Origin of the sequence: uncultured Aggregatibacter sp. (assembly GCF_901873365.1) — a bacterium.
Taxonomy (GTDB): Bacteria; Pseudomonadota; Gammaproteobacteria; order Enterobacterales; family Pasteurellaceae; genus Aggregatibacter.
On record NZ_CABFLM010000137.1, the window covers coordinates 1 to 57,671 of the forward strand.

Here is a 57,671-nt window from a genome sequence, read left to right on the forward strand (position 1 = left end):
CATTATGCCTGATAAATAAAATACATTCTGTGATCTGGATTGAAATTTTACAAAAAATTAACGAAAAAATAAAAGCAATAAAAATACACACGGGCTTATTTATTCGCAATCGCCTGCGCACAGGCATAGGCAGAACTCCACGCCCACTGGAAATTGTAACCGCCAAGCCAGCCGGCAACATCTAATACTTCGCCGATAAAATACAAGCCTTGCACGTGATTGCTTTCCATGGTTTTGGAGGAAATTTCATGAGTATCCACGCCCCCCATGGTCACTTCTGCAGTGCGATAGCCTTCCGTGCCATTCGGCACAAACTGCCAGTGGTGGATTAAATTTACCAAATTTTCTAACCGCACTTTACTTAATTGGGCAATGACTTCATCTTGTATAAAGCCTTTTTCAAGCCATAACTCCACTAATTTTTTAGGTAATAAACGGCTTAATACGGTTTTTAACTGTAATTTCGGTGAAGATTGGCGCAGTTCGATTAAATGATGACGGATATCTTGTCCCGGCAATAAATCAAGATGAATGCTTTCACCCGGTTGCCAATAGTTAGAAATTTGCAAAATCGCCGGTCCGGATAAACCGCGATGAGTAAAGAGCATTTGATGGGTAAAGGTTTTTTGTTGATTGCTCGCGGCGACATCTAAGGAAATGCCAGATAACGCGGCATAAAACTTATCGCACTCACGCCAAGTAAAAGGTACTAAACTTGCCCGTGGTGCAATCACATGAATGCCAAATTGCTCGGCGATTTGATAACCCAAAGGCGTTGCGCCCAAGCCCGGCATAGACAAACCGCCGGTAGCAACGACTAAATGAGAACAATGCAACGTTTCACCATTTGTTACGACAGAAAAACCGCCTTCCGTTTTTTCCACAGCAGAAATGCTTTGTCGTAAAGCAATCTCCACGCCGTATTTTTTACATTCTGCCAATAACATATTGACGATATCTTCTGCGCCGTTATCGCAAAACAACTGACCGAGCTCTTTTTCGTGATAAGGAATGCCATACTCCGCCACTAAACCGATAAAATCCCATTGGGTAAAGCGTTTTAAAGCGGATTTTACAAAATGGGGATTTTGGCTGAGATAACGATCTGAAGAAAGCTCCATATTGGTGAAATTACAAAAACCCCCGCCGGACATTAAAATTTTTCGCCCAACTTTTTTGCCGTTATCTAAAATTCTGACTTTGCCACCGCACTTTGCTAATTGCGCTGCACAAAATAAGCCTGCCGCACCTGCGCCGATAATCAGTGTTTCAATGGCATGGTGGCTCACTGCAACTCTCCCTTCTGCATGAAATCGACCATTTTCATTTTCTGAATCGTAGCGCGACGATCCACCGCGGAGTTGCCTGAATCCAAAATTTGCTGCCAATAATCAAGTGCGGTGGAATAATCGCGTGTTTTGAAGGCTTCTGCCGCCAACAAAGATAACGCGGAGATTTCCTTCGGATCTTGAGCCAACGCTTCATTCAAGAATTGCTGTACTTGTGGCGTAATCTGTTGATTTGCTTGAAGATACAATGCCATCGCCATCAAGCCTTGCGTGGTCGGCTTAGGACCATCAATTTTTTCGACATTACCATAACAAACAAGAGCGTCATCAAAATCGTTATTCTGCATATAGGCGTCACCCAGCTTAATCCAGTTTTCCGCGCTATTCGGATCTTGGCGCAATTTATCCTGAATTTTGCCGATAATCGCCTCGGTTTTATTTTCTTCCGACGTTTCGAGTTGCTGATTATGTTGTGCAATTTGTTCCTGCTCACCTTGCTGTACGCGAGAAAAGCGTTCCAGAGAAAAATAATACGCGAAAGGAATGGCAAGCAATAAAGCGAAAACCAGGAGTGTCGATTTAAGCTCAAATTTGACCGCACTTTTCTCTTTTAAGGATTGAAAGTGCGGTAGATCTTCCGCCTGTTTTTCAGTTTCAAGCGGTGATGAACTGCGACTGGAATACCAAATCAACCCAAATGCCGCCAGCAACAAGCCTATCGGTAATAACCAAAGCAATGCGGTATTCCATTGGAATGGCGGCTTATAATTGACGAAGTTCCCAAAACGCGATGTCATGGAATCAATAATTTGCTGATTGGTTTTGCCTTCATTCACCATGTTATACACTTCAATACGCAAATCGTAAGCAATCGGTGAATTAGACTCGACTAAGTTTTGGTTTTGGCATTGCGGACAACGCAAAGATTTCGCCAATTCCACGGCGCGGGTACGATCCGCCTGGTTATGAAATTCAAAGGTATCCACCATTTCAGCAATGGCATTCACACTGACAAATAAAAAAATTAACGCGAGAAATCGTTTCATGGTTGTAATAGCTGGTTAAGTTGAGGCACGAAAGTTTTTTGCCAAGTTTCCCGATCTAATAAGCCGGAATGACGATAACGAATAATGCCATTGGCGTCCACTAAATAGGTTTCCGGTGCGCCGTCCACGCCAAGTTTTAACGCCAGTTCGCCACGGCTGTCATCAATCACTAAAGTGTAAGGATTGCCCATATGTTGCAACATCGCAATACCATTTTGTGGTTTGTCGCGATAGTCCACACCCACGATAGGAATCTCTTTTGCTAACTCAAGCAATAATGGGTGCTCTTGCTGACAATAACCGCACCAGCTTCCCCAAATATTGATCAAAAATGGGCGTTTCGGAAAATCTTTTGGACTGAGCGTTTGACGATTATCCAATAAATTTGCCTGATAAAACTCAGGCACAGGCTTATCAATTAACGCAGAAGCGATTTTTTTAGGATCTTGATTCAATCCCGCCAACAATAAAACGCATACGCCAAGTAACAATACTAATGGCAGGAAGAAAATCACTTTTCTATTCATCACGCTTTCCTCTTCGTTTCGTTGTCAGCACAGAACACAATGCACCCAATGCCATCAATATACCACCGAACCACAACCAACGAATCAACGGTTTATAATGAAGTCGGAACGTAAACTCCCCCTTGCCAAGCGGATCGCCCATAACAATATACAAATCGCCCCAAAAACCACCAGAAAGCCCCACTTCACTCATGGTCATGGTACGCACATCATAATAACGGCGTTCAGGCTGTAATTCGGCATACGGCTTGCCCTTTTCTGTCACGCTAAACGTTGCCACTTCAGCCGTAAAATTCGGACCGATTTCATTGGAAAATCGTTCATAGTGAAAATTAAATGCACCAAGCTGTTGGCTTTGTTGTGGCGATAAACGTACACCAATTTCGCTACCGAAATAACTGCTCATGACGGCGCCCATGGTTGCAATGGCAACACCGCTATGCGCAAAAATCATCGCATAGTGAGAAAGACCTAACTTACGCCAGTTTTGCCATAATGTTGCCAATAACAACCAAATCGCTAAGGTGAGTAGGAAATAGGCTGTCCATTTAAACTGTAACGCGCTGTCATTTTGCATAAAGTGGTGAATGGCCAAATAGGAAAGCAACAAAGACGGCAACAATAACAGGGCACGGTTTAATAAAATACGTTTATCCGCTTTTGCCCAATGCAAGCCGAGTGAAATCACCATGGCAATTAACACCAAGGCAATCAGCGGAAGGAAAATACTGTTGAAGTAAGGCGCACCAACAGAAATAGAGCCCCAATTCATGGCTTGGAATAACATGGGATAGAAAGTGCCGAGAAACGTGCTGACGGTCGCGATGCTCAATAAAACATTCAAAAAAAGCACCGCACTTTCTTTGGAAAGCAACGTTAATTTCACAGATTGTTGCTGCATATTCGCTTTGAAAGCAAACAAACCGAGCGCCCCGACAGTCAACAGGAAGAAAATCACCAACAATGCCGTACCACGCTGGCTATCGACTGCGAAAGCATGTACAGAAGTCAATGCGCCTGAGCGCACGATAAAGGTGCCGAGTACACTGAAAGCGAACGCTAACAGCGAGAAAAGCGTTGTCCAATAATTAAAGATGCCCCGTTTTTCACTGACAATTAAACTATGTAACAGCGCTAAACCTAATAACCAAGGCATTAATGACGCGTTTTCTACCGGGTCCCAGAACCACCAGCCACCCCAGCCAAGTTCGTAATATGCCCACCATGCCCCCAGCACGATGCCTAACGTTAAAAACAACCAAGAGACCAATACCCAAACCCGCATCACGCGGGCAATTTGGCTTTCTAAATGTTGATGCAACAAGGCGGTAACACTTAGGGCAAAATTCACCGCAAAGCCAACATAACCGAGATACAACAACGGCGGATGGAAAATAAGCCCCACATCCTGCAACATCGGGTTCAAATCGCGACCTTCCAATGGTGCAGGGAATAGGCGTCCATACGGATTAGAAAAAAAGACGATAAAAACCGCAAAACTAAAACAAATTAAGCCTAAAACCACCAAGCTCTGCGCGACAAAAGTGCGGTCATTTTTTCGATTAAATAATGCAAACAGCACAACCCAAACTGAAAGTGAAAATAGCCAGAACAACATCGAACCTTCATGCCCACCCCAGGTCGCCGCAATTTTGAAGAACGTTGGCAATTGAGAATTCGAATGGGCTGCGACATATTCCAAGGTAAAATCATCCACCGCAAAGGAATATGCCAAAATGGCAATAGCGACTAACGTAAATAAGCCGAAGCAATAGCTTAATCCCCAAGCTAATTGGGTCAGTGCCGGCTTACGCAACCAAAGCCCAAGTTGTGGAACAACGGCAAGCAGCAACGCACTCATCGTAGCAAGAAGAAGAGAAAGAAAGCCTAGTTCAGGGATCATAAAATAATCTCGTGTTTTAGATTGTCATGTGGGTTTTGTATCACTTCAGGTTTCGCCTGCATTTTATACCGTCTCTTTAAGAAAGAAGAGGTTAAGAGGAGATATTGACGATATTGAACAACCTATAAGATTGAAATCACTTCTGCCAAATCTCCCCTTCCCCTCTTTGCTAAAGAGGGGAAAGTGAGATAAAAACGTTTAAAATTTTAACCGCACTTTACTCGTAGAAAAAACAAATCAGATTTCCTTCTTTGAGCCGTCTTTCTTTTTTATTTTTATTTTTCTTTGCCAAAGAAAATAACGCCAAACAAAAAGGCGTATTTTACTACGCCTTTTGATACAAACAAAAACCTTATCATGCAGTTGTAAGCTGTCCTGCGTACAGAATAAAGTAACGCAAGCATAACACCCCAATCAAGTCGAAAATCGACACAAGGATGATAAAATTCTTGTTGAATTTTAAACGATCGCTAACAAACATATTGGCAATCAATGGAATTAAGATACCGATAAAGAATACCCCAATCCAGAAGACTGCGCCCCAGAAGCCGGATAACGCATTATGTAACGCCACCACTTTTTGCCCGCCACCGAAGTAGAGTCCAACGAAGAAACAGATTAATAGACCGAGCTCTGTTACCATAATCGGCACTTCAAATTTATGAATGAAGTGTGATTCGTGGGAATCGCCTTTTAATTTACCTGCAATCAGGATAAATAAGAAGGTGGCTGCGATACCTGATGATGTACCGGAGGCAAGGAATAGCGCCGGTAATACCGGATTATTCAACATCGGATAGCTAATCAACGCGGAAAGTAAGAAGCCGGTATAAGCCCCTAGCACCGCAGCTAAGATGAAGAGAATGACTTCAACAGGGGAGGTTATGCGTTCTAATACATTGATAATGTTACCGATAAAACGGAGTTTTGGCATAAAACGTTGGATCAATGCCATAATATCTTCTTTGAAGATAACGACACACCAACAAACCAAAAACAGCATATACACTTGGAATAACATGACCCCCATAGACATCACTGAATTAAATTGATAGTTAAACATCAATTTCCAGAATGTCCAAGGACGCGCCAAGTGGAAAATCAACAAGGTTAAACCGATTAATGTCGGCACACTCCCCAATACGGCAGCAGCACGAATAATCCAGTTTTTGTTTGGATTTTCAAGTTTGTTACTACGTTTATACGCAATCGCTAATTGTACCGCACCGGAAGAAATACCAAGTAAGAACAAGTAGATAGCGATTGTTGAATCCCACACCAAATTAGGTGTGTGAAACGGAACAGGATAATCTAATGTCATCTTCTTGGTTCTCCGTGTTGGAATGGAATATGGTAAAGATTCGGTTGTGTACCTAATTCCACTTTCGTGCGGTAAACAGGACTTTGTTTCACCTTGCGTGCCACTGAGCTTGTCGGATCATTCATATCCCCAAAGGTTAATGCTTTGGTTGGACAGGCTTCAACACAAGCCGGTTGTTTACCCTGTGCCAAATTGGTATCACGACAGAAGTTACATTTATCTGCAGTACGGTGTACCGGATGAATGAAACGTACGCGATATGGACAGACGGCAATGCAATATTGGCAACCGACGCAAAGATCTTTATTCACATCCACGATACCGGTTTCAGGATCGATGAATGATGCCCCGGTTGGACAAACTGCCACACAAGGTGCATTCGTACAATGTTGGCAAGATTGACGGAAAAACTCGTACTCTTGATTCGGGAATTCGCCATAAGGTTCACTACGGAGAATTTCCAAACGTGAAACGCCTTCAGGCACGTGGTTAGTTTCACGACAAGCATCCATACACGCAGTACAGCCAATGCACGCGGTTTCATCGTGCACCATCGCGTAGCGTTTCGGTTTATCCGCCTTTTCCTCTTTCGCTAAAGAGGTCACTGATGTTCCCGTCATAAGGATCAACGCCCCCATGCCGGAAACAAAGTTTCGGCGTGAGCAAGTTGTCATTGTTTATCCTTTTGTTCGGTTGATTGCGTTTGTGATTGTGCTTCTTTTGCCGCTTTGCGTTTTTGTTGTTCGCCGTGGCAATCCACACAAAGTTTCACACGATTTTTTGGTTGAATACCTTTCATCGCATCATCTTTCGGGTGTAATGTGTGGCAACTTGCACAAGGCAATTTCATTGCATGAACATCATGCGCCCAAAGTTTTTCACGAAGTTTGTCCGGTTGGTGACAAGAGAAACAGACTTGGTTTTGTTCTTGTGCGCTATACATCGGTTTTTTCTCACCGAAAATATCGCCGCCAAAACGCATCACGTCTTTTGCACCACGACGGTGATCTTCAGAAATATTGCCATGACAGTTCACACAATTAATCGGTTTACCGTTATTCGGATTTTTCTGATTTAAGTGCGCACCATGAAACTTACCGAAGTGTAATTCACCACCGGATTGATCCAAGGTTTGATTTTTATCGACTTTGTCGAATTTATGGCATTTAGCACAATATTGGTTTGGATCGCGTTGATTATCCAATTGCGGTTCGTAAGTAAACTTGTCCGCTGCAGACGGCTGACCTTCTGCTTGTGCAAGCATTGGTGCGGCGACCAATACTGCAAGCAATGCAAGGGCTTTTGCCGGTTTGCGGAATAGAGACGTTAAATTCATTCTGATTACCTCAAATATAGGGTTAAAAATGACCGCACTTCGGCACTTTAGTTACAAAGTGCGGTTCTTTTTTTATTGTTTTGTTGCGGTATCTTCAGCTAATTTGCCATTGGATTTCGCTTCTTTTACCCATTGAGGTACAACAGTTTCTAAGAATTCTTTTTTCGCTTTACGTTCTTTCTCGATATCAATACCCATTACTTTCCATGCTTTGTCAGCTGTAGAAATATCTGGTACTTCAACCGGAGTTTTCACGCCATGTTTAGCTAAGATTGCTGCAAGTTTAGCACGAGCATCAGCTGCTTTGTCTAAACCAGAACCTAATACGCGAAGCATTACATCAGGTGCGTGCATGTGGCCACCATGGCTTGCTGCAGAGTAGTCCCAACGCCATTGAGCGTGACGGATATCCATTAAAGCCGGTTCCATTTCTTCTTTTGTTGCGCCGGCATCCCATGCGGCTTTCGCTTCAAAGTGAGCACGAACAACTTGATCTTCTAAACGACCCATGATGTCTTTCACTTCTTTTTTACGTGAAGCAACGATGTCTTTAAGTTTTTCTTTGCTTTGATCGTGGCAGTTTGCACAAGTGGTATCAAAGGCATCAAATGGGTTTTGGATTTGGTGATCGGTGTAAACTTTACCGTCTTTACCTTGTACTTTAGGCATGTGACAGTCGATACAAGTTACGCCGTTTTTACCGTGCATACCTAAAGACCAAATTTCAAAGTCAGGGTGTTGTGCTTTTAACATCGGTGCTTTAGAAAGAGAGTGAGTCCAGTCACTGAAACCGATGTCATCGTAGTATTTTTCGATATCATCCACAGTTTGACCGTTATCCCATGGGAAGGTCACTTGTTTTAGATCGCCTGCGAAATAGTATTCAACGTGACAGTTAGCACAAATTTCAGCGCGTTTTTCAGTACGTGCTGCTGTATTGAAACTTAAATCGGCTTGCTCTTTGCCTGCGGCTTTCGCTTTGGCTTGAAGCGCATTATTTAGGTGATCCAACGCACGAAGTACGTGTGGACGCGCAATACGTAATGCCGGTTTACCTTCTGCAAAATCTTTGGACGTTGTGTCGTGACAGTCGGCACAACCGATAGAGTTCACAACTTCAGCACCACCTTTTGCCCATTTACCACTAAAGTAACCATCTTCACCCCATTCTGCGATTAAACGTGGCACATCTGGACCTTTACAAGTCCAACACGCCATAGGTTGTGGACCGTCATTTGCGGTTTTTGGCGCACCGGTACGTAAAATATCACGCACATCTTTCACAGCATAAACGTGACCACGAGGTGCGTTATATTCTTTCGCGAAAGCATAACCGCCCCATAACACGATTAAACGTGGATCTTGTTCATCTGCATAGATGATTTTGTCACCTTTTTCAGTAGCTTTCCAAGATTCAAATTGTTTAGGGTACTTCTCAGCAAATTTTTCATTCACCGCTTCAATTTTTAGATTTGGGTTAGGCGCTTCAACCGGCTGCTCAACCGGTTTATACACCAATTCCGCCATCGCCGAATTACATACGCCGAAAGCTGCGAAAGAAGCTGCTACGAGTAAGCTTTTTCTCAATGCGTTCACGATAATCACTCCAATAAGGTTATAAATATGGCTTCTATTAGCGTTAATAGAAGATGATAAAATATCTATTATCATTTGTTAGTAATGAGAATTTTTATCATTAATAACAATATGATAGAAGACATAAAGACTTTAAATCGTCGCTAACATAACCAAATGCACATATTTTTTCTATGGATATTTAGCATTTTCTTGTTTTTGATCAATTTTTTAAATTCAACTGATTATTTTGTGGCTTTTACCACTTAAGAGTGATGGATTGAAATACGGTGAGTGCCTCTTTACCGAGGGCAATTAGAGAGAGATTGGCGCATAAAAAAAGCGAAGCTCCTCCAAGAAACTTCGCTCTTCTTTAAAGCAAGTGCGGTGAAAAATAACCGCGTTTTATGTTGAAACTACCAACCGTGATAATACCCCACTGACGGCATCACCATAATCGATGGGTGGCGCTCGCGATAAATCACCTGTTTTGGCGCATTATCACTGGCATTTAAAACATTCTCTGCCGGTTTTTCCGCCTTTACTTTATATTGTGCCGGAACGGTATTACCGCTGTAAACCTTTGCTTGGTAATCGGCAACCGCTTGTGTATCCAAAGGCGCATTCCCTTGAGAAGAGGAAGAAGAACAAGCAGCTAAAAGCACACTTGCACCTACGATTAAAATCACGTTTTTCATCATATTACCTCAATTTTTTGGTGTTTCTGTCGGCGTTTGTGCCGGCATCATTTGTTGATGTTTTTCCTGCTCTTGCGCATCTAGCGCATCACGCGCAGAACGAATGCTGCGTTCAATAATGGAAACACGCTGATCGTCTTTTGGCAACAATTTTAACATCATCGCCCAAGTCACAATCGCCATTTTATAATCTTCCGTTTCAAAATAACTGAACGCCAATAAACTTAACGCATCGATGTTCGTATGATCTTCACGAATCACTTCACGCAGTAAATTGTTTCCTTTTAATTTATCTGTCGGATCTTCAGAGAACATTAAAATACGTGCATAAGCCAGCTTATATAAATTATTTTTCGGATCTAATTTATTGGCACGTGCAAAACTATCTAAAGACATTTGCGGCTTATCCAAATTCAAACCAATTTGTCCGAGTAGCCACCAGTTTTTTGCATTCGTCGGATCTTTTTGTAAATCCAAACGTAATGCTGTGGCAAACTGTTGCATTTCACTTTCACTTAATGGGTTCGTTTCTTCCGTTTTCATTCGTTCAAAAAAGTGCGGTAACTTTTCAACAGATTTCTCTAACATAATTTCTGTCTGCCAAGCTCCCACTGAGAAATAGGCGGAAACCGCAATAATACCCAAGGCTAAGACACCGGAAATAAACCACAATTTACCGTAACTTTTGCCCTCCTCTAGTTTATTAGAGGCGTGTTGCGGAATATCTTCTAATAAAGCTTGTTGCAATTCCACTTTAAGCTGTTCGGTATTTTCCAATAGCCCTTGTTTTTCATCACGTTCAATTTCTTTTAAACGTTCAAAATAAAAGGCTTTATTTAACGTATCGCGTTGTACTGATGGTTTTTGTATGCTTTTTTTCAAGAGTGGAAAGAAACAAACCAAGGCAGCGATCAGCGTTAGTGCAAGAATGCTTAACCATAACGTCATTTGTTATTCTCCTTGTTTAATAGCTCATTTAAGCGCTGTTGCTCCTCTTCATTTAAAGCGGTTGTCGTGGCAGTCTCGCATTTTGTTGCCACGGAAAGCGTTTGTGACTGTTTACGACGAAAAACAAACAATACGCCAAACAAAATTAAGACAATCGGCGCCCCCCAAAGAACCACGGTTGCCGGCGTAAGTGGCGGATCATAAGTCACAAAATTACCGTAGCGATCCACCATGTACTTCACCACCTCTTCTCTGGATTTGCCTTCTTGTAACAACTCAAAAACTTTACCACGCATATCAACTGCAATAGTCGCATTAGAATCGGCAATATTATTATTTTGACATTGTGGACAACGCAATTCTTGGGTTAAAGAATGATAGTCATCTTCTTGCTGTGACGAACTGAAATTCAGTGCATCGATGGCACCAAATGCCGTTACACTAAAGAAAAGTGCGGTAGAAAATAAAAGTGTTTTTCTCATCACTCCTTCCCTCCGCCTAATTTTTGATAAATCGGCAGTAACGTTTCCTGCCAAACTTTTTCATTCACATCACCGGCATAGCGATAATGAATCACGCCATTGCCATCGACAATGAAGGTTTCCGGTGCGCCGTACACACCGAGATCTAAGGCGAAAGATCCTTTTTCATCTTTCAATACCACTTGATACGGATTGCCTAAATCATTGAGCCATTTTATTGCTTTCGCACTGCTGTCTTTATAATCGAGACCGATAATCGGCACCCCCTGTTTTGCGAGCTGATTCAAGTACTGATGCTCTGCATAACAGGTCGGACACCACGTTGCCCACACATTTAACAAAAGCGGTTTGCCTTGTTTGAACAGCGATTCGTCATAGCTTTTATCTGCGGCAAATAAATCCTGCAAGGTTTTTGCCGGCACTGGTTTCCCGACTAACGCTGACTCTAAAGCTTTCGGATCATCCCCTTGTGCATTGCGTTGCAGTTGCACCAAAAACGCCGCCACCAAAGCAAGAAAAATAATTAAAGGTAAATATAATTTCTTATTCATTAACAATACTCTACTATTTCAATTCAGATTTATTGCACATTGTCTTTAGCTAAAATCTGACTAAACCGATAGCGACGGTCGAACATACACAATACACCACCCAGCGCCATAAATAATCCGCCAAGCCAAATCCAGCGAATAAACGGTTTGTAATATAAACGTAGCGCCCAAGCATTATTGTCTAATTTTTCACCTAACGCAGCATATAAATCGCGACTAAAGCCCCAATCGATCGCCGCTTCGGTCATCGGCATTTTACTGACCGTATAAAGCCGTTTTTCCGCATAAAGTGTGGTTTCGTGTTTTCCATCACGGCTAATATCAATTTGTGCTTTTCCGCCCACATAGTTTGGGCCATTGGCATCGCTGATCCCTTTAAAAGTGAAATCGTAACCGGCGATTTGTACCGTATCACCGACATTCATACGAACATCACGTTCAATGCTGTAATTTTGGCTAAACGCAATCCCCCAAACCGTCATGGCGACACCCAAGTGTGCCAAAATCATGCCCCAGTGCGAACGAGATAACTTGGTAATACCACGCCAGAAAGTATCACGATACGTTGCCCGTTGATGCATTTCATAGAGACTTAACAGCACGATAATGACTGTCATCATAGTGCCGAGCACGGCGCTGACCGTAAGCTTATCTTGTAATAAATACGGCAAGGCAAACCCGGCAATAAGCATGATAATCACACTGGCAATCACCGGCGTACGAATGGCGGAGAATTGGTCGCGGCGCCATTTCACCAAAGGCCCAATGCCGAGTAACAAGGCAAATGGCGTCATAATAATTAGGAACATTTGATCAAAGAACGGCGCACCAATAGAAATTGACCCTAAGCCTAATTGTTTGTGTACAAGTGGCAACAAAGTGCCCAACAACACGACACAAAGTGCGGTCATTAATAAAATATTATTTAACAACAACAAGCTTTCACGGGAGTAACGCTCTGCATTGTCACGTGAACGAATTTGACTTCCTTTGTAAGCATACAAGGTCAGTGAGCCACCAATCACCACGATTAAATAGGCCAACACATATAACCCACGCGTCGGATCAGAGGCAAAGGCGTGAACAGAGACCAAAATGCCGGAACGCACCAAGAACGTGCCAAGCAAACATAAAGAGAAGGCTAAAATCGCCAGCAATACCGTCCATGCTTTAAAGGATCCGCGCTTTTCCGTAACCGCCAAAGAATGCAAGAGTGCTGTACCCGCTAACCACGGCATGAAAGAGGCATTTTCTACCGGGTCCCAGAACCACCAGCCGCCCCAGCCTAATTCGTAATACGCCCACCAAGAACCAAGCACAATACCAAGTGTCAAGAATACCCAAGCTGCCATCGTCCAAGGACGAGACCACCGTGCCCATGCCGTATCTAATTTACCGGTCATTAAAGAGGCAATGGAGAAAGCAAATGCCACGGAAAACCCAACATAGCCCATGTATAATAATGGTGGGTGGAAAATTAAACCGATATCTTGTAATAATGGATTTAACTCTTTGCCGTCCACCGGAAAGTCAGGGAATGTGCGGGTAAACGGATTGGAGGTAAACAACACAAAAAGCAGGAAGCCAATACTGATAATCCCCATGATGCCCAGTACACGGGCAACTGCCTCTTGTGGTAAACGTTTACTAAACAAGGCAACCGCGGCACTCCACAAAGATAACAACCAAATCCACAACAGCAAGGAACCTTCATGCGATCCCCATACCGCGGATAAACGGTAATAAATCGGCAATGTCGTATTCGAGTTGTTAACGACATATTGCACGCTGAAATCATTGATGGCGAACACATAAAATAGCGCGCCAAAAGACACGCTTAAGATGAGAAATAAACCGTACGTCATCGGACGAGCCAATGCCATAAACTGCACATTGCCTTTTTCAGCGCCCCATAACGGAAAAATCGCTAACAACACCGCGATGGCTAAACTCAACGCAAGCGCATAATTTCCTAATTCTGCAATCATTACCGACCTTCTTGTCCTTTCGCTTGACGATCACGTTCACTCTCGCCTTTCAGATCAGAAATCCCCATGGGTTTATGGACTTTTTGCATTTGTTTTTCTAAATCCGGCGGCACATAGTTTTCATCATGTTTCGCTAATACTTCGCTGGCAACCAATAAGGTTGGTTCTTTTAAGATACCTTGCGCCACAATGCCCTGCCCTTCACGGAATAAATCGGGAAGAATTCCTTCGTATTCAACACTGATAGATGGGCCAATATCATTTAAATCAAACCGCACTTTTAAACTTTTCGGATCACGTTCTACCGTACCGGCCACCACCATGCCACCGACACGAATACGCTGCCCTACTTCCGGTTTTAAATCGGCATCATCATTTTTACCGTAAATTACTTCTGACGGTGTATAGAATAGGTCGATATTTTGGCGCAAGGCATATAACACTAATGTTGTTGCAACCGCCACACCTGCTAACACTAAAATCAGAATAGACAAGCGGGATTTACGTCTTGGATTCATAACGTTTCTCCTTTTTGCTGCATTTTTTGTAAGCGTGCTTCACGTTGTTGTTCATATTTAACGGATTTTAACACCGCACTTTTCCCCATTAGGCTTTGAATCACTAATGCCATAATCAGCAACACACTCAATCCATAAGACAGCCACACATAAAATCCGTAGCCGCCCATGTTAAGTAAATCACTCCAACTTTGAAAGAACATACTCTCCCCCCCAATAAATTAACTCTTTTCTGCCAATGCCTTAACCCAAGGACGTTTGCTATCCTCTTTTAACAGCTCCGTACGATAACGCACTAAAGTTAGCCAAATAGATAACGTTAGAAAACCAAAGATACATAAAATCAGCGGAATCAACATCGGTGTCGCAATAGACGGACGTTCCAATTTCGTAATACTTGCGCCTTGATGCAGGGTATTCCACCATTCCACCGAGAAATGGATAATTGGCAAATTCACGACACCCACGACACATAACACGCTCGCTGCTTTTGCCCCCACATTACGATCTTGAAAAGCAGAATAAATCGCTAATACGCCTAAGTATAAGAAAAATAAAATCAATTCGGCAGTTAAGCGCGCATCCCAGACCCACCAAGTTCCCCACATGGGTTTTCCCCAGATTGCACCGGTAATCAAGGCTAAAAGGGTAAATAATGCGCCAATCGGTGCCATCGCAATCATGGCTAACTGCGCTTGTTTAATCTGCCATACTAATGCCACTAATGCCGCCACCGCCATAGAGCCATAAACACCCATAGACCAAATGGCCATCGGTACATGCACGTACATAATGCGGAAGCTATTGCCTTGTTGATAATCCGCCGGCGCAAATGCAATCCCCCAAACAATGCCAACCGTTAATAAAAGTGCGGTTAAAATCGCAAAGAAAGGGCTAAATTTGCCACATAAATGATATTGTGTTTCCGGTTTTGCATAAGGATGTAACCATTTCCACATAAATAATCCCCTATTGATCCAAACTGATGCGTAATGCCGCAGCGATAGCGAATGGCGATAATGTCATCACGCCGGCTAAAATGGCACCTAAAATAGCTAATTGTCCGTTATAAGGCAGGCTCAATCCTGCGGCATCCAACACGGAAGCAGAAAAAATAAGCACAGGAATAAATAGCGGTACAACCAACAAACTGAGTAACACACCGCCTTTACGCAAACCGACTGTTAACGCGACACCAATAGCACCAAGACAACTCAATACCGGTGTGCCTAATAATAATGTCAGCACCAACGCCCACCAAATTGGTATTTCCAATGACAACAATAATGCGGCGATAGGTGACAACAAAATCAGCGGCAACCCTGTCAATAACCAATGTGCCAAGACTTTAGCAAGTGCGGTTAAAACCAAAGGTTGCGAGGTGAGCATTAACTGCTCTAAAGAACCGTCGATATAATCGTCACGAAAGAGGCGTTCAAAGGACAACAAAGCGGATAACAACGCCGCCACCCATGCCACGCCCGGTGCGATGCGTGACAATAATTCCGGATCAGGTCCGATCACCAAAGGGAACAACGTAATTACAATCAGGAAAAACCACAACGGATTAAGAATCTCCGCCTGTTTGCGCATGGCAATTTGTAATTCGCGTTTAATAATATGCCAAAAGATCATGCCGTTACTCTGTACACTTAAACTGTTCTAAATTGATTTTTTTCAAATGCGCACTCGGCACTTCCTGATGACTGGTTAAGATCACGATACCGCCATTTTGTGCGTGTTGTTCAAAAAGTGCGGTCAACACCGCCACGCCTTTTTTATCGATCGCATTAAATGGCTCATCTAAAATCCATAACGGTGCTTCTGATAACCACAAACGCGCCAATGCAATGCGTTTTTGCTGCCCGGCTGAAAGCTGTGCCGCGGGAATGTCTTCACGTCCCAGTAGTCCCACTGTTTGCAACACATCCCACAATATTTCATCACCTTGGCGACAAGAGGTAATTTGTTGATAAAAACGCAAATTCTCCCACGCATTCAATTCCGGTTTAATGCCACTCTGATGTCCTAAATACAACAAATCAGAATGAAAAGCTTCGCGCTGTTTAGCAATTGCGTCAGAATTCCACCGCACTTCGCCTTCTAGAGGAGAGGCAAGCCCGGCAATAATGCGTAACAAACTGGTTTTCCCAATACCGTTGTGCCCTTCAATTTGCACAAAATCACCTGCCTGAATGTGTAAATTCACGCGATGAAAAAGGACTTTATCTCCCCGTTGGCAAGCGAGATTCTCAAGAATTAATTGATTGACCATAACAGATTGTTTCACAGACTTATTTTTGCGGGGCATTCTATCATAAGGAAATAAAATCGCAGGTTAAATAACATAACCATTTAGAGGTAGTTTAACCACTTTTTGACTTAGAACAAATTTCGTGCTTTGTTACAAATACGAATACCTCTCATAATGTGCGAAACCCTTGATATAACTGAGTTAATTCGTGGGTTATTCCCGATGTTTAACCGTTAACGTAACGTAGCAAACGACCGCAATCACAGAACAAAGCACCATGGCGAATAACATTGGCGCCGCCGAATTGGTCGGCAATAAAGACACCAAAGATCCCATGCAAGCGCCAATACCAAACCGTACGCTCCCGACCATAGAATTCGCCGATCCTGCCGAATTGGGGAATTTTTCTAAAATAGAGGCCATCGCATTAGAGGAAATCAATGGGTTTTGTCCCACAAACACTGCTACGCCCAGCGCCATTGACCAAAAACCTAAATCTAATAACGCCACAAGCAACAACCAGATGCCCGCCAAACCTTGTATCCCAAGCCCCAAACGGAACATGGTCTCTGCCCCCCATTTAGCCACTAAACGCCCATTTAAGAATGAACTAAAGGTCATCACGCCAATGTTCAACATAAAGAAATAGCCGAAATTTTCAGGCTTGATGCCGTAAATCCCGATATACACAATCGATCCTGCCGTTAAAAACGCAAATAAGCCGGCAAAGGCAAAGGACGTTGAGAACATATAACCTAACACCGGTTTTTGTTTCCATAACGCCATAAAATTACGGGCAATAATATTCAAGCGTAACGGAATCCGATTTTCTTTATGATGCGTTTCCGGCACCACAAAAAAGACCAGCAAAATACTCAATAGTCCCATGAAAGCAGTCACATAAAAAATGGCGTGCCAATGGAAAAAATAGACAATATAACCGCCGACAACCGGTGCGATCAACGGCGCAATCATAAACACCAGCGTAATTGTCGACATCATTTTGGAAAGTGCATTCTTGTCAAACAAATCACGCAACAATGCGCCCACCAATACCACCGGCGCCGCACCAAAAAAGCCCTGAACAAAACGAAGTGCGGTGAAATTTCCGATAGAATGGATTTGCGTTAAAATCAATGCCGCTATCGCAGAAACCGTTACCCCTAACAAAATAATTGGCTTGCGTCCGAAACTGTCACCAAACGGCCCCCAGAATAATTGCCCCAGCGCCAAACCATACGCAAAGGCGGTTAGCGTATGTTGCACCTGATCGTTTGTGACCTGTAAATCCTGCGCAATATTCAAAAACGCCGGCAGGTACATATCCACACCCAATGGCGGCAACATGGACAAAATACCCAACGCCACCACAAAAATAAAATTCGTTTTGACTGTTTTATTTGAACTCAAACTAGGATTCTCCAGCTAAGTATGCGATTTCTTCCTCTGTTAGAGGACGAAATTCGCCTTCTGCCAAATGTTCATCTAACACCACATCACCGATCTTCCAACGATGTAATGCGACAACTTTATTACCCAGCGCGGCAAACATCCGTTTAACTTGATGATAACGCCCTTCGCTCAGGGTTAAATTCACGTTGTAATCATCTAAGATTTCAAGTTTAGCCGGCTTCGTCAGGGCTTTTTCCCCACGCAATAAAATGCCATCAGCACAAGCCTGCACATAATTCGCTTCAACAGGATCGGCCAAGGTGACCAAATACGTCTTCTCGCAATGAAATTTGGGTGAAGTAATTCGGTGCGACCACTGACCGTCATCTGTCAACATCACCAAACCTGTGGTATCCACATCCAACCGCCCGGCACTGTGCAAACGGGCAGATAAAGGATAATCAAAAAATTGATAAATCGTCGGATGATCGCCATCTTCATGGGAGCAAATGTAACCTTGCGGTTTGTGCAACATAATGTATTGCCCATTTTCTACCCAAGTTAAGCGCTCACCATCATAACAAACTTCATCATCAGGGCTCACTTTCACCGCCCCGCTCTTTTCAATTTTACCGTTAACGGTGACTGCACTTTGGCGTAATACTTTTGCTGCCTGTGAACGGGTTAAACCGGTTATTTCCGCTAAAAATTTATCTAAACGCATAAAAATTCCTTGTTTATTTTCACCGCTATTATAGCTTCAATTTCATTTCAGTGCCTGAGAAAACAAAATAAAAAAGACTAAGCACAATGCAGTACAGTGCTTAGTCTTTAAATAAAAATAAACCGAAGATTAACGGCAAATCATCCGATTGCCTTCACATTAACAGGGAGAAAATTACGCAAAGGCTTGTAATTCCGGATTAATTGGCGTATCCGCAAGGTTATTCACATAGTTACACAATGTTGCCAGACTTACCCCTAACACGACATCAATGGCATTTTCTTGGGTATAACCTGCCGCATAAAATGCTTGTTGTTGCGCGGCTGTGAGTTTTGCTTTTTGTAAAATCACCGCCAAGGTAAAGCGCGCCAGTGCATCAAGCTTATCGTCTTGTTCAATGCGTGCTGTGGCGCGAATTTGATTCACCAGTGTTTCTTCAAGTTTTAATACTTTCAGTGCAATTTTAGTATGTCCGGCGACGCAAAAACCACAACCATTCACCACCGCCGCCGTAATTTGAACCACTTCACGTTCTGCGGCCGTTAGACTATTGCGACCATTAATCGCGCCCACTGTGCGATAGGTTTCCAATGCCGTCGGCGCATTGGCTAACACGCCAATTAAATTCGGAATGAAGCCATTGGCATTTTGTACGGCTTTTAATGCGTCTTTCGCGGCTTCCGGCGCGCTTTCAATCGTATGAATAGGAAATACTGACATAATAAACTCCTTACATAAATCACATAATGTCACCTTTGACATACTACAGGAGAGTGCAAGCATTAAAAAAGAAATAAAGGCTATGCCATAGATTCAAAAGTTATAAAGTGCGGTCAAAAATTCCTTGATTTTTTCACCTCGGTTCGACATTCCACTTTGTATCTTGAATAACCTTGTGGATAACTTAGTGAAAACAGGAAACAATCTGCTTTTAAATTTTGTTGATCTCAGATTTTGCCTAGTCATAGTCGCTGTGAATTAAATTTTTAGCGTCCAATGGGATGATGCGCTCATGACGCTATTCATGTTGTTTTTTTCGTCAATGGTACCAAAAAAATTCCCCTGTTCACCCATATTTTCACCAAGTTCAGCCAGTGATTTAGCCGCCTGTGAGTTATTCAGTATTTCTGTGGATAAAATTGTGTTTTCTCCAAGGAATAACTCGAAATAACATTTCAAAACCGAAGTTACGCTTTAAGAATTTTTAAATTTATCTTTATTTATCAATGAATTAACAACAAACCAACCTCTATTCACAAATGCCACATCAATGCCATTTTTTGCTGTCTATTTATTGCTCAATACTAATCTTGTGTAAGACTAAAGCGCCTGTAAATATCGCGCCCAATCAAAATACTGACCGGGATCGATTTTCCGCCCCGGCGAGACATCACAATGGCCGACAATGCGTTCTTTGGTAATTAACGGATAAGCCTGCATAATCGCCTGTGTTAAATGCTGTAAAGACGCGTATTGTTGCGTAGTAAACGGCTGCTCATTGCTTCCTTCTAATTCAATCCCAATGGCAAAATCATTGCATTTTTCCCGTCCCTCAAAACAGGAAATGCCTGCGTGCCAAGCGCGATCATGAAAATTCACATACTGGGTTATCTCGCCTGCCCGATTAATCAAGCAATGTGCCGATACCCGAAGTGCACTGATCTCGGCAAAATAAGGATGACGATGGGGATCCAATTTGCCTTGAAAAAAATCATCAATGTTACTGCCGCCAAACTGCTCCGGCGGCAGGCTGATGTAATGAATAATCAATAAAGAAATATCTTGCGGATCAGGACGCAGATCAAAATGTGGGGATATTACTTTACGCGTATTGGTCAACCAGCCTTTATCAATTTTGAGTGTTTTTTCTGTCATACGAATCTTATTTCTGCGATCAGGATCCCACAAAAGTGCGGTCAAATTTCGATGTGTTTCTCATTTATACCAAAATGCCGAGGCAAAAGAGTCTCAATTTTTATTTTATCAAGGTACTTTTTATGAAAATTCAGTCAGCATTTCTCTCTATGAAATCCGTTAAAAAAGGATTTACATTAATTGAATTAATGATCGTCATTGCAATCGTGGCTATTTTAGCCACCATCGCTATTCCATCTTATCAAAATTACACCAAAAAAGCGGCAGTTTCCGAACTGTTGCAAGCCTCTGCGCCGCTTCGTGCTGAAGTGGAGTTGTGCATTTATAACACCGGCAAAACAGAAGGTTGTAGTGGTGGGCAAAATGGCATTCAACCCGACATAACGAATGCCACACAGAAATATGTCCAATCCACTTCGGTTAAAAACGGCGCCATCACGGTGACCGGAAAAAGCACATTAGACAATGTTACTTACACCTTAACGGCATCCGGCGGTACCTCAAATGGCGTTACATGGACGGCCTCTTGCGGCACTAACGCTGACATCTTCCCGGCAGGTTTTTGTTCATAATCACAGGGCGGTGGCTTGATGCAGCATTTGGTGGAATCTTCCTATACGATCCGTAGCCAACAAGGCGATCTATTTACGATTACGCCCGAGTTATGGCAACAAAACCAACAGCAGCAAATCGTCCTTTTGCGTTATTTGGCGCTACCATTAAAAGAAGAACCACAAAAATTATGGCTAGGGTTGGATTCCTTAGCCAACCTTGCCGCTTGTGAAGCGTTTTCCTTTTTAACAGGGAAAAATATCGAGCCGGTACTCATTGAACCTGCCGTGTTAAAAAAGGCCTTGCAGGATTTAGTGCCACATCAAGAAAAACTCGATGAAAATCAACCGCTCTTGTATTCTGTCACACCGCAGGAACAACAAGAACAATTCTCCGATGAACCGACGATTCAGTTGCTTAACCAAATTTTTGAAAACGCCACAACAAAAAAGGCCTCCGATATTCATTTAGAACCGCAAGCGGATTTTTTACAAGTCCGTTTTCGTATTGACGGCGTATTGCAAGTACAAAACACCATTGCGCAGACTCTCGCCAACCGACTGATTTCCCGTTTGAAATTACTGGCCAAATTAGACATCAGTGAAACCCGCCTGCCGCAAGACGGACGGTTTCAGTTTAAAACGACATTTTCCGATATTTTGGATTTTCGCTTATCCACGCTCGCGACGCATTTTGGCGAAAAAGCCGTATTGCGTTTACAACAAAACCGCCCCGTGCAACTGGCCTTTAGCGAACTGGGTATGACGGAGCAACAGCAACACACATTTCGTCATGCACTCAGCCAACCGCAAGGGTTGATTTTAGTCACAGGCCCCACGGGAAGTGGCAAAAGTATTTCGTTATATACGGCATTACAATGGCTCAATACCCCCGATAAGCATATTATGACGGCAGAAGATCCCATTGAAATTCAATTGCCGGGCATTATCCAAACTCAAGTGAATCCTCAAATTGGCTTGGATTTCAGTCGTTTGTTACGCACCTTTTTGCGTCAAGATCCCGACATTATTATGTTAGGTGAAATTCGTGACGAAGAAAGTGCTGCCATGGCTTTACGGGCGGCGCAAACCGGGCATTTGGTATTATCCACGTTACATACCAATGATGCCCCTTCGGCTATCTCACGTTTACAACAACTTGGCATTCAACAACACGAAATCGACAGCAGTTTATTATTGGTGATCGCCCAACGCTTAGTGCGTAAACGATGCCCAAAGTGCGGTGGAAATGCCACGCGTTTTTGCGATTGTCATCAAGGCTACAAAGGTCGAATCGGTGTTTATCAATTCCTTCAGCCTGATGTGTCACAAACCCAGGGTTATCAATTAGATTTTCAGAATTTATATGCCAGCGCATTAGAAAAAGTGACGTCGCAAGTGACGGATTTAGCAGAAGTACAACGAGTATTGGGGCAACCGAATGCGTAAATTGAAATTATTCAAATGGCGTGGAATCAACCGCTTACAGCAAAAGCAGAAAGGCACTATCGTGGCGGAAAGCGCCGTGATGGCACAACAACAGCTGATGTCACGCGGTTTACAACACATTAAACTGCAACAAAATTGGCAATTAAACAGCAAGCCTAAAAACGCCGAAGTCTGTGCGTTGCTTTCTCAGTTGGCGACCTTATTACAAGCGGCAGTTCCGTTAAAAAATAGTCTGCAAATTTTGTTACAACAATGCACTAATATTGCGCTAAACGCTTGGTTGCGCCAACTTTTAAAGGATATTGAAAGCGGTTTGGCCTTTTCCCAAGCCTTAGAAAAACAAACTGTAGAAAAACAAAATCAATATTTGACCTATCAAGATCGCCAATTGATTAAAGTCGGTGAAATGACGGGCAAGTTACCCACCGTATGCCATGAAATCGCGCAACACAAACAGCAGGCATTGGCGTTACAACGCAAGATTCGAAAAATTCTGCTTTACCCGGTATTAGTGCTTGGCATATCGCTGATTTTAACCGCACTTTTACTGCTTTTTATCGTGCCGCAATTCGCCGAGATGTATGACAACAGTAGCGCGCAACTCCCGACTTTCACCCAGGTGCTACTCACACTGTCGCAAGGATTACAGGATTATTGGCTGCATCTGTTAATTTGTATTACGTTGACTATTCTGTTTATTCGCGCCCGCTTGAAACACTCCCCTTGGTTTAATCGGCAAAAAAGTCGATTCATCAATGCCATGCCTGTGTTGAATCGCATCGTGCAACTTTCCCGTTTGGTGGGATTTAGCCGCAGTTTATTTTTAATGTTACAGGCAGGCGTGCCGCTGAATCAGGCTTTGCAGTCGTTTCTGCCACAAAATCCAAGTTGGCAAAGATCGCCAAACGTGCAAGGCGATTGGCTGTTAATCGAAGAAGTGCAATCCATTTTACACTGGCTACAACAAGGTTATGCCTTCTCCGCCAGTGTGAGCGGTCATATTTTTCCGTTGGCGGCACAACAAATGCTACAAGTGGGCGAACAAAGTGGTCAGCTCCCCAAAATGTTGCAATTTATCGCCAACGACCATCAACAACAATTGGACTATCAGATCGATCTGCTGTCACAAATGCTGGAGCCGCTGTTGATGGTCATTATCGGTGGGCTTATCGGCTTAATTATGCTCGGAATGTATTTGCCGATTTTCAATATGGGCGCGTTAGTGCAATGATAGGCATCGCATTTGTCTTCACTGGCTGGCTTATAGGGCGCGTGATTTATGGCTATGTGCATCGCTTCGCCTTCCGTTTAAGCCAAGAAATTCATGCCGCCTATATTGAAATTTACCCAAAAAACCCACCGCACTTTGCGCCGGAGAAATCCATATTGACGCCCATGAAAAGCAAGATTTCCCAACCTTATTACTGCCTCTTTTTTGCCTTGTTATTTGCCCTTTGCTATTGGCTAAACGAAGACATCTTCACGGCAATATGTTGGGCGTGTTTTTGTAGTTTATTATTCGCCATCTCGGTGGTGGATGGGTATTACCGCTTAATTTCTCCCGCCCTGTGCCAAAACCTGTTTGCCCTCGGATTAGGCGCAGCCTATTGGCAAATTACGCCCCTTACACTGGAACAAAGCTTACAAAGTGCGGTCATTTTTTTCGGTGTTTTTTCTCTTATCTACTACGGCGCCAAAGGGTATTACAAACAAGAAGCCTTCGGGCGTGGCGATTGCTGGCTCGCCTTGGGATTAGGCACGTTTTTCTCTTATGAGCAATTACCTGCCTTTTTATTACTTGCCTGCCTTTCGGGCTTGGTTTATGCGCTTTATGGCAAGCTAAGCAAACGCCACTTAACGACCATTCCTTTCGGTCCGTTTCTTTCCTTGTCCGGCGTACTGTGTCGGTTGCTTAATTGAAGCCATGGCCTTATGATCTACACATTCTCAATAGGCTTTTCAGGAAATCAACATGACTTATGTGGTAGGTCTCACAGGTGGAATCGGTAGCGGCAAAAGCACCATCGCCGAATTATTCGCCGAACTTGGTGTACCGGTTATTGACGCCGATATCGTGGCGCGTCAGATAGTAGAAAAAGGCTCGCCTTTGTTACAACAAATCGTTGCACACTTTGGCACGGAAATGCTGTTAGAAAACGGCGAACTCAATCGCGCCGCCTTGCGGGAAAAGGTGTTTAATCACGAAACCGAAAAGCAATGGCTGAATCAATTATTACACCCCGCCATTCGCACCGAAATGCTTAACCAACTGGCACAACAACGTGCGCCTTATTGCATTTTTATGGTGCCTCTATTAATAGAAAATAAACTGACCGCACTTTGCCAACGTGTGTTGGTAGTGGATGTGAGCGAACAAACCCAACTGACTCGGGCAAGTCAACGCGATAACAATCAATTGGCGTTAATCAAAAATATCATGCAATCGCAAGTCAGCCGCTCGGAACGCCTACAACACGCCGATGATGTCATCAATAACGATGCAGATTTAAGCGAAAGCCTGCCGCAGTTAAAGCAAAAAGTGTTAGACTTGCACCATCATTATTTACAACTTGCGGAGAAATTTAATGACTGACGAAACCTTTAGCGTGCCTTGCCCGATTTGTCATAAACAGGTTGAATGGTCGGAACAAAGCCTCTACCGACCATTTTGCAGCAAACGCTGCCAGTTAATTGATTTGGGCGAATGGGCGGCGGAAGAAAAAGCGATTCCTTGTGATACCGCCGATTTTGCCGAAAACGGTTTATTCAATGAAGACAGTGATTGGGTGAAACACTAATGCAAATTCAACATGAAGAAAATCACGCGCAAGGCGCCTTTTTTATTTTAGATGATCAACAACAACGCGTTGCGGAGTTAACCTATTATTTTATCGATGAAAAAACGATTAATGCCAATCATACTTATGTGTCCGAAACCTTGCGCGGACAAGGTGTGGCGGATAAGTTATATCAAGCGTTGGTCGCTTTTATTCAAGAAAATCAACTGAAATTAGTGCCAAGCTGCAGTTATATTGCAAAAAAATGGCAGCGGGATAACCCGTAAGATTGAGATTCTAATATTATCTTGTTAAAATCTATCGCACTTTATGTGCAAACATAAATTGTTCGGATGAAGGTAGCTGGAGAGCGGGGAATTGACCCCACGCCGACGAGGTAAAATCTTTCAGGCGCGATGGCAGGGACTGTTACTGGACGAACCCTTGGAGAGATCCGTGTGCAACATTTAGCACTCACGGACGCCGAAGGCGCAAAGAAGCCATAAAAAAGGCTTTTCAAACGCTCAGGCAAAAGGACAGGGGCAGAAGATTTCGGTTGGTATAACGCAATTTCATTGTGTTATTTTCTATTTTATCTATCCGCAAAATTCTTTTCGCCTCCTTGTAATCAGGTTATTTACGAGGAACCTCAAATGTCATTAGAAGACGTTTTATCTGCAATCAACACTTTCGTGTGGGGTCCGCCCCTCCTTATTTTATTAGCCGGCACGGGATTATATTTAACGCTGCGGCTGGGTTTCATTCAAATCACACAGTTACCGCGCGCATTGCGTTATTTATTCAAGCGAGATTCCGGTCTTCAGCAAAAAGGAGATGTGTCCTCTTTTGCCGCCTTGTGTACCGCCCTTGCCGCTACCATTGGTACGGGAAATATCGTGGGGGTTGCCACAGCCGTGCAAGCCGGTGGTCCAGGCGCCATTTTCTGGATGTGGTTGGTCGCATTACTCGGTATGGCAACCAAATATGCGGAATGTTTACTGGCGGTGAAATATCGCGTGCGTGATAAAAACGGCTTTATGGCAGGCGGTCCGATGTATTACATTGAACGTGGTCTCGGCTTAGGCTGGTTAGCCAAATTATTTGCCATCTTCGGCGTATTGGTGGCTTTTTTCGGCATCGGCACCTTCCCGCAAGTGAATGCGATTACGCAAGCCATGAACGACACCTTCAGCGTGCCGATAGAAATGACCGCTGCTATCATTACCTTGCTTGTTGGGTTAATCATTCTTGGTGGTGTAAAGCGCATTGCGTTGGTGTCATCTTACATCGTCCCCTTTATGGCGGTATTTTATGTGGCGACATCCCTCATCATCATTTTATTAAATTTAGATAAAATTCCGACCGCACTTGGCCTGATTTTACACAGTGCCTTTAACCCTGAGGCTGCATTGGGCGGTGCTCTGGGTTTCACGGTAATGAAAGCCATTCAGTCAGGCGTGGCGCGAGGGATTTTCTCCAATGAATCCGGCTTGGGAAGCGCACCGATCGCCGCTGCTGCCGCGCAAACTAAAGAACCGGTGCGTCAAGGGCTAATTTCTATGACAGGGACGTTCCTTGATACCATCATCGTCTGCACTATGACGGGAATCGTATTAGTGCTTACCGGCGCATGGCAGGCGCCGGGCATGGCGGGTGCTGCGGTGACGAACTATGCTTTCTCACAAGGGTTAGGATCCTCTATCGGTGCGACCATTGTTACCGTTGGCTTATTGTTCTTCGCCTTTACCACGATTCTAGGCTGGTGTTATTACGGTGAACGCTGTTTTGTATATTTAGTCGGCATCAAAGGCATTAAGCTCTATCGTATAGCATTTATCATTTTAGTCGGCTGCGGTTCATTCATTCACTTAAACTTAATTTGGATTTTAGCAGACATTGTGAACGGCTTAATGGCGATTCCTAATCTAATCGCCTTAATCGGGTTGCGAAACGTGATTATTGAAGAAACCAAAGATTACTTTGCTCGTTTGAATACCCATAAATCCGATCTTGACGGTATGGCGTAAAGACAAAAAAGCGGGGCTGAAAGCCCCGTTTTTTATGATACCTTGCGGTGTTTTATTTAGACTTGCGTTTAGCCGCCTCTGCCGCCGCTTTGGTTTTTTCATCCATTTTGACGCTGATATTATGATCTACCACCACATTCATATTAATGGTGATGCCCTCTTTAGGGGTTTCTAATTGAATGGTCGGATTACAACCGGAAAGCAGGAGAGAAACGGCAAGCAAGCCCCAAAAGTGCGGTGATTTTTTCAGATGTTTTTTCATTGTTCTAAGTGTCGATAAAGTTGATATTGTAAATTTTGTTCAAATTGCGAGCCGTAGTCAACCATATCCCAGAGCTCAAACATATTCTCTTGATGGGTGTAATTCAAGGTAATCGGATGATGAGGCCGTCTAGTAGGATTAAGCCCCGTGATCGTAGCCCCCAATGTCATGTTTCCGTCAGGCGTCAAATTCAAGTTAGCGTGAGATTTTTCCAATTCCATTTCTTTTAATAAATCCACTAACATCCGCTCTGTTAAACCGCCTTTTTTCAAACTACTCACCATATTATCGTGAAGTTTAATCTTCAATTTTCCGGCTTGTTCAAGACGTCCGTTACAAATTAAACAGGAATTATGCCCTAACCAGAACGGCAAGGAGGCATTAACCCGTCCGCTGACGCTCACTTGGTTATATTGTGCTAATTCCATCACTTGCGCCAAATCAATGTTGTCAAAACGCAGCACGGCTATTTTGCGTTGCGGGAAACTCAAACTGGGCACGCTAAGCAAACCGTCAAACACGCCGACCTTCACTTTTTGTAAGGTTAGTGGTTGCTTGACGGAGTTAGGGTAAGTCCCAAATACATCAAAAGCCGCTTCACGTATGGCAAGCGCACCCACGCGGATATTTTTCGCTGCGACCTGAATCGGTTTTGTGCGTGCGGTTCGCAGGGCAAGTTTTTGATAATTTATTGGAAAACGAATCGTCAACGCTTGAATTTCTCCCTCGGGGAAGGTAATCCCAACATTGCGCAAATTAAATTCGCCCTGTAACGCCACGCCATCCTCGTTAATCACAAAATCACTGCCCCCTTGAATGCTGCCATGGCGAATAATCCATGACCATTGTTGTGGGAATAAGGATTGGAACACTTTCGCCGATTGCCCTTGCCAGCGAATGTTGCCATTCAGTGCCTGATTTTCATAACGGGCGGTAACGTCAATCGGGCCAAGCGCACCGGCTTTTAAATCCCCTGCCAAATTGAAATTATCGATACTTTTTCCTTCAATCCCCACACCAAATACCGGACGAACAAAGCGTCCGCCATACGCAAATTCAATCCACTCCGTTTGGGCCTGGAGTAGCCCGCGAAGATGCGCTGCTTCATAATCCCAACGTAGGCGATCTTTCAATTCCAATGTCAAAGGTGCCATTTTCACTCCACTGGTATGCACATTGCCGGAATGGGCAGAAAGTTGATTTAATTCAATATGATCCGCTTCCCAAAAGCCCACACCTTTTATGTTCACCGGCGTATTTAAAGAGGTCCAGTGCGCCTCACCGTCAATCGTCCAATCCCAACGGTTCGCTGCACGCATTTCTGCCGCACGCAGGTTTTGGTGTTCATCGCGCAAATCGAACACGGTTTTAATTCCGGCAATAAACTCGTGCGCCTGTCCATCAAGCTTTAAATTTAACTGCTTAAACTGTGGGGTGAATCCTTGTAAAGTGGCTTGCAGACGTCCCTCTAAACCATAGCGTCCCACTTGTATGTTATCCAACGGCAGGCGTGCATGAATTTTGGTATCAGGTTGTACGTTATCCATTTTGAACACGGAACCGGGGCGGAACAGTAGCGTAGGTGCCTCAAAAACACCGCTAATATGGTAGTCTAAATTGGTTTGTGCCACGGTGTTGTTATAACGCAAGTCACCGCGCGTTTTGAGATCAAAGTTCAGTTGATTTTTATCCGCACCGCCACCAATTTCACCTTTTTTACCCGATATCACAATTTCGCCTTTGCCGAATTCACCAAAGGTTTGCACGATCACATCCACATCGGTTTCCAGCGGCAACCAACCCTCTTGCGGTTTACGCAAGGCTAAACCGAAGAAGCCTTTGATCGGCTGATAACCGTCAAACGTCCAATAAAATGTTCCCCAGTTAATGGCTAAACCATTGGCAGTAAACGTAAAAGGCACATCTAATAACGGTTTATCACGGCTTAAATCCTGTGCGTTGATTTGTCCTTTCTCACCGTTCCAGCTCAATTGAAGCGCGCCTTTGTTCACACTAAAATCGGCATTTTGCCAATCCAAGCGTAGCTCGCCTTGCTGCGGTAATTGAGACAGATCTTCTTGCAGTTGGGTAGAAAAATGCAAGTGATAGGTTTGTCCGTCAAGAGGTTGATAATCGGTTTGTCCCTGCCATTGGAACGAATGGTTTAGGCGAGCAAGCGTCGATTGATGATGTAAAATCACATGATCATCATGAGTCTTCGCATTGGCAGTTAATTGCAAACGATGACCGTCATAATTTGCGGTTGCTGCAATATCAGCATCCAACAGCGTACGTACCCTAGGTGGTACATCCAGTGCCTGGCTATTCTCCAATCGAAAATGCTGAACATTTACCTCTACAGACGGGAGAACGGAAAAAAGTGCGGTCAAATTTGGCGATGTTTTTGTCTCATCAGAGGAAGGCAGCTGATTGAGGCAGTCATAATCCACCCCGGCATGCGCCACGTCAAGTTGACGAAGCTCCCACCAATGAAGACGCACATCACTGAATGTCGCCAAAGTACATTGCCCTGCCCGAATATCCAGTTCTAGCAGTTGCAAACCGGTGAGGTGTAAATGCCATTGTTCAGGCAGTTGCAAGGCATAATCTGGTGCGAGGAAGCGGTTAACCCATGTTTCGACTTGTTTCGGCGTGATCCACCACGGTAACGCGAAAATGATCGCCACCGTTAATACTATCAATCCAAGTAAGCAACTGCACCATCGCTTCATACTATTTACCGTTCATCGCTAACGCTAATTTTTCTTTATCCAAGGCATTTTCCCAGCGCGCCACAACAATGGTCGCACAGGCGTTACCCACCAAATTCGTTAACGCACGGCATTCGGACATAAAACGATCAATTCCCAAAATTAACGCCATGCCCTCAACCGGCAGCCCTGGAACCACGGAAAGTGTGGCGGCTAATGTAATAAAACCGGCACCGGTTACGCCGGCAGCGCCTTTTGAACTTAACATCGCAACAAACAACAAGGTAAATTGCTCGCTAATGGAAAGATCCGTATTGGTGGCTTGCGCAATAAATAATGCGGCCATTGTCATATAGATATTTGTACCGTCCAAATTAAAAGAATAACCGGTCGGCACCACTAATCCCACCACTGATTTTTTACAACCGGCCGCCTCCATTTTTTGCATTAAGGTCGGCAACGCGGCTTCTGAGGAGGACGTTCCTAAGACTAACCACAATTCTTGCTTAATATAGCGCACCATTTTCAAAATAGAGAAACCGTTATAACGTGCGACCACGCCTAAGATAAAAATAATAAACAACAAGGATGTAATGTAAAACGTCACAATTAAAAGCATCAAATGGCTAATGGAACTTAACCCGTATTTTCCCACGGTGAACGCCATCGCGCCTAATGAGCCTAAAGGGGCGACTTTCATCAAAATTGACACCACCTTAAACATCGGCGCTGTCGCAAGTCGTAGGAGTTCCGTAATAGGCTGCGCTTTGTCGCCCACCGAAGCCAATGCCACCCCAAACAACACGGAAATAAACAAGACTTGCAGAATATTACCTTCTACTAATGGGCTTAATACGGTGGTAGGAATGATGTTCATTAAGAAAGCCGTTAGCGTGCTATCCTGCGCTTTCGCAACGTATTCTGACACTTTTTCAGAGGTTAACGACGCCGGATCAATATTTAATCCTGCTCCAGGTTCAATAATATTAGCCACAACCATTCCGATCACAAGCGCCAACGTCGAAAAGGTCACAAAATACAGCATTGCCTTTCCGGCAACCCGCCCAACCGCTTTCATGTCGTTCATACCGGCAATACCGGTAACGACGGTCAGAAAAATCACCGGTGCGATAATCATTTTAACCAGCTTAATAAATGCTTCACCTAACGGTTTTAAACCGGCACCGAAATCAGGAAAAAAATTCCCTAATAAAATACCGATAATAATCGCAATAATGACTTGCACGTATAAGCTTTGATAGAACTTCGGTTTACGCGGTGGCATCGCCTGAGATGGGGCATCAACGCTTAACATAGACTATCCTCGTTTTGTGAAAGTGATGGGCGCCTTTTGCCCGCAAAAAAGCAGGTAATTTATCTGCTAATTAAATTAAACACAATCTTTATTTGTTTACGTTACGATGATTTACGCATTTCGCTGATTTTCATTGAAAAATATCAAAATAGGCAATAAAAAATGCGCTTAACATTAAGCGCATTCTAATGATGAATTGTCGTCCTTTACTGGATTAACTCAACCGGCACTTTAACCACCAATTTTTTAATCTTGGCGGATTGACCATTCACGTTACAACAAGGTTTATGGGGTTCATAAGGATAGAACACCGCAAACATATTTGGCACTAATGTAATCGTGCTTTTGTTGTCGATTTCTTGGGTAAGTTGGTAATCGTCATCTTCGTGATAGGCTTCGTATTTATTCAAGTCAGGATAGGTTGCGCCGACTTCAATATTTTCCACACCACGAATCAGGACTTGAATATCCAAATAGTTATGGTGCAATTCTGCTTTTTTGCTCGCAGCTTCAGCCAGTTCAGGTTCCATCACGTTCATATAAATTTTGTCAGTAATATCATGACGACCAACCTCTAATTTTTCTAAATCCAACCCTTTTAAATACTCACAGGTTTCGGCAATGACTTTCGGTAAGCCAAGTTTAAAATCGGCGCGGGTTAAATCTCCAATTAACATGTTTCCTCCTTTTTTACTTTGAAAACTGGAGTGATTTTATCATCAACCTTATTTTTCAGATAGTCATAAATGGGAATTGCGTAAATAAAGTTACCCATCAAGGCAAAAGCTCTGTATAATGCCTGAGTTTTATTTTCTAAATTAGCGTGCGGCTAACAAAAATGATTTTCCGCGAAGTCGCCAAGAAAAGTGCGGTCGGTTTTAAGATTATTTTTGCTAGTCGCAAATTGGAAAATAAAACATTGTGATTACTCATTTAAAAAGGAAAACATAGTGAATCCAATTGTTAAACAATTTAAATACGGTCAACATACCGTAACCTTAGAAACCGGCGCTATTGCACGTCAAGCTACCGCCGCCGTCATGGCAAGCATGGACGATACGACGGTATTTGTTACTGTGGTGGCAAAAAAAGAGGTGAAAGAAGGGCAAGATTTCTTTCCATTAACCGTTAACTATCAAGAGCGTACTTATGCCGCCGGTCGTATTCCGGGCGGTTTCTTCAAACGCGAAGGTCGTCCGTCTGAGGGCGAAACCTTAATTGCCCGTTTAATTGACCGTCCGATTCGTCCGTTATTCCCGGAAGGTTTCTTTAATGAAATCCAAGTGGTTGCGACGGTTGTTTCTGTGAATCCGCAAATCAGCCCGGATTTAGTCGCCATGATCGGTGCGTCTGCTGCGTTGTCTTTATCCGGAGTACCGTTTAATGGCCCAATCGGTGCGGCGCGTGTCGGTTTTATCAACGATCAATTCGTATTAAACCCAACCATTAACGAACAAAAACAAAGCCGTTTGGATTTAGTGGTTGCTGGTACAGACAAAGCCGTATTAATGGTGGAATCCGAAGCGGATATTTTAACCGAAGAACAAATGTTGGCTGCGGTGGTTTATGGTCACCAGCAACAACAAGTGGTGATTGAAGCCATTAAAGAATTGGTTGCTGAAGCCGGTAAACCACGTTGGGATTGGGTTGCACCTGAACCAAACACTGATTTAATCAATAAAGTGAAAGCGTTAGCTGAAGCGCGTTTAGGCGATGCGTATCGTATCACTGAAAAACAAGCTCGTTATGAGCAAATTGATGCGATTAAAGCGGACGTTGTTGCACAAATTACCGCTGAAGATGAAGAAGTCAGCGAAGGAAAAATTATTGATATTTTCACCGCACTTGAAAGCCAAATCGTGCGTGGACGTATTCTTGCCGGTGAACCGCGTATTGACGGACGTACTGTTGATACCGTTCGTGCATTAGATATTTGTACCGGTGTGTTACCGCGTACTCACGGTTCCGCAATCTTTACCCGTGGTGAAACACAAGCCTTAGCTGTTGCCACGTTAGGGACTGAACGCGATGCGCAAATCATTGATGAATTAACCGGTGAGCGTCAAGATCACTTCTTGTTCCACTATAACTTCCCTCCGTATTCTGTGGGTGAAACCGGTATGATCGGTTCACCAAAACGTCGTGAAATCGGTCATGGTCGTTTGGCGAAACGCGGTGTGGCAGCAGTGATGCCAACCTTAGCCGAATTCCCGTATGTGGTACGTGTGGTATCTGAAATTACCGAATCCAACGGTTCTTCTTCTATGGCTTCCGTGTGTGGTGCTTCTCTTGCGTTAATGGATGCCGGTGTGCCGATTAAAGCGGCGGTTGCAGGTATCGCAATGGGCTTAGTGAAAGAAGATGACAAATTTGTTGTGCTTTCCGATATTCTTGGTGATGAAGACCACCTAGGTGATATGGACTTTAAAGTGGCTGGTACGCGTCAAGGTGTAACTGCACTGCAAATGGATATCAAAATTGAAGGTATCACCGCTGAAATCATGCAAATTGCATTAAACCAAGCGAAAAGCGCACGTATGCACATTCTTGGTGTGATGGAGCAAGCGATTCCGGCGCCACGTGCAGATATTTCTGATTTTGCACCACGTATCTACACCATGAAAATTGATCCGAAGAAAATCAAAGATGTGATCGGTAAAGGTGGTGCGGTGATTCGTGCATTGACCGAAGAAACTGGTACTTCCATTGATATTGATGATGACGGTACAGTGAAAATCGCTGCGGTAGATAAGAATGCCGTACAAGATGTGATGGCACGTATCGAAGACATCACTGCTGAAGTAGAAGCGGGTGCCATTTACAAAGGTAAAGTGACTCGTTTAGCCGATTTCGGTGCATTTGTTTCTATCGTAGGTAATAAAGAAGGCTTGGTTCACATTTCTCAAATTGCGGAAGAACGTGTGGAAAAAGTCAGTGACTATCTACAAGTAGGACAAGAAGTGATGGTTAAAGTGGTGGAAATCGATCGTCAAGGTCGTATCCGTTTAACCATGAAAGAACTTGCTCCGAAAGCAGAAACTGCTCAACACGTATCCGATGATATTGTAGAGCAGGCATAATTTAAATTTATTCAAAATGTTACGGTACATTATGTGCCGTAACATTTGTTTTTCAACAAGCAATACTCTGCTTTAAGGCTTATAAAGAAATGACGCAACGTAATGGGTTGTCTAATTTCGTGATTTTCCTAACTATTTTATTTTCAGTCTTTGTATTATCAGGCTGTGTCGGCTTGAGCAATACCTTTGTGTCTAAAAATAAAGTCGTGTTAGCCGAACAAAATCCAAGCCAGCATTTTGAACAGGAAGTCATGATTGTTCGGATTAGTCAGGTGTTGCTCGTTGGAAAAATGAGTAATGAAGAACGTGCTTCTCTCCATTTTGAACGGGGCGTGCTGTACGATAGTTTGGGGCTTTGGGCTTTAGCGCGTTATGACTTTACTCAAGCACTTGCATTGCAACCAAAAATGGCGGCAGTGTATAACTATCTAGGGCTTTATTTATTACTGGATGAAGACTATGACGGCGCATTAGAAGCCTTTAATACGGTTTTCAGCCTCGATCCTGACTATGAATATACCTTCCTTAATCGAGCATTAGACTTCTATTATGTGGAACGGTATAACCTCGCCGAACAGGATTTCTTGGCATTTTATCAACGTAATAAATCGGATCCTTACCGCGTCTTGTGGCTGTATTTGAATGAATTAAAATTCAAGCCAGCTGAGGCGCAAAAAAATCTGGCTCAACGTGCCGTTGGGCTTTCTCAGGATTATTGGGGTACCTACATTGTCCAGTATTATTTGGGCAAATTGTCAGTTCAGGAACTACAGGCTAAAGCGCAGCAGTTTGCAACAAAAACTGCGACGCAATACGCAGAGATTCTGACTGAAACCTACTTTTATCTAGCAAAACAAAAACTCAATATGGGACAGGTTGATGAGGCAGAGACCTTATTCAAACTGGCTGTTGCAAATCAGGTGTATAACTTTGTGGAGTATCGTTTTGCGGTGTTTGAGCTATCGAAATTAGGACAACAGGCTCAAGCAGAATAACGGTGAGCATGGCTCAACCGGCGATGCGTTGTAAGACGCAAAACGACACATTGTAATTAACCTGAAAGCGTCTATTGAGCTTTCCTTTTATACATTCGAGTATTTTTAATGACTGAAACTAAAATGACTTTCAAGGATTTAGGCTTGCCTGAATTCATCCTTAATGCTGTTTCCGATCTTGGTTTTGAAACACCATCTCCAATTCAACAAATTTGTATACCGCACTTATTAGAAGGCCGCGATGTACTGGGCATGGCACAAACCGGGAGTGGAAAAACCGCGGCTTTCTCTTTGCCTATTTTGGCGCAAATCGATCCGACCGAAAAACACCCGCAATTATTAGTGATGGCGCCGACCCGTGAATTAGCTATTCAAGTTGCAGATGCATGTGAGCAATTCGTGAAATATGCCAAAGGCATCAATATTGTGACTTTGTACGGTGGTCAACGTTATGACATCCAATTACGTGCGTTAAAACAAGGGGCGCAAGTTGTGGTGGGCACACCAGGTCGTATTTTGGATCACCTACGTCGTGGTACCTTAAGCCTTGCTGAGCTTAAAGCGATCGTGTTAGACGAAGCGGATGAAATGTTACGCATGGGCTTTATTGATGATGTGGAAACCGTGATGGCAGAATTACCGGAACATCATCAAACCGCACTTTTCTCTGCCACCATGCCGGAGCCAATTCGTCGAATCACCAAACGCTTTATGAAGGATCCGCAAGAAGTCAAAATTAAAGCGACCCAACAAAGTGCGCCGGATATTGCGCAAAGTTGTTGGTATGTTCATGGCTTCCGCAAAAATGATGCCTTGTTGCGTTTCTTGGAAGTGGAAGATTTTGATGCAGCGATTATTTTCACCCGTACCAAAACCGGCACGTTAGACGTGACCGAATTATTAGAAAAACACGGTTTCCGTGCGGCGGCATTGAATGGCGATATGACACAACAATTACGTGAACAAACCTTAGATCGTTTGCGTAGTGGTAGCTTAGACATCGTTGTGGCGACAGACGTGGCGGCGCGTGGTATCGATATTGAACGTATTAGCCTTGTGGTGAACTACGACATTCCGCTTGATGCAGAATCCTATGTGCATCGTATCGGTCGTACCGGTCGTGCAGGACGTTCCGGTCGTGCGTTATTGTTCGTTGAACCGCGTGAACGCCGTTTGTTGCGCAATGTTGAGCACCTTATCAAGAAAAATATTGAAGAGGTGGAATTGCCGAATCATGAAGTCTTACAAGCCTGTCGTCGTAAAAAATTCAAAGATAAAATTACCACACAATTGGAACATCATGATTTAGAGCTTTACCGTGAATTGTTGGAAGATATGTTTACTGCCGACCAATCACAAGAAGACATTGCCGCCGCTATGATGATGTTGCTACAAGGCAAGCAAAAACTGATTCTTCCGCCGGATCCGGTGGTGGATAAAAAAGCACGTCGTGATCGTAATGAGCGTGGTGACCGTCGTGAGAATCCGCGTTCGGCAGAACGTCGTGGCGAACATAAAGGGTACGGTAATTCGCAACCAATGGATTTATATCGTATTGAAGTGGGTCGAGGAGATGGCGTGGAAGTTCGCCATATTGTTGGTGCTATTGCGAATGAAGGTGATATTAATAGTCGCTACATCGGTCACATCAAGTTGTATGATGATTATTCCACCATTGAATTGCCACAAGGTATGCCGAAAGAATTGTTACAACAATTTGCGAAAACGCGTGTGTTAAATAAACAAATGCGTATGTCTTTTATCGGCGAAGCCAAAGGCGACCGTGGCGGTGATAATTTTGGCGGAAAACGCCGTGGCGGACGTTTTGAAGAAAAAGGTTTCAAAGGCGATCGTAAATTTAAAGAAAAATCTCACCGCACTTTTAAAGAGAAACGTGAGTTTAGAAAATAAAAAAGAAGACCGCACCTAAAGTGCGGTCGTTTTTTTAGATAAATTAACAGTCTATGTTAAGAAAGCGCGTTTACTATGGATTACGCTTGAACTTACTAAAATCAGGCGCACGTTTTTCATTAAATGCGTTACGACCTTCTTGTCCTTCTTCCGTCATGTAGAACAACATGGTGGCATTACCGGCAAGTTCTTGAAGACCGGCTTGTCCATCGCAGTCCGCATTGAGTGCCGCTTTCAGGCAACGTAAAGCAATCGGGCTGTTGCGGAGCATTTCGCGACACCAACGCACGGTTTCTTTTTCTAAATCCGCATAAGGCACTACCGTGTTCACCAAGCCCATCTCTAAGGCTTCTTGGGCATTATATTGACGGCATAAGAACCAAATTTCACGCGCTTTTTTCTGACCGACAATACGCGCCATGTAGCTTGCGCCCCAGCCGCCATCAAAGGAACCCACTTTCGGACCGGTTTGACCATAAATCGCGTTGTCTGCGGAAATGGTGAGATCGCATAACATATGCAATACATGACCGCCGCCAATGGCGTAACCTGCCACCATCGCCACGACCGGTTTCGGGCAGCTACGAATATCCCGTTGGAAATCCAAGACGTTAAGATGATGTACACCGCTGTCGTCTTTGTAGCCGCCGTAATCGCCGCGTACTTTTTGGTCACCACCGGAACAGAAGGCCTTTTCGCCTTCACCGGTCAACACGATGACACCGATTTTTTCATCAAAACGGGCATCAGCAAACGCGGTGATCATTTCTTTCACGGTTTGCGGACGAAACGCGTTGCGCACTTCAGGACGATTAATGGTGATTTTGGCAATGCCGTCAGTGGATTTGTGATAACGAATGTCGGTGTAACCCGCACTGTGATCCACCCACTCAACCGGTGCATATAAAACATCATCTTTTGGATTTTGCATGAGAAATTCCTTTATTGAGGTTAAAAAGTGCGGTCATTATAGCGGAAGTTTTCTGAATCTGAAAATGCTCCGCACGGTGGCAACATGAACCATGCACAATAAAAAAGCAGACTTCCCACGAAGAGAAATCAGCTTTTGACATAACTTATTTAGAATCGTAGCGTGCAACTTGTTGCACGAAATCATGAATGCTAGAAAGAGCAAATAACCTTCCGTGCGTCGTTTCGTCGTGCATCAAGATGCACGCTACGCACTGAAAATGCTCCACCGGCGGCAACATGAACCATGCACAATAAAAAAGCTGACGTCCCACGAAGAGAAATCAGCTTTTAACATAACTTATTTAGAATCGTAGCGTGCAACTTGTTGCACGAAATCGTGAATGCCCGAAAGAATTAAATAACGTTCCGTGCGTAGTTTCGTCGTGCATCAAGATACACGCTACACACGAAATCATGAATGCACGAAAGGCTTAAATAACGTTCCGTGCGTGGTTTGGTCGTGCATCAAGATGCACGCTACGCACGAAATCTTGAATGCCCGAAAGGCTTAAATAACGTTCCAGCGTGGTTTGGTCGTGCATCAAGATGCACGCTACACACGAAATCTTGAATACCCAAAATAGTTAAATAACGTTCCGTGCGTGGTTTGGTCGTGGCATCAAGATGCACGCTACGCACTGAAAATGCTCCACCGGCGGCAACATGAACCATGCACAATAAAAAAGCTGACTTCCCACGAAGAGAAATCAGCTTTTGATATCACTTATTCAGTTATTTAATACGTAGATTAGCGACGTAAACCTAAACGAGCGATTAAGCTGCTGTAAAGTTCAAGATTAGTACGTTTTAAGTAATCTAAAAGTTTACGACGACGGGAAACCATGCGTAATAAACCGCGGCGACCGTGGTGGTCTTTTTTGTGTTCAGCAAAGTGTGCTTGTAAGTGGTTGATTTGTGCGGTTAATAAAGCGATTTGAACTTCGGAAGAACCGGTGTCTTTACCATCGCGACCAAATTCAGCAACGATTTTTGCTTTTTGTTCAGTACTTAGAGACATAATAACTCCTAATATGAAGTGGTTAATGATACATCGTTCGCCGATCTCTAATTCAGCGACGACAAAGGAGTGCAGATTTTAGCCATTGCGTGGCGAAAAAGCAACGAATTTATCCTGTAATAACGCATTTAATTGCTCGGCAAATGCCATTGGATTTTCTTGATGCGCATTATGTCCTGTCTGTGGAATCAGTGTCAGGTTCAGCTGATTTTCTAACGCCATTTGCTTAAATTTATGATCTCGTTCGCCGCAGAAATAATAGATCGGATAAGGGCTGTTTTTGAGGTAAGGACGTAAATCCGGCTGTTTAGCAAGAGAGGTCGCTAACAACATTTTGGCAATATTGTCACCACAGTTGGTTTGGCGTTTTTCGATCAACGCCTTGCGTTGGTCTTCCGTTAAATGGGCGAAGACGGGTTGTTGATACCAATCATTCAGTACGGAAGTCGCGTTTTCATGGCGAAAACGTTGTGCCCAAAACACATCATTTTCCCACCGCACTTTTTTGTCTGCCTCATTCGTCAATCCAAGATTGCCGCCTTCAATAATCAGCCCTTGTAGGTTGTATTTGTCCTGTTGACTGCAAAGGGCGTAATACAGCGCGATTCTGCCACCGAGGGAGTAGCCCACTAAAAAATACGGGCGATTTCCTACCGCACTTTGGATGTGTTGTGCTATGTAAGCGCAGGTGTCATCAAAATCCTGTACAGAGTGATTTTTTGCGCTACCGTGGAAAGGCAAATCCAAGACAACGCAGTGAAAGTGCGGTAGATTTTCTGTGAGTTTTTGCCAGTCGGCTTGGGTGCCGAGTAAGCCGTGTAAAAAAATGAGATAAGGTTTCATCACATGAAAAAAGCAAACTAACGTAAGATAGTTTGCTTTTGATCTTTCCGTTTATTCACCGACAACCGCATAGCTGATTTGGTCGATGAGGCGTTTGTAAATGGTGCTGCCGTCATTCGGCGCAACTTTAATTTCGATGATAGTGGCTTCGCGACGTGAATAGGCTTGTTTTAGCACGGAGCTTAAATCCGCCCAGGTGTAAGGACGGGCATATTTTAAATCGAACATGGACGCCACTTGGGAAAACTCAGTGTGGTGTGGCATACGATAGAACTTATCTTTCACTTCAGCATCCACCGGCAACATATCAAAAATTGCGCCGCCGTTGTTATTGATAATAAACAAAATAGTCGGTTGGGTAAGTTTTTTGAACAATGCCAACGAGTTTAAATCATAAAGCGCAGAGGTATCGCCCACTAAGGCGACGACCGGTTGATTAGAACCAATACCAATGCCGGCAACAGTAGCAAGTAAACCGTCAATACCGCTTGCGCCACGATTAGTATGAATCGGGTAGCCTTCCGGCAATTTGGTGAGCGCATCCACTAAACGCACAAATAAGCTGTTACCGAGGAAAAGGATGCCGTTGTTCGGTAATAAACGTTCGATGTGGTGGGCTAACGAAGCTTCGTTTAAATTGCCACCCACTTGCTGCTCAATAAAGGTGGCACAGAATTTGGATAACGCCAAGGCTTCCAGTAACCACGGTTTTTGTCTTAACGGTGGATGGGCGCGTAACCAATGATGAATTTTGGCAACAAAACGGGTGTGGGAATGATGGTAAGGATCCACCGCTTGTGGGTTTTCATCCACAATCCAATATTCGTTTTTAAATTCAGCTAAAAACTGGTTAATGCGTTTGCTAATAAAACGGTTGCCAAGCTGAATGACAATATCTGCCTGTAACATTTTTTGTTTTACCGTTTGATTCGCAAGCCAAATATCCGCATAAGGCAAACTGGCTTCCACGCCGGATTGAATATCGGTCAGCAACACCCAGCCCATCGTATTTGCCCAAGAAGCAATGCCCATGGCTTGTTCTGCCGGCATTCTGCCCGCCACAATAATTCCGAGTTTGGTACGCCACTGATCCCAGTGTTCGTGAATTAAGACTTCTTGATGTGGCGCAGGGTAGGTTGTCCAACTTTTATTTTGGCTTAACCAACGTTGAACGGGCGCTAACCAAGGATGAACATCAATTTCTTCTGTGTTGGCATCATATAACGGCTCGGCGAAAGGCACATTGATGTGAATTACACCAGCTTCTTCCGCTTGTTTATGGCAGGCGTGTTCAATTTTTGAAATCAACCAGCTTGCTGCATAATCTTGGCTTGGGCGCGGAAGATTCAAATTGGCAAGCGGATAATCGGCAAACATATTTTCTTGCAAAATTGCCTGATTCGCACCGCACTCTAAGAGTTCCGGTGGGCGATCCGCAGTGAGTACGATCAGATTGACGTGACTTTGACGGGCTTCAATGATTGCCGGATATAAATTGGCGGCAGCGGTGCCGGAAGTGACAATAACGGCAACGGGTTTTTTGGTGGATTTTGCGATGCCAAGAGCAAAGAAACCTAAACCGCGTTCATCAAAATGTGTATGGCAAAGGGCACGATTGGCATTTTGTAAACGTACGGCTTCTAATGTCAGTGGGGTCGAACGCGAACCAGGCGCGATACAAAAGTGGGTTACGCCTTGACGCACAAGGGTTTCCAAGATCACTTTCGACCAACAACGATTAAAGACGCTTACTGACATTTTTGCTCTCCGTTTTCAGATTTCGTTATTTTTAATAATGAGATTAATCCCGCGGCTTTGCGCTCGATTTCTTGCCATTCTAGCAAGGGAACTGAGCCCTCAACAATACCGGCGCCGGCAAACACATGAATTTTGTCTGCTTCAACAAAGGCCGAACGAATCGCCACACAAAACTCCGCTTGTTGTTGATTTAAAAAGCCTAATGTGCCCGCATACCAACTGCGATCGTAATGTTCAATTTGCTGTAACAAGGCTTTCGCTTTTTGTTGTGGCAAACCGGCAACCGCGGCCGTCGGATGGATGGCTTGCAAACAGTTTAAGTCGGTACAGTTATCGGTTAAAAGTACGGTGATTTCTCGGCGTAAATGTTGTACTTGACGCAGCTGTTTGATGCCGAGGTTGCCTACTTCAATGTGTTGAGTGAAAGGGGCTAAATTGGCGTAAATCCCATCCGCCACCAATTGGTTTTCATGAATGTTTTTCTTGTCGTTCAGTAACCAATCGGCTTGTTTGCGATTGCTTTCATGGTCTTCGCTCATGGGCGCGGTGCCTGCGAGAGCCTCTGTTTTTAAATGACGCTCATGACGTGCATACAACCGTTCCGGCGAAGATCCAAGGAAACTGGTTTTGTCATCTTGCGCGAAAAGAAAGTGGTAGCAGCCTTTATTGTAAATTTCACTTTGCGCTAAAAAATCCTTGGCATTGAGCGGTTGATTGAGGGCAAAGGTGCTTTTATTGGCTAACACCAATTTGGTGACCGCTTTTTCATGAATTTGTGCCAGAGCCTTTTCTACCCAATTTGCCCATTGCGTCGGATTCGCTTGCTGCTCAATCAAATCCGCTTGAGTTTGAAGCGGTAAAAGTGCGGTCGTTTTTTCAAATGTTTTTAAAACCTGCAACGCCTTGTCTTTATTGTGAATAAGATTATCTTGGTCAATAAAAACGGTGACTTGAATCTGATTGTCGCGCTGTTCTAACACCAACTGTGGCAGAAAAAAAGTGGTTTGCCCGTAAAATTGAATGCCGCCGAAAAGAGGTAAATTGTGTTGATTCACGAAATCTTGCGCCGCGTCTAATTGTTGAAATGTACGAATGGCGCCAAGCGTGGCAAAGCATTGTGTTGTTTGCTGTAATTGAAAATAGAATTGCGGATAGTGCGGTTGTGCTTTTAGCCAACCTAATAAATCAACATCGCATTCGGCTTGTGCTGAACAAACCGCAATGTGCTGAGGTTGATTTAATTGTAATGCATTAATTTGACTGATTAATTGCGTTTTAATTGATTGCAAACTATCCATTTTGAAAAAGCATTGTCTTTAACGGGAAAATAAGTTAAAAATGAACCGCAATTCTACCGCACTTTACGGGAATTTTTCACAAAATATTTCATTTCTTAATTACTCAAGGTCAAAACTATGGAACGCTTTCCCAAATCAGATAAATTAGAGCACGTTTGTTACGATATTCGCGGACCCGTGCACAAAGAGGCACTACGTCTTGAAGAAGAAGGGCATAAAATTTTAAAACTGAATATCGGTAACCCCGCGCCTTTTGGTTTTGAAGCGCCGGATGAAATTCTCGTTGATGTCTTGCGCAATCTTCCTTCTGCCCAAGGTTATTGTGATTCCAAAGGGCTTTATTCTGCTCGCAAAGCCATTGTGCAATATTATCAATCGAAAGATATTCGTAGCGTTACAGTGAATGATGTTTACATCGGAAACGGGGTGTCAGAGTTGATTACAATGGCGATGCAAGCACTGTTGAATGATGGTGATGAAGTGTTAATTCCTATGCCGGATTACCCATTATGGACTGCCGCGGCAACGTTGGCGGGCGGTAAAGCGGTACATTATTTGTGTGATGAACAGGCAGATTGGTTCCCGGATGTAGAAGACATTAAAAGCAAAGTCACGTCACGCACGAAAGCCATTGTGATTATTAATCCGAATAACCCGACGGGTGCGGTTTACAGCAAAGAATTGCTGTTAGACATCGTTGAAGTGGCACGTCAGAATAATTTAATCATTTTTGCCGACGAGATTTACGATAAAATTTTATACGATGGTGCGGTACACCACCATATCGCCGCGTTAGCGCCTGATTTATTAACGGTCACGTTTAACGGTTTATCTAAAGCCTATCGTGTTGCCGGTTTCCGCCAAGGTTGGATGATTTTAAATGGGCCAAAAAAACACGCCAAAGGTTACATCGAAGGTTTGGATATGTTGGCGTCCATGCGTTTGTGTGCCAACGTGCCAATGCAACATGCGATTCAGACCGCACTTGGTGGCTATCAAAGCATTAACGAATTCATTTTGCCGGGCGGACGCTTGTTAGAACAACGTAATAAAGCCTATGAATTGCTCAACCAAATCCCGGGAATTAGTTGTACGAAGCCGATGGGGGCGTTGTATATGTTCCCGAAAATCGATATCAAAAAATTCAATATGTATGACGATGAAAAAATGGTGTTTGATTTATTGGCACAGGAAAAAGTCTTGTTGGTGCATGGTCGTGGTTTTAACTGGCATTCACCGGATCACTTCCGCATTGTAACATTGCCGTATGTTTATCAAATTGAAGAAGCCTTAGGCAAATTTGCGCGATTCTTGTCGCATTATCATCAATAATGTTTTCCAGAAGAAAAAGCCCCGAATAGCCATCCGGGGCTTTTTGTTTAGCATAAAGTGCGGTCATTTTTTGGAATCGTAGCGTGCAACTTGTTGCACGAAATCGTGAATGCACGAAAGGCTTAAATAACGTTCCGTGCGTGATTTGGTCGTGCATCAAGATGCACGCTACGCATGAAATCATAAATTACGCATCGGGGTTAATCATTCGTGCAACAAGTTGCACGCTACGTACGAAATCGTGAATTACGTATCGAGGTTAATCATTCGTGCAACAAGTTGCACGCTACGTACGAAATCGTGAATTACGCATCGAGGTTAATCATTCGTGCAACAAGTTGCACGCTACGTACGAAATCATGAATGACGCATCGAGGTTAATAACAATCCGCACCTAAAACGTGCGGATTGTTATTTATCAACATCTTATTTTTTCGCTGTTTTATTGTCTAATGCGAAAGCGCCCGCACCGGCAAAAACAAAATAGAAGAAGATAAAACAATATAATACCGCTGCTTCACCGCCATTCATTAGCGGGAAAAGCACACCTTTCGGCGCATGGAGCATGAAATACGCCACGGCCATTTGACCACTCAAAATAAAGGCTGAAAGGCGGGTCAATAAGCCGAGTGTAAATAAAATACCAAAGACCAATTCAATCACGCCACCCACGCCCATTAACGAGGCAAGTTCTACAGAACCGTTTCCACCGGTCATGGAGATCGGGAATTCCCAAAATTTCGCAGTACCGTGTAAAACAAAAGCATAGCCCAAAACGATGCGTAATAAACCTAAAACATAATGACGATATTTGTCTAAAAACATAAATTTTCCTTCTATAAATTAAATTGGATTGTGTTAGTGAGGTGGCGTATGCTAACACAACAAAAAAGAAAAAAAATACTTCAAGCAGAAAAGGATTATTTCCAATTCGTTAATAATTTGTGCTTTTCGCAGCGTTTAACGTTGCCATAAAGGCTTCTGCAGGTAAAAAACCGGTAATCCGTTGTGCTTGAATTTCTTCACCTTGTTGATTAAAGAAAATAATCGTAGGCAAGCCTGTTACCGCAAGCGTCTTCATTAAAGTGCGGTTAGATTCACTGTTATTTGTCATATCCACTCTTAATAACAAAACGTCACTCAATGCGGTTTGTACTTGCGGATCCGCAAAGGTTTTATGTTCAAATTCCTTACAGGCAACGCACCAATCGGCATATAAATCCAACATGGCAATTTTATTCGGGTGCTGTTTTAGCACCGCTTGCAATTCGTCATAATTTGAAATTTGTTGAAAAACGAGCGAATTTTGGACCGCACTTTGTGTATTCGCGGCTTGTGAGGTCGCCGCATTCTCTTGCCACACCCAATTTTGTAACGGTTGTGCCGAAACCATGGCGGCAACAAAGAACACAATACGGAAGAATAAACCAATACCGTTTGAACGCATCTGTGTGGCCAACCAAATGAAGAAACTCACGCCAAGTAATGCCCATAAACGCGGTTCCCACATGCTTGGAATAATGCGCGAAATCAGGAAAATCGGTAACGCCAACATGACAAAACCAAAGGCGGTTTTCACGTTTTCCATCCAAGCCCCGGATTTCGGTAAGATTTTATTGCCGAATACGGTAATTAATATGAGCGGCAAGCCCATGCCTAACGCCAATAAATAAAGGGTCAATGCACCGATAACAAAATCACCGGATTGCGCCACATAAAGCAATGCACCGGATAAGGGCGCGGAGGTGCAAGGAGACGCTACTAAACCGGCAATCGCCCCCATGACAAACACCCCGAAAAAGGCGCCGCTTTTCTGTTGTTGGCTAAATTGCGTCAGTTTCGTTTGCAAAGACGAAGGCAGCTGTAATGTGAATACGCCAAACATGGACAACGCCAGCAATACAAAGACGACGGAAAGCCCAATCAGAACATAAGGGCTTTGCAGGGCAATTTGGAACGGCAGGCCAATCAGCACGACCACTAAGCCAAGCAAGGTATAGGTTAGTGCCATGCCTTGCACATACACAAAACTAAGCGCAAGTGCGCGCCAGTTGCCGGTCTCTTCTTTCCGACCGCCGATGACAATGGCAGAAAGCAACGGCAACATCGGTAGTACGCAAGGCGTAAAGGCCAATCCGATACCTAAGACAAAAAACCACAACATGGCGTATTTACTTTGCGACAGACTCTCTGCCAGTTGATTTTGTTGTGATGAAAAAACGTTGGCATTTTCCACCGCACTTTGTGATGTCTGATGCGTCTCTGCACCATTTTGCGCCTCATGACCGGCAGAAACGTTTGATAAAAGATCACCGATGTGGAATTGTTTGGTTTCCGGCGGATAGCAAAACCCCTTCGCACAACCTTGATAGGTGACTTCCAGCAGATCCTGTGGTTGAGGATCTTTTAACGGCAACGTCAGATTAAGGTCATGTTTGAAAATAGTGACTAATCCAAAGTAAGGATCTTCATATTGTTCTGCAGAAGAAAGAAATTGCGGTGCATTTTCAACAGGCTTGCCATTCACTGAAAATGCCAATTTATCTTGATATAAATAGTAATTTTCCGCAATTTGCCACTGCATCGAAACGCCAGTGTTAGACCGTTGCACATCCAGCTGGAAAGCCTGATCCACCGGTAAGAATTTAGTCTTATTATTAAACAAATCTGCTTGTGCGGCCATGGCAGTCAAGCAACAGACTAAGAAAATAAACAGTTTTTTCATCATAAAATCGCACGTTACCCTAAATAAAAAATGGGGTTCATTCTAGCATTACAACAAGGATTTTGTTGTAAAATATTCTCTCTAAAATCAATTACTACAAACGGTAAAATAGATTGTCAGGATCGACATCAAGCAAAAAATAGGATGAAAAAATGCACATTACAGTTTATTGCGGCGCAAGTTTAGGTAATCAGCCCGAATACCAACAAGCAACGATTGCCATGGGACAATGGATTGCACAAAAACAACACACCTTGGTTTATGGTGGTGGGAAAATCGGTTTGATGGGATTGTTGGCCGATACGGTATTAGCCCATGGTGGCAAAGTCATCGGCATTATGCCCGCCTTTTTACAGGCTCGAGAGCCGATACACACCGGTTGTACGGAGCTTATGGTGGTGGATTCTATGGCTGAAAGAAAAGCCAATATGCTCAAATTAGCCGATGCCTGCATCGCCTTACCCGGTGGCGCTGGTACATTGGAAGAAATCGCGGAAGTTTATTCTTGGGCAAGAATCGGAAAAAATCCTCATCCTTGCATTTTATTCAATAAAAATAGCTTCTATGATCCCTTAAAAGCCCTCTATCAGCGCATGGTCGAAACCGGTTTTCTATCTGAAGACGCATTCAAAAAACTGTTATTTAGCGAGAATTTCGCAGAAATTGAACGATTTATTGCTGAATATCAACCGCCCGAATTTCGTTGTTACTAAGTGCGGTCAGGAATTCTTTCATTTTTTGACAAAAATTAAGTAAGTAAAAACAGATGATGAAAAGCGCAGATTTCATCTATCTTGTCACTTACCATCACAATTTTTGCCTCTTATTTTTTTATTTAAAATAAGTTTGCATGAAAAAATATTTTGATGTAGGATAGCGCGCATTGTTATTTTTCACTAAAAAATAAGGTTTTAAGCAAATGAAAAAAGGTATCCATCCTGAAAATTATCGCACTGTGCTTTTTTATGACTCCAACGCCAAACAAGGCTTTTTAATTCGTTCTTGTGCACGTACCACCTCGACCATGAAATGGGAAGACGGTAACGAATATCCGGTGTTTATGTGCGATACGTCCTCCGCCTCACATCCATTTTACACCGGTAAAACAAGACAAATTGCCAGCGAAGGCCGTGCTAGCGAATTTGCTAGTCGTTACGGCAAATTCGGTTCATTAAAATCAAAATAAGGACGCTAAAATGCAAGTATTATCTTCATTAAAAACCGCTAAAACACGTCATCCTGGTTGTAAAGTTGTGCGTCGTCATGGCGTGGTGTATGTGATTTGTAAAGAAAATCCTCGTTTCAAAGCACGCCAAGGCGGGAAAAAGAAACGTTAAAAAATCATTATTATTTTGTGTGTAAATATTGAGCGAATGCTCACTTTATCCTCCGAGGGTATTCAGGCTGTCGGAGGATTTTTTATTTTAGTCGAAAGCCGATTAAGCCTTGCCAATTTCATGACGTAGATCATAGAATTAAACGCTAATACTCATTATGTTGTATTTTTCATTGTTACGATAATGTTGCAACTATAAAATAAAATTGGATTTATTTTTCATCGCCTCATGATAAAACTCTCATTAGGCAAATAAAGGATTTGCCCATGCAAACACCACAAATTTTAATTGTTGAAGACGAAACGATTACCCGAAATACATTAAAAAGCATTTTTCAAGCGGAAGGGTATGATGTTTTTGAAGCCTCTGATGGGCTTCAGATGCACCAAATTTTAGAAACGGAAATCATTCATTTGGTGATTATGGATATTAATCTGCCAGGGAAAAACGGATTAATGTTGGCGCGTGAATTACGTGAAAATGCCGATATTGCCTTAATGTTTTTAACGGGGCGTGATAATGAAGTGGATAAAATTCTCGGATTAGAAATCGGTGCTGATGATTACATCACTAAGCCATTCAATCCGCGTGAACTTACCATTCGTGCGCGTAATCTATTGCAGCGCACCATGCAAGAAAATCAACGTGCGCATCATGTTGAACAGTATAAATTTAACGGTTGGACGTTGGATTTAAACAGTCGTACCTTGATTACACCGGAAGGTGAAGAACGTAAACTGCCTCGCAGTGAATTTCGTGCCATGTTACATTTCTGCGAAAATCCGGGCAAAATTCAGACCCGTGAAGAGTTATTGAAAAAAATGACCGGTCGTGAACTCAAACCGCAAGATCGGACTGTCGATGTCACGATTCGCCGTATTCGTAAGCATTTCGAGGATCATCACGACACACCGGAAATTATCGCCACCATCCATGGTGAAGGTTACCGTTTTTGTGGAACCTTAGAATAAAATGCAAATTGCGCTGGCGATAATAAGATAATCAGCGAGGCACGCACTGTTCCGCCAGCACTTCCCCAAGGCTAGTCTTAAGTGTATTAGCCTCTTTACGTTCCAGCCAAACCCAATGAATATTGGAATAATTTCTGCCGTTCTCAGCGATACTTGGCGTAAGTTTTTGCGTCACACCATCAAATGTCACAGCAATTGATGTTTGAGTGCCTTTTTTATTCTTTCGGGAATGTTTAGTCACACGAACGACTTTATTATCTTTACATAAATACTCTACTGCCGTTCCCTTTTGAGTCGATTTTTGTAATGCCGTTGGCGTCGTTTTTTTATCTGTTTTCGTGGCAACTACCGGTTTTGTTGCGCATCCGATTAATCCCCAAATAGTCAATAACATCAAGCCCGCTTTTAGCATGATCTTCTCCTTTTAAAAAGCAGATAGGCATAATGCCATGACTATGCCTATCAAGTTTTATGGATCTATTTCTTAAAAGTATAGCTACCGTCTGCCTGTCGAATAAAATGTCCGCCATTGGATAAACGTAACTCCGTCACACGACCTTGCGCATTCAGTAATACCTGAACTTGATCGCCAGGTTTGAAGCTACTGAGCACATTGCCTGCCCCGCTTGCTTTCGTCATGGCATTAACATCGGCAATTTGTAAATTGTTATCACGGAACACCTGCATGAGTGATACGCCTTGAGGCACAACAAGATTCTTGCCGGTAACCGCTGTTGCAGCTGACGGACGCACTGCCGATTTAGCCTCGATAACTTCAATAACACGTTTCGGTGCCTGTGGTTTGACTTGCGGTTTATTTTGAACAACTGGTTGCGGCTTAGCCGGTGCTTTTTCTTCGCGAACACTTTCCGTTTCAACCTTTTTCGCTACATGTTGAGCCGCATGAGGTTTAACTGCCTCAGTACGCACAGGGGTTTCCGCTTTTGGCGTATTGGTTTCAACACCTTTGTTCTCCGCAACCGCTGCCTCACTGTTTGTATTTGTTGTAATATTCGGCTGGGTAATTTCTAATGAACTTGGCGATGAGGCGGTCTGTGCATCTAACACGGTGGCTTCATTTTCCTGCGTTTGATCTAACTGCTGGAACTGAATGGGAATATTATTGCTATTTTGTTGTTCGAAAGATTGCACGGTTTCAGAACTTGGCTTCATTAAAAGGATAAAAAGAAGCAGAAGCAACAATATGCAAAGTGCAACAAAAATACGACGATGTTTTTGTGGCAATATGCTTAAAATCTTCCAATTTTCAGGTGAAGCTAATGTTGCTTTAGGCGCAGAAGCCGCTTGAGAAGCCGTTGCTTTGACACTATTTTCTTCGGTCACCGAGGATTCGGTTGTAGCAGATAACACCTCTTCGGCCACTATCGGATCTGCCGCCACATGATGTTCTTCCGGTGCAGTTGAGGGAACAAAGGCTTCCTCACTCGTATTCGGTGCAGTGGAAAAATCCCGTAATGTGGGTTCTTTACGTTCTACTGCGGTTTGAGGCTTTTTATTAAAAAGTGTTTTTGCTCTTTCCAGTAAAGATGGCTCGTTGCCGATGGCTTTCTTCGGTGTAATAGGTTCCATTTTGTTTAATCCTAAATCTAATTCATTTTGAGCCGAATCGGCTAAATTATTTTGATTTCCAAGGTTTCTTTGTTCAGAATCCACGATATACCTCTAATTAAATAATACAATAACCCGTAAAGTGCGGTTATTTTTGAGCGTGTTTTTCATCTTATGAAAAACCACCTAACCGAATCTGTTACGTCATAATTTATCCATAAAAAATCTTGCCTATTTTAAAGCATCTTTTCCTTTTTTGATACCGTCTTCTCAAGACGAATATAAAGTTTTATTCGGTTCTCCACCGATTTCACGGGCAAGTTTCGGCACCAAATAGCCGGAGCTAATGCGTTGTAGCTCTTTATAAATTTTCAGGGCTTGGGCGTCATTAAGATAAAAATGCGTTGCGCCTTCGACTTTATCTAACAAATGCAAATAATAAGGCAAAATGCCCACTGAAAATAAGCGGTCACTCAATGTTTTCAGAATTTGTGCGTCATCATTCACATTTTTGAGTAAAACCGATTGGTTTAATAAAACGACGCCGCAATCCTTTAATTTTGCCATGGCATGGGCAAAATCCGCATCAATTTCATTGGCATGATTGACATGGGTGACCAAAATTTTTTGCAACCGGGTTTGCGCTAAAAGGCGACAAAACGCATCGGTTATCCGTTGCGGAATAACGACCGGCAGACGGGAATGAATACGGAGGCGTTTTAAGTGCGGTATGTTTTCTAAGTGTTTTATCAGCCACTCGAGCTCGTGATCTTTTGCCATCAACGGATCGCCGCCGGAAAAAATCACTTCTTCAATTTCAGGGCGTTCCGCAATATATTGCAATGCTTTTTGCCAATTTTGCTTGGTGCCTTTGTTGTCTTCATAAGGAAAATGACGGCGGAAACAATAGCGACAATTTACTGCGCAACCGCCTTTTACCATAAATAACAAGCGATTATGGTATTTATGCAAAATATTGGGGACGACGTTTTTATCCTCTTGTTCTTCCAAGGGATCTTTACTAAATCCTTCGGCTTGTAAAAACTCATCCGCAGAAGACATGACTTGTAAAAACAACGGATCCTTTGGATTGCCCTTTTCCATTTTTTCTACAAAAGGCAGTGGCACGCGCATGGCAAATAATTTGCGCGCTTCTATGTCGTGTTTGAAGGATTCGAGAGGGAGTTCGAGGTGTTGTAATAACATTTTCGGGTCAGAAATGCCATTTGCCAAATGGGTTAACCAACTTTGTTCTTCTCTAATCGGGATGTTTTGATGTAGAATAGCCACTTTTAAAAAACAATCTTTTTTGAGGATAATATGGCTACATATACTACCAGTGATTTCAAACCAGGTCTAAAATTTATGCAAGACGGTGAGCCTTGCGTGATCGTTGAAAATGAATTCGTTAAACCCGGCAAAGGTCAAGCGTTCACCCGCACCCGTATTCGTAAATTAATTTCCGGCAAAGTATTGGACGTAAACTTCAAATCCGGTACTTCTGTTGAAGCTGCTGATGTAATGGATTTAAACTTAACTTATTCTTATAAAGACGATGCGTTCTGGTATTTCATGCACCCGGAAACATTTGAACAATATTCTGCAGATGCAAAAGCGGTAGGCGATGCAGAGAAATGGTTATTAGACCAAGCAGATTGTATCGTTACCTTATGGAATGGCGCACCAATCACAGTAACTCCGCCAAACTTTGTTGAATTAGAAATCGTTGACACCGACCCAGGTCTTAAAGGCGACACCGCAGGTACCGGCGGTAAACCGGCAACCTTAAGCACCGGTGCAGTGGTGAAAGTGCCATTATTCGTACAAATCGGTGAAGTGATTCGCGTGGATACCCGTTCCGGCGAATACGTTTCTCGCGTAAAATAATTTGCAATTAATCTGACCTAATTGCACAATATTACAACAATGCAAAACGGAGAAAATGCCATTCGCCTTTTCTCCGTTTCCATTTTATGTGGTGTTCTCCGTAACGTTCTCCCCTAAAAAATACGATAAAAAATCACCGCACTTGAGATTCACATCAAGTGCGGTGATTTTTATCAACGTTTTTCCACAAAGAAATTATTTACCGCTCCACGCTTTAATTGCGTCTAAACGGGTTTTCACTTTGCTTTGGGAATCGCCTTTGAAATAATCTTTGGCTAAACCACCTTCCCAACCACCGTAGTTCGGGTTAGGAAGCACAATGTAGCTTTTACCAAATTTCGCTTGGTTTTTCGCCACAAAATCACGACGTTCTGCATTTAGTTTGCCATGTGTCTCGTCACCGAAGTCGTCTAAGTTATCACCGACATACAGTACAATTTCATAACCTTGGCTTTCAATTTCAGCAAAACGGGCAGATTTAGCAGACTTATCTTTTTTGAGGTAAAGAGAAGATTCATCAACACCAGTAAAGCCCAAACGTTTCATGTCGTCAATAGTGCCGGCTTTTTCATTTTTATCTTTGCGATTAGACACATAGAACATTTTACCTTTGTGTGCATTCACGTAATTGTTAAATTCCACCGCACCCGCAATGGCACCAGATTCTCTGGCATCAACCCAGCGTGTCCAATCTTTACCATCAAACGGTTTGTTGTTTTTAACTTGCCAACCGGCATATGCGCTGTTATCAATCATGGTTTCATCTAAATCCACGACAACGGCTTTTTTCTTGCCTTTTTTCACTTTTGCCTGATCAAAGGCGACTTTAGCGGTGTTAAATGCTTGATAAGCCAACGCATTATATTCACCGGATTCTTGCATCCAGTTAATTCCTAATACAGCTTGTTGCTGTAATTGCGCATCTCCTTTTGACGTATTTTGTGCACAACCCACTAATACAAAGGCTGACATTGCAGCAACTGCAGTCAGTTTTAGTGTATTTTTCATTGTTTTTTTCCTCTTGATTTATGTGATAAATACCTAAAAATTATAGCAAGCATCATGTATAATTAATAGCACTCTCTTACCCATTCTCTTTCTTTTTTCATAAGGTTTTACAATGACTGAATTATCCAATCCTGAGCTCGTCAAAACGGTCGTTTTATTAGCCACCAGTGTCACAATCGTACCGCTTTTTAAACGTATTGGATTGGGAAGCGTACTCGGTTATTTAGTCGCCGGCTGTTTAATCGGGCCATCCGGTTTTGGGCTGTTTCAAGATCCTTCCAATATTGTTCACATGGCCGAGCTAGGCGTGGTAATGTTCCTATTTATCATCGGTTTAGAAATGCACCCTGAACGCTTGTGGGCAATGCGTAAAGCGATTTTTGGACGAGGGTTGCTACAAGTCGCTGTTTCCGGTGTATTGTTAACATTAATCGGAATTAACCTGTTAAACCTGAGTTTTCCTGTTGCCTTTATTGCGGCAATGGGTTTTACACTTTCTTCCACCGCAATCGTCATGCAAGTTTTAGAAGAACGGGGGATTAGTTCTACGCCAAAAGGTCAACGCGTGGTTTCTACGTTATTATTTGAAGATCTTTCCATCGTTCCTCTCTTGGCATTTGTCGCCTTTCTTTCACCAGAAAGCAATAATTCCGCCCATTCTACCAACTGGGCAGGCATTGGCGTCGCGTTGGCTGCCGTATTGGGTTTAGTCGCTGCCGGTAAATGGCTGATGAATCCGATTTTCCGAATGATTTCTAAAGCGCATATTCGAGAAATGATGACTGCCGCAGCATTATTAGTGGTGCTTGGTGCGGCATTAGCTATGGAAATTAGCGGATTATCCATGGCGATGGGCGCATTTGTCGCCGGTGTGATGTTATCTGAATCCGCTTTCCGACATCAATTAGAAGCGGACATTGAACCATTCCGTGGATTATTACTGGGCTTATTTTTTATGGGCGTCGGGATGTCATTAGATTTCGCTTTAGTTTGGCATAATGCATTATGGTTGCTTGGCATTGTTTTTCTTTATATTTTAGGTAAGGCAATCAGTGTGTATGGCGTGGCTCGCCTCACATTATTAAATCATAACGAAGCCATTGGCCGCATGACGATCATGGCGCACGGTGGGGAATTTGCCTTTGTTTTATTTTCCGCAGCCACCACTGCCGGCGTGTTATCTGCCGACTTAAATGCCACCTTTACGGCAGCCGTGATCATTTCTATGCTGTTCTCACCGCTAATTGTGTTATTGCTCCGCCGATTATCAAAACCGAATACGCCGGTGAATACCAATAACGATCAGGTAGATAGTATCGATTTAATTGAAAGTGTCGAAAATAATGTTGTTGTGTTGGGATTCGGGCGCTTTAGTCAAATTGTGTGTCAAACATTATTGGCAAGAGGCATCCAAGTTACCGTGATTGACGCGAATATTGATCGTATTCGCTCTGCCGCAAAATTTGGTTTTAAAGTGTACTATGGTGATGGTTCCCGCTTAGATGTTTTGCGTGCCTGTGGCCTAGAAAAAGCCTCTTGTTTAATCTTGGGGATTAGTGATACCCATAGTATCGAATTGATTGTCGAGCAGATTAAGCAAGAATATCCGTTATTGCCGGTGCTGGCGAGAACTTACGATCGGCAAAGTGCGGTCAATTTAATGAAACTTAATATTGATTTTCAAATTCGTGAGACTTTTGAATCTGCCTTACTTTTAGGACGTGAAGCGCTAATACGTTTAGGGGTTGCGCAAGTTGAAGCAGATGAAGTGGTGACAGCCATTCGTCAATTAGACCAAGAGCGTTTAAATGAGGAAGTATTACATGGTTTCTCAGCGGAATTGGTTAAAAAATATTGGACGCCAAAACCGTTTGTTCGTCCGACACAACACGCGGAAGCGTTAAATGAAGGGGCAGCCGATATTCTTTCTCAAAAGGAAGAAACCGGTTTAGAAGAACTCAACGGCGGAAAATAAAAATGAGAAATGAGGGTTAGAAGAAATGAAATCGCAATGCCCTCATATCGCGGCACTTTTTAGCCAAAAACCATATAAAGTTCGAGAAAATCGAATAAAAATAAATTTTTTATTGATTTTTAAAATAAAATCAGTATCATAAGTCCCCGTTCTAACACACGAGATGGGTCGTTAGCTCAGTCGGTAGAGCAGCGGACTTTTAATCCGTTGGTCGAAGGTTCGAATCCTTCACGACCCACCACTTCGCCATTAGAAAAGCTGTATATCCTAACGGGTCGTTAGCTTAGTCCGGTAGAGCAGTGGACTCTTAATCCATTGGTCATAGGTTCGAATCCTATACGACCCACCACATTTCTCTACATTATTCTCCTATACCTATCAAATATAACGAATTCCTAGCTCACAAGCCGGCTTTTTAATTTTCCTCTCTTCTTATCGTTAACGACAACACTGTGTTATTATTCTGCTTTTTGAAGTAACGGGTTTTGATAAAATGAGCATTCCCTGTTATAGAGAATAAAAGACAACTTAACGGTATAACGTTTATGATGAAAAAGAAAAATCAAATTTTAGTGACATTATCCGTGGTAGCGCTGTTGGGCGGCTGCTCGGAAGATGAAGTACAACGCGATGTGTACAACAGTCTGGACGATTGCATTGCGGACTGGATTAGACCGGAATTATGCGAACAGGATAAATCTCAAAGCGCAAACACGAACCCTGTGGCAAATAACAATGGCAGTGTGGCGAGTAGCGAAAATAATACGGTTGCCGGCGACAATAATGCCACGTCAACCACCACCGCCAGCGGCGATGAAGGCCCTTCTATCGGCAGCGCCATTGCCGGTGCGGCGGCAGGTTATATGATCGCTAAAGCCATGAGTGGTTTTCTCGGGCCGAGTTACAATCCAAATAATCGCGCCGTTTCGACACCAACCGGGCAAATTATTCGACCACAAGGCAACCATTCTGTGGGGAAACCGGTGTTGGTTAAGGGCGGCACCGGCAGTGCGAACAGCAAACCTGTTTCACGCGGTGGGTTTAGTAGCAGTAACACCAGTAAAAGTGGCGGTGGTTAATCATGAAACGTATCACCGGTATTCCAACCCGTCCCGACATGGTGCAACAGCTGCTTGAGGTGGGCTTTGATTATTACAATTTGCCGTCTTCCGATGGTTCGCATTATTGGTCGGACAATGTTGCCTACGAATTTACGTTGGCAGAAATCGACAAAATTGAAGATGCCACTAACGAATTGCATGCCATGTGTATAGATTTTGTCGCCGATGAAGTGAAACAAGGCGATTACGAGCATTATCGCTTTACCGATTTACAAAAAAATCTGATCGAACAATCTTGGCGTGAAAACGCACCGCACTTATATGGGCGTTTTGATTTCGGTTATGACGGCGACAATCTCAAAATGTTTGAATATAACGCCGATACACCGACCTCTTTGCTGGAGGCGGCAGT

58 protein-coding genes, 2 tRNA genes and 1 riboswitch (1 of these 61 running past the window's edge) are annotated in these 57,671 nt (G+C 43.3%); of the genes, 22 read left to right on the forward strand and 38 right to left on the reverse strand.

The window, feature by feature from the left end:
* Positions 1-95: 95 nt before the first annotated feature.
* The 22 genes from QZ106_RS10315 to ampD form a co-directional block, all read right to left on the reverse strand.
* Positions 96-1,289 (reverse strand): NAD(P)/FAD-dependent oxidoreductase, encoded by a 1,194-nt coding sequence (locus QZ106_RS10315; protein WP_295976719.1) that lies wholly within the window; start codon positions 1,287-1,289, stop codon positions 96-98.
* Complete coding sequence (gene nrfF / locus QZ106_RS10320; RefSeq protein ID WP_295976720.1) at positions 1,286-2,335, reverse strand: heme lyase NrfEFG subunit NrfF; 1,050 nt, start codon at positions 2,333-2,335, stop codon at positions 1,286-1,288. The genes QZ106_RS10315 and nrfF overlap by 4 nt, the downstream gene beginning before the upstream one ends.
* Entirely contained in the window at positions 2,332-2,862 is a 531-nt protein-coding gene (locus QZ106_RS10325; protein ID WP_295976721.1) for a DsbE family thiol:disulfide interchange protein, read from the reverse strand. The genes nrfF and QZ106_RS10325 overlap by 4 nt, the downstream gene beginning before the upstream one ends.
* Complete coding sequence (gene nrfE / locus QZ106_RS10330) at positions 2,855-4,765, reverse strand: heme lyase NrfEFG subunit NrfE (protein ID WP_295976723.1); 1,911 nt, start codon at positions 4,763-4,765, stop codon at positions 2,855-2,857. Before nrfE ends, QZ106_RS10325 begins: the two co-directional genes overlap by 8 nt.
* A 355-nt stretch (positions 4,766-5,120) precedes the next feature.
* Positions 5,121-6,086: a cytochrome c nitrite reductase subunit NrfD gene (nrfD, locus tag QZ106_RS10335; RefSeq protein WP_295976724.1), complete on the reverse strand. Its 966-nt coding sequence runs from the start codon at positions 6,084-6,086 to the stop codon at positions 5,121-5,123.
* On the reverse strand, positions 6,083-6,760 hold the full coding sequence (nrfC, locus tag QZ106_RS10340) for a cytochrome c nitrite reductase Fe-S protein (RefSeq protein WP_295976725.1): 678 nt from the start codon (positions 6,758-6,760) through the stop codon (positions 6,083-6,085). The genes nrfD and nrfC overlap by 4 nt, the downstream gene beginning before the upstream one ends.
* Entirely contained in the window at positions 6,757-7,422 is a 666-nt protein-coding gene (gene nrfB, locus QZ106_RS10345; RefSeq protein WP_295976726.1) for a cytochrome c nitrite reductase pentaheme subunit, read from the reverse strand. The genes nrfC and nrfB overlap by 4 nt, the downstream gene beginning before the upstream one ends.
* A gap of 72 nt (positions 7,423-7,494) precedes the next feature.
* The gene (gene nrfA / locus QZ106_RS10350; protein WP_295976727.1) at positions 7,495-9,018 is read right to left on the reverse strand and encodes an ammonia-forming nitrite reductase cytochrome c552 subunit; all 1,524 of its coding nucleotides are present in this window, start codon (positions 9,016-9,018) and stop codon (positions 7,495-7,497) included.
* Positions 9,019-9,413: 395 nt separating this feature from the next.
* On the reverse strand, positions 9,414-9,695 hold the full coding sequence (locus tag QZ106_RS10355) for a hypothetical protein (RefSeq protein ID WP_033002480.1): 282 nt from the start codon (positions 9,693-9,695) through the stop codon (positions 9,414-9,416).
* Between the two features lie 9 nt (positions 9,696-9,704).
* Positions 9,705-10,643 carry a c-type cytochrome biogenesis protein CcmI gene (gene ccmI / locus QZ106_RS10360; RefSeq protein WP_295976730.1) on the reverse strand — a complete coding sequence of 313 codons (939 nt, stop codon included), beginning with the start codon at positions 10,641-10,643 and terminating at the stop codon, positions 9,705-9,707.
* Positions 10,640-11,125, reverse strand: coding sequence for a cytochrome c-type biogenesis protein (locus tag QZ106_RS10365; RefSeq protein WP_295976732.1), 486 nt, complete (start codon positions 11,123-11,125; stop codon positions 10,640-10,642). The genes ccmI and QZ106_RS10365 overlap by 4 nt, the downstream gene beginning before the upstream one ends.
* Positions 11,125-11,676: a DsbE family thiol:disulfide interchange protein gene (locus tag QZ106_RS10370; RefSeq protein WP_209364320.1), complete on the reverse strand. Its 552-nt coding sequence runs from the start codon at positions 11,674-11,676 to the stop codon at positions 11,125-11,127. The genes QZ106_RS10365 and QZ106_RS10370 overlap by 1 nt, the downstream gene beginning before the upstream one ends.
* A gap of 29 nt (positions 11,677-11,705) precedes the next feature.
* Positions 11,706-13,664: a heme lyase CcmF/NrfE family subunit gene (locus tag QZ106_RS10375; protein ID WP_295976735.1), complete on the reverse strand. Its 1,959-nt coding sequence runs from the start codon at positions 13,662-13,664 to the stop codon at positions 11,706-11,708.
* Entirely contained in the window at positions 13,664-14,182 is a 519-nt protein-coding gene (gene ccmE / locus QZ106_RS10380; RefSeq protein ID WP_209364318.1) for a cytochrome c maturation protein CcmE, read from the reverse strand. The genes QZ106_RS10375 and ccmE overlap by 1 nt, the downstream gene beginning before the upstream one ends.
* Positions 14,179-14,385 (reverse strand): heme exporter protein CcmD, encoded by a 207-nt coding sequence (gene ccmD, locus QZ106_RS10385; protein WP_209364317.1) that lies wholly within the window; start codon positions 14,383-14,385, stop codon positions 14,179-14,181. The genes ccmE and ccmD overlap by 4 nt, the downstream gene beginning before the upstream one ends.
* Positions 14,386-14,403: 18 nt before the next feature.
* Positions 14,404-15,141: a heme ABC transporter permease gene (locus tag QZ106_RS10390; RefSeq protein WP_290521105.1), complete on the reverse strand. Its 738-nt coding sequence runs from the start codon at positions 15,139-15,141 to the stop codon at positions 14,404-14,406.
* A gap of 10 nt (positions 15,142-15,151) precedes the next feature.
* On the reverse strand, positions 15,152-15,817 hold the full coding sequence (gene ccmB, locus QZ106_RS10395) for a heme exporter protein CcmB (protein ID WP_021615847.1): 666 nt from the start codon (positions 15,815-15,817) through the stop codon (positions 15,152-15,154).
* Between the two features lie 4 nt (positions 15,818-15,821).
* A complete protein-coding gene (ccmA, locus tag QZ106_RS10400; RefSeq protein ID WP_033002511.1) occupies positions 15,822-16,457 on the reverse strand; it encodes a cytochrome c biogenesis heme-transporting ATPase CcmA in 636 nt (211 codons plus the stop codon).
* 192 nt (positions 16,458-16,649) lie between these two features.
* Positions 16,650-17,846: a Bcr/CflA family multidrug efflux MFS transporter gene (locus tag QZ106_RS10405; RefSeq protein ID WP_033002479.1), complete on the reverse strand. Its 1,197-nt coding sequence runs from the start codon at positions 17,844-17,846 to the stop codon at positions 16,650-16,652.
* A gap of 1 nt (position 17,847) precedes the next feature.
* On the reverse strand, positions 17,848-18,552 hold the full coding sequence (gene rsuA / locus QZ106_RS10410) for a 16S rRNA pseudouridine(516) synthase RsuA (protein ID WP_295976736.1): 705 nt from the start codon (positions 18,550-18,552) through the stop codon (positions 17,848-17,850).
* 174 nt (positions 18,553-18,726) lie between these two features.
* A complete protein-coding gene (locus QZ106_RS10415; protein WP_295976737.1) occupies positions 18,727-19,272 on the reverse strand; it encodes a carboxymuconolactone decarboxylase family protein in 546 nt (181 codons plus the stop codon).
* A 600-nt stretch (positions 19,273-19,872) separates the two neighbouring features.
* A complete protein-coding gene (gene ampD, locus QZ106_RS10420; RefSeq protein WP_295976738.1) occupies positions 19,873-20,427 on the reverse strand; it encodes a 1,6-anhydro-N-acetylmuramyl-L-alanine amidase AmpD in 555 nt (184 codons plus the stop codon).
* Between the two features lie 122 nt (positions 20,428-20,549).
* On the opposite strand from ampD, the gene QZ106_RS10425 reads away from it, so the two are divergent.
* The 8 genes from QZ106_RS10425 to QZ106_RS10460 all read left to right on the forward strand — a co-directional run bounded on the left by QZ106_RS10425 (position 20,550) and on the right by QZ106_RS10460 (position 27,231).
* On the forward strand, positions 20,550-20,999 hold the full coding sequence (locus tag QZ106_RS10425; protein WP_295976739.1) for a prepilin-type N-terminal cleavage/methylation domain-containing protein: 450 nt from the start codon (positions 20,550-20,552) through the stop codon (positions 20,997-20,999).
* A gap of 18 nt (positions 21,000-21,017) precedes the next feature.
* Entirely contained in the window at positions 21,018-22,427 is a 1,410-nt protein-coding gene (locus QZ106_RS10430) for a GspE/PulE family protein (protein WP_295976740.1), read from the forward strand.
* A complete protein-coding gene (locus QZ106_RS10435; RefSeq protein WP_295976741.1) occupies positions 22,420-23,658 on the forward strand; it encodes a type II secretion system F family protein in 1,239 nt (412 codons plus the stop codon). Before QZ106_RS10430 ends, QZ106_RS10435 begins: the two co-directional genes overlap by 8 nt.
* Positions 23,655-24,347 carry an A24 family peptidase gene (locus QZ106_RS10440; protein WP_295976742.1) on the forward strand — a complete coding sequence of 231 codons (693 nt, stop codon included), beginning with the start codon at positions 23,655-23,657 and terminating at the stop codon, positions 24,345-24,347. The genes QZ106_RS10435 and QZ106_RS10440 overlap by 4 nt, the downstream gene beginning before the upstream one ends.
* Before the next feature lie 52 nt (positions 24,348-24,399).
* Positions 24,400-25,020: a dephospho-CoA kinase gene (gene coaE / locus QZ106_RS10445; protein WP_295976743.1), complete on the forward strand. Its 621-nt coding sequence runs from the start codon at positions 24,400-24,402 to the stop codon at positions 25,018-25,020.
* Positions 25,013-25,225: a DNA gyrase inhibitor YacG gene (gene yacG, locus QZ106_RS10450; protein ID WP_295976744.1), complete on the forward strand. Its 213-nt coding sequence runs from the start codon at positions 25,013-25,015 to the stop codon at positions 25,223-25,225. Before coaE ends, yacG begins: the two co-directional genes overlap by 8 nt.
* Entirely contained in the window at positions 25,225-25,491 is a 267-nt protein-coding gene (locus QZ106_RS10455; RefSeq protein WP_005704566.1) for a GNAT family N-acetyltransferase, read from the forward strand. The genes yacG and QZ106_RS10455 overlap by 1 nt, the downstream gene beginning before the upstream one ends.
* A 147-nt stretch (positions 25,492-25,638) precedes the next feature.
* Positions 25,639-25,754: riboswitch (glycine riboswitch) on the forward strand.
* A 103-nt stretch (positions 25,755-25,857) separates the two neighbouring features.
* A complete protein-coding gene (locus QZ106_RS10460; RefSeq protein ID WP_295976745.1) occupies positions 25,858-27,231 on the forward strand; it encodes a sodium:alanine symporter family protein in 1,374 nt (457 codons plus the stop codon).
* Between the two features lie 52 nt (positions 27,232-27,283).
* Here QZ106_RS10460 and QZ106_RS10465 read toward each other — a convergent pair whose 3' ends face one another.
* The 4 genes from QZ106_RS10465 to nanQ all read right to left on the reverse strand — a co-directional run bounded on the left by QZ106_RS10465 (position 27,284) and on the right by nanQ (position 32,196).
* The gene (locus QZ106_RS10465) at positions 27,284-27,493 is read right to left on the reverse strand and encodes a YnbE family lipoprotein (RefSeq protein WP_295976746.1); all 210 of its coding nucleotides are present in this window, start codon (positions 27,491-27,493) and stop codon (positions 27,284-27,286) included.
* Positions 27,490-30,225: a YdbH family protein gene (locus tag QZ106_RS10470; RefSeq protein ID WP_295976748.1), complete on the reverse strand. Its 2,736-nt coding sequence runs from the start codon at positions 30,223-30,225 to the stop codon at positions 27,490-27,492. Before QZ106_RS10470 ends, QZ106_RS10465 begins: the two co-directional genes overlap by 4 nt.
* A 1-nt stretch (position 30,226) precedes the next feature.
* Positions 30,227-31,519, reverse strand: coding sequence for a dicarboxylate/amino acid:cation symporter (locus QZ106_RS10475; RefSeq protein ID WP_295976749.1), 1,293 nt, complete (start codon positions 31,517-31,519; stop codon positions 30,227-30,229).
* Positions 31,520-31,725: 206 nt separating this feature from the next.
* Entirely contained in the window at positions 31,726-32,196 is a 471-nt protein-coding gene (gene nanQ, locus QZ106_RS10480; protein WP_295976750.1) for an N-acetylneuraminate anomerase, read from the reverse strand.
* A gap of 273 nt (positions 32,197-32,469) precedes the next feature.
* Here nanQ and pnp point away from each other — a divergent pair, with 273 nt between their 5' ends.
* The 3 genes from pnp to QZ106_RS10495 all read left to right on the forward strand — a co-directional run bounded on the left by pnp (position 32,470) and on the right by QZ106_RS10495 (position 37,505).
* On the forward strand, positions 32,470-34,599 hold the full coding sequence (pnp, locus tag QZ106_RS10485) for a polyribonucleotide nucleotidyltransferase (RefSeq protein WP_295976751.1): 2,130 nt from the start codon (positions 32,470-32,472) through the stop codon (positions 34,597-34,599).
* An 89-nt stretch (positions 34,600-34,688) separates the two neighbouring features.
* Positions 34,689-35,594, forward strand: a complete 906-nt coding sequence (gene nlpI / locus QZ106_RS10490; RefSeq protein WP_295976752.1) for a lipoprotein NlpI — start codon at positions 34,689-34,691, stop codon at positions 35,592-35,594.
* Positions 35,595-35,702: 108 nt separating this feature from the next.
* Positions 35,703-37,505: a DEAD/DEAH box helicase gene (locus QZ106_RS10495; protein ID WP_295976753.1), complete on the forward strand. Its 1,803-nt coding sequence runs from the start codon at positions 35,703-35,705 to the stop codon at positions 37,503-37,505.
* 73 nt (positions 37,506-37,578) lie between these two features.
* Here QZ106_RS10495 and menB read toward each other — a convergent pair whose 3' ends face one another.
* The 6 genes from menB to QZ106_RS10525 form a co-directional block, all read right to left on the reverse strand.
* Positions 37,579-38,436: a 1,4-dihydroxy-2-naphthoyl-CoA synthase gene (menB, locus tag QZ106_RS10500; protein ID WP_290521158.1), complete on the reverse strand. Its 858-nt coding sequence runs from the start codon at positions 38,434-38,436 to the stop codon at positions 37,579-37,581.
* Positions 38,437-38,954: 518 nt separating this feature from the next.
* Positions 38,955-39,149, reverse strand: a complete 195-nt coding sequence (locus tag QZ106_RS10505) for a hypothetical protein (RefSeq protein WP_295976754.1) — start codon at positions 39,147-39,149, stop codon at positions 38,955-38,957.
* A gap of 76 nt (positions 39,150-39,225) precedes the next feature.
* Complete coding sequence (gene rpsO / locus QZ106_RS10510) at positions 39,226-39,495, reverse strand: 30S ribosomal protein S15 (RefSeq protein WP_021615823.1); 270 nt, start codon at positions 39,493-39,495, stop codon at positions 39,226-39,228.
* Positions 39,496-39,573: 78 nt separating this feature from the next.
* Positions 39,574-40,338: a 2-succinyl-6-hydroxy-2,4-cyclohexadiene-1-carboxylate synthase gene (menH, locus tag QZ106_RS10515; RefSeq protein ID WP_295976784.1), complete on the reverse strand. Its 765-nt coding sequence runs from the start codon at positions 40,336-40,338 to the stop codon at positions 39,574-39,576.
* Positions 40,339-40,389: 51 nt separating this feature from the next.
* Entirely contained in the window at positions 40,390-42,096 is a 1,707-nt protein-coding gene (gene menD, locus QZ106_RS10520; protein WP_295976755.1) for a 2-succinyl-5-enolpyruvyl-6-hydroxy-3-cyclohexene-1-carboxylic-acid synthase, read from the reverse strand.
* Complete coding sequence (locus QZ106_RS10525) at positions 42,087-43,394, reverse strand: isochorismate synthase MenF (protein WP_295976756.1); 1,308 nt, start codon at positions 43,392-43,394, stop codon at positions 42,087-42,089. The genes menD and QZ106_RS10525 overlap by 10 nt, the downstream gene beginning before the upstream one ends.
* Positions 43,395-43,511: 117 nt before the next feature.
* Between QZ106_RS10525 and QZ106_RS10530 the strand changes: the two genes are divergently transcribed.
* Positions 43,512-44,726, forward strand: coding sequence for a pyridoxal phosphate-dependent aminotransferase (locus tag QZ106_RS10530; RefSeq protein WP_295976757.1), 1,215 nt, complete (start codon positions 43,512-43,514; stop codon positions 44,724-44,726).
* Between the two features lie 426 nt (positions 44,727-45,152).
* Here the strand turns inward: QZ106_RS10530 and QZ106_RS10535 are convergent, their stop codons facing one another.
* Positions 45,153-45,551 (reverse strand): DoxX family protein, encoded by a 399-nt coding sequence (locus QZ106_RS10535; protein ID WP_295976758.1) that lies wholly within the window; start codon positions 45,549-45,551, stop codon positions 45,153-45,155.
* A gap of 109 nt (positions 45,552-45,660) precedes the next feature.
* Complete coding sequence (locus QZ106_RS10540) at positions 45,661-47,451, reverse strand: protein-disulfide reductase DsbD (protein WP_295976759.1); 1,791 nt, start codon at positions 47,449-47,451, stop codon at positions 45,661-45,663.
* 152 nt (positions 47,452-47,603) lie between these two features.
* Here QZ106_RS10540 and QZ106_RS10545 point away from each other — a divergent pair, with 152 nt between their 5' ends.
* The 4 genes from QZ106_RS10545 to arcA all read left to right on the forward strand — a co-directional run bounded on the left by QZ106_RS10545 (position 47,604) and on the right by arcA (position 49,759).
* Complete coding sequence (locus tag QZ106_RS10545; RefSeq protein WP_295976760.1) at positions 47,604-48,164, forward strand: TIGR00730 family Rossman fold protein; 561 nt, start codon at positions 47,604-47,606, stop codon at positions 48,162-48,164.
* A 206-nt stretch (positions 48,165-48,370) separates the two neighbouring features.
* Entirely contained in the window at positions 48,371-48,637 is a 267-nt protein-coding gene (locus QZ106_RS10550) for a type B 50S ribosomal protein L31 (RefSeq protein ID WP_295976761.1), read from the forward strand.
* 10 nt (positions 48,638-48,647) lie between these two features.
* On the forward strand, positions 48,648-48,788 hold the full coding sequence (gene ykgO, locus QZ106_RS10555) for a type B 50S ribosomal protein L36 (protein ID WP_006719061.1): 141 nt from the start codon (positions 48,648-48,650) through the stop codon (positions 48,786-48,788).
* Between the two features lie 266 nt (positions 48,789-49,054).
* On the forward strand, positions 49,055-49,759 hold the full coding sequence (gene arcA, locus QZ106_RS10560) for a two-component system response regulator ArcA (protein WP_021615813.1): 705 nt from the start codon (positions 49,055-49,057) through the stop codon (positions 49,757-49,759).
* A 31-nt stretch (positions 49,760-49,790) separates the two neighbouring features.
* On the opposite strand, the gene QZ106_RS10565 is transcribed toward arcA, so the two are convergent.
* The 3 genes from QZ106_RS10565 to epmB all read right to left on the reverse strand — a co-directional run bounded on the left by QZ106_RS10565 (position 49,791) and on the right by epmB (position 52,618).
* Complete coding sequence (locus QZ106_RS10565; protein WP_295976762.1) at positions 49,791-50,171, reverse strand: hypothetical protein; 381 nt, start codon at positions 50,169-50,171, stop codon at positions 49,791-49,793.
* Positions 50,172-50,236: 65 nt separating this feature from the next.
* Positions 50,237-51,433, reverse strand: a complete 1,197-nt coding sequence (locus QZ106_RS10570; protein ID WP_295976764.1) for a LysM-like peptidoglycan-binding domain-containing protein — start codon at positions 51,431-51,433, stop codon at positions 50,237-50,239.
* Between the two features lie 165 nt (positions 51,434-51,598).
* On the reverse strand, positions 51,599-52,618 hold the full coding sequence (gene epmB / locus QZ106_RS10575; RefSeq protein WP_295976765.1) for an EF-P beta-lysylation protein EpmB: 1,020 nt from the start codon (positions 52,616-52,618) through the stop codon (positions 51,599-51,601).
* Between the two features lie 30 nt (positions 52,619-52,648).
* Here epmB and efp point away from each other — a divergent pair, with 30 nt between their 5' ends.
* Positions 52,649-53,215, forward strand: coding sequence for an elongation factor P (efp, locus tag QZ106_RS10580; RefSeq protein WP_005544066.1), 567 nt, complete (start codon positions 52,649-52,651; stop codon positions 53,213-53,215).
* Positions 53,216-53,410: 195 nt separating this feature from the next.
* Here the strand turns inward: efp and QZ106_RS10585 are convergent, their stop codons facing one another.
* Positions 53,411-54,223 carry a 5'-nucleotidase, lipoprotein e(P4) family gene (locus QZ106_RS10585; RefSeq protein ID WP_295976768.1) on the reverse strand — a complete coding sequence of 271 codons (813 nt, stop codon included), beginning with the start codon at positions 54,221-54,223 and terminating at the stop codon, positions 53,411-53,413.
* Between the two features lie 112 nt (positions 54,224-54,335).
* Between QZ106_RS10585 and QZ106_RS10590 the strand changes: the two genes are divergently transcribed.
* The 5 genes from QZ106_RS10590 to QZ106_RS10610 form a co-directional block, all read left to right on the forward strand.
* The gene (locus QZ106_RS10590) at positions 54,336-56,198 is read left to right on the forward strand and encodes a monovalent cation:proton antiporter-2 (CPA2) family protein (RefSeq protein ID WP_295976769.1); all 1,863 of its coding nucleotides are present in this window, start codon (positions 54,336-54,338) and stop codon (positions 56,196-56,198) included.
* 165 nt (positions 56,199-56,363) lie between these two features.
* Positions 56,364-56,439: transfer RNA gene (locus QZ106_RS10595), tRNA-Lys, on the forward strand.
* A gap of 31 nt (positions 56,440-56,470) precedes the next feature.
* Positions 56,471-56,547 (forward strand) — tRNA-Lys (locus QZ106_RS10600).
* A 199-nt stretch (positions 56,548-56,746) separates the two neighbouring features.
* Positions 56,747-57,277 (forward strand): DUF1190 domain-containing protein, encoded by a 531-nt coding sequence (locus QZ106_RS10605; RefSeq protein WP_295976785.1) that lies wholly within the window; start codon positions 56,747-56,749, stop codon positions 57,275-57,277.
* A gap of 2 nt (positions 57,278-57,279) precedes the next feature.
* A protein-coding gene (locus QZ106_RS10610; RefSeq protein ID WP_295976770.1) for a glutathionylspermidine synthase family protein crosses the window boundary here: on the forward strand, positions 57,280-57,671 show its beginning. 790 nt of this gene lie beyond the right edge of the window; 392 of the gene's 1,182 nt are visible here — the first part of the coding sequence; the start codon lies at positions 57,280-57,282; the stop codon falls past the right edge of the window.

Coding starts and splice junctions, on each gene's coding strand:
- QZ106_RS10590 (WP_295976769.1), top strand. CDS start 54,336: ATGACTGAATTATCCAATCCTGAGCTCGTCAAAACGGTCGTTTTATTA.
- QZ106_RS10415 (WP_295976737.1), bottom strand. CDS start 19,272: ATGTCAGTATTTCCTATTCATACGATTGAAAGCGCGCCGGAAGCCGCG.
- QZ106_RS10375 (WP_295976735.1), bottom strand. CDS start 13,664: ATGATTGCAGAATTAGGAAATTATGCGCTTGCGTTGAGTTTAGCCATC.
- menB (WP_290521158.1), bottom strand. CDS start 38,436: ATGCAAAATCCAAAAGATGATGTTTTATATGCACCGGTTGAGTGGGTG.
- rpsO (WP_021615823.1), bottom strand. CDS start 39,495: ATGTCTCTAAGTACTGAACAAAAAGCAAAAATCGTTGCTGAATTTGGT.
- QZ106_RS10455 (WP_005704566.1), top strand. CDS start 25,225: ATGCAAATTCAACATGAAGAAAATCACGCGCAAGGCGCCTTTTTTATT.
- ccmB (WP_021615847.1), bottom strand. CDS start 15,817: ATGATCTTTTGGCATATTATTAAACGCGAATTACAAATTGCCATGCGC.
- QZ106_RS10425 (WP_295976739.1), top strand. CDS start 20,550: ATGAAAATTCAGTCAGCATTTCTCTCTATGAAATCCGTTAAAAAAGGA.
- QZ106_RS10550 (WP_295976761.1), top strand. CDS start 48,371: ATGAAAAAAGGTATCCATCCTGAAAATTATCGCACTGTGCTTTTTTAT.
- QZ106_RS10475 (WP_295976749.1), bottom strand. CDS start 31,519: ATGTTAAGCGTTGATGCCCCATCTCAGGCGATGCCACCGCGTAAACCG.
- ccmD (WP_209364317.1), bottom strand. CDS start 14,385: ATGTTCTTTCAAAGTTGGAGTGATTTACTTAACATGGGCGGCTACGGA.
- QZ106_RS10435 (WP_295976741.1), top strand. CDS start 22,420: ATGCGTAAATTGAAATTATTCAAATGGCGTGGAATCAACCGCTTACAG.
- rsuA (WP_295976736.1), bottom strand. CDS start 18,552: ATGCGTTTAGATAAATTTTTAGCGGAAATAACCGGTTTAACCCGTTCA.
- ampD (WP_295976738.1), bottom strand. CDS start 20,427: ATGACAGAAAAAACACTCAAAATTGATAAAGGCTGGTTGACCAATACG.
- ykgO (WP_006719061.1), top strand. CDS start 48,648: ATGCAAGTATTATCTTCATTAAAAACCGCTAAAACACGTCATCCTGGT.
- nrfC (WP_295976725.1), bottom strand. CDS start 6,760: ATGACAACTTGCTCACGCCGAAACTTTGTTTCCGGCATGGGGGCGTTG.
- QZ106_RS10470 (WP_295976748.1), bottom strand. CDS start 30,225: ATGAAGCGATGGTGCAGTTGCTTACTTGGATTGATAGTATTAACGGTG.
- QZ106_RS10540 (WP_295976759.1), bottom strand. CDS start 47,451: ATGAAAAAACTGTTTATTTTCTTAGTCTGTTGCTTGACTGCCATGGCC.
- menD (WP_295976755.1), bottom strand. CDS start 42,096: ATGTCAGTAAGCGTCTTTAATCGTTGTTGGTCGAAAGTGATCTTGGAA.
- nlpI (WP_295976752.1), top strand. CDS start 34,689: ATGACGCAACGTAATGGGTTGTCTAATTTCGTGATTTTCCTAACTATT.
- yacG (WP_295976744.1), top strand. CDS start 25,013: ATGACTGACGAAACCTTTAGCGTGCCTTGCCCGATTTGTCATAAACAG.
- arcA (WP_021615813.1), top strand. CDS start 49,055: ATGCAAACACCACAAATTTTAATTGTTGAAGACGAAACGATTACCCGA.
- QZ106_RS10390 (WP_290521105.1), bottom strand. CDS start 15,141: ATGTGGAAATGGTTACATCCTTATGCAAAACCGGAAACACAATATCAT.
- nrfB (WP_295976726.1), bottom strand. CDS start 7,422: ATGAATTTAACGTCTCTATTCCGCAAACCGGCAAAAGCCCTTGCATTG.
- QZ106_RS10325 (WP_295976721.1), bottom strand. CDS start 2,862: ATGAATAGAAAAGTGATTTTCTTCCTGCCATTAGTATTGTTACTTGGC.
- QZ106_RS10440 (WP_295976742.1), top strand. CDS start 23,655: ATGATAGGCATCGCATTTGTCTTCACTGGCTGGCTTATAGGGCGCGTG.
- QZ106_RS10430 (WP_295976740.1), top strand. CDS start 21,018: ATGCAGCATTTGGTGGAATCTTCCTATACGATCCGTAGCCAACAAGGC.
- nrfE (WP_295976723.1), bottom strand. CDS start 4,765: ATGATCCCTGAACTAGGCTTTCTTTCTCTTCTTCTTGCTACGATGAGT.
- ccmA (WP_033002511.1), bottom strand. CDS start 16,457: ATGGTCAATCAATTAATTCTTGAGAATCTCGCTTGCCAACGGGGAGAT.
- QZ106_RS10365 (WP_295976732.1), bottom strand. CDS start 11,125: ATGAGAAAAACACTTTTATTTTCTACCGCACTTTTCTTTAGTGTAACG.
- QZ106_RS10530 (WP_295976757.1), top strand. CDS start 43,512: ATGGAACGCTTTCCCAAATCAGATAAATTAGAGCACGTTTGTTACGAT.
- nrfF (WP_295976720.1), bottom strand. CDS start 2,335: ATGAAACGATTTCTCGCGTTAATTTTTTTATTTGTCAGTGTGAATGCC.
- QZ106_RS10355 (WP_033002480.1), bottom strand. CDS start 9,695: ATGAAAAACGTGATTTTAATCGTAGGTGCAAGTGTGCTTTTAGCTGCT.
- QZ106_RS10505 (WP_295976754.1), bottom strand. CDS start 39,149: ATGGTTCATGTTGCCGCCGGTGGAGCATTTTCAGTGCGTAGCGTGCAT.
- QZ106_RS10545 (WP_295976760.1), top strand. CDS start 47,604: ATGCACATTACAGTTTATTGCGGCGCAAGTTTAGGTAATCAGCCCGAA.
- ccmE (WP_209364318.1), bottom strand. CDS start 14,182: ATGAATCCAAGACGTAAATCCCGCTTGTCTATTCTGATTTTAGTGTTA.
- QZ106_RS10495 (WP_295976753.1), top strand. CDS start 35,703: ATGACTGAAACTAAAATGACTTTCAAGGATTTAGGCTTGCCTGAATTC.
- nanQ (WP_295976750.1), bottom strand. CDS start 32,196: ATGTTAATTGGAGATTTAACCCGCGCCGATTTTAAACTTGGCTTACCG.
- menH (WP_295976784.1), bottom strand. CDS start 40,338: ATGAAACCTTATCTCATTTTTTTACACGGCTTACTCGGCACCCAAGCC.
- coaE (WP_295976743.1), top strand. CDS start 24,400: ATGACTTATGTGGTAGGTCTCACAGGTGGAATCGGTAGCGGCAAAAGC.
- ccmI (WP_295976730.1), bottom strand. CDS start 10,643: ATGACGTTATGGTTAAGCATTCTTGCACTAACGCTGATCGCTGCCTTG.
- efp (WP_005544066.1), top strand. CDS start 52,649: ATGGCTACATATACTACCAGTGATTTCAAACCAGGTCTAAAATTTATG.
- QZ106_RS10605 (WP_295976785.1), top strand. CDS start 56,747: ATGAAAAAGAAAAATCAAATTTTAGTGACATTATCCGTGGTAGCGCTG.
- QZ106_RS10460 (WP_295976745.1), top strand. CDS start 25,858: ATGTCATTAGAAGACGTTTTATCTGCAATCAACACTTTCGTGTGGGGT.
- QZ106_RS10535 (WP_295976758.1), bottom strand. CDS start 45,551: ATGTTTTTAGACAAATATCGTCATTATGTTTTAGGTTTATTACGCATC.
- QZ106_RS10565 (WP_295976762.1), bottom strand. CDS start 50,171: ATGCTAAAAGCGGGCTTGATGTTATTGACTATTTGGGGATTAATCGGA.
- QZ106_RS10585 (WP_295976768.1), bottom strand. CDS start 54,223: ATGAAAAATACACTAAAACTGACTGCAGTTGCTGCAATGTCAGCCTTT.
- nrfD (WP_295976724.1), bottom strand. CDS start 6,086: ATGACATTAGATTATCCTGTTCCGTTTCACACACCTAATTTGGTGTGG.
- QZ106_RS10525 (WP_295976756.1), bottom strand. CDS start 43,394: ATGGATAGTTTGCAATCAATTAAAACGCAATTAATCAGTCAAATTAAT.
- QZ106_RS10465 (WP_295976746.1), bottom strand. CDS start 27,493: ATGAAAAAACATCTGAAAAAATCACCGCACTTTTGGGGCTTGCTTGCC.
- QZ106_RS10370 (WP_209364320.1), bottom strand. CDS start 11,676: ATGAATAAGAAATTATATTTACCTTTAATTATTTTTCTTGCTTTGGTG.